Annotated in this window: 16 protein-coding genes and 1 pseudogene (1 of these 17 running past the window's edge); 5 read left to right on the forward strand and 12 right to left on the reverse strand. The window is 70.3% G+C overall.

The features are described from left to right. Window positions 1-74: 74 nt before the first annotated feature. A complete protein-coding gene (locus NS2_RS10205) occupies window positions 75-680 on the forward strand; it encodes a DUF8020 domain-containing protein (protein WP_033087293.1) in 606 nt (201 codons plus the stop codon). A gap of 91 nt (window positions 681-771) precedes the next feature. Continuing rightward, complete coding sequence (locus NS2_RS10210; RefSeq protein ID WP_033087294.1) at window positions 772-1986, forward strand: lycopene cyclase family protein; 1215 nt, start codon at window positions 772-774, stop codon at window positions 1984-1986. Here NS2_RS10210 and NS2_RS10215 read toward each other — a convergent pair. The 4 genes from NS2_RS10215 to NS2_RS10230 form a co-directional block, all read right to left on the reverse strand. Further along, window positions 1952-2980, reverse strand: a complete 1029-nt coding sequence (locus NS2_RS10215) for an SDR family oxidoreductase (protein WP_033087295.1) — start codon at window positions 2978-2980, stop codon at window positions 1952-1954. The two genes, NS2_RS10210 and NS2_RS10215, sit on opposite strands and share 35 nt — an antisense overlap. Before the next feature lie 103 nt (window positions 2981-3083). After that, window positions 3084-3938, reverse strand: coding sequence for an ABC transporter permease (locus NS2_RS10220; RefSeq protein WP_052086261.1), 855 nt, complete (start codon window positions 3936-3938; stop codon window positions 3084-3086). A gap of 8 nt (window positions 3939-3946) precedes the next feature. Then, on the reverse strand, window positions 3947-4756 hold the full coding sequence (locus tag NS2_RS10225) for an ABC-2 transporter permease (RefSeq protein WP_033087297.1): 810 nt from the start codon (window positions 4754-4756) through the stop codon (window positions 3947-3949). Then, a complete protein-coding gene (locus NS2_RS10230) occupies window positions 4753-5781 on the reverse strand; it encodes a daunorubicin resistance protein DrrA family ABC transporter ATP-binding protein (protein WP_045436990.1) in 1029 nt (342 codons plus the stop codon). The genes NS2_RS10225 and NS2_RS10230 overlap by 4 nt, the downstream gene beginning before the upstream one ends. Window positions 5782-6114: 333 nt before the next feature. Here NS2_RS10230 and NS2_RS10235 point away from each other — a divergent pair, with 333 nt between their 5' ends. After that, window positions 6115-7596 carry an aldehyde dehydrogenase family protein gene (locus NS2_RS10235; RefSeq protein WP_033087298.1) on the forward strand — a complete coding sequence of 494 codons (1482 nt, stop codon included), beginning with the start codon at window positions 6115-6117 and terminating at the stop codon, window positions 7594-7596. Between the two features lie 19 nt (window positions 7597-7615). Here NS2_RS10235 and NS2_RS10240 read toward each other — a convergent pair whose 3' ends face one another. Continuing rightward, window positions 7616-8866, reverse strand: a complete 1251-nt coding sequence (locus NS2_RS10240) for a TetR/AcrR family transcriptional regulator (RefSeq protein WP_045436987.1) — start codon at window positions 8864-8866, stop codon at window positions 7616-7618. A 128-nt stretch (window positions 8867-8994) separates the two neighbouring features. On the opposite strand from NS2_RS10240, the gene NS2_RS10245 reads away from it, so the two are divergent. Continuing rightward, window positions 8995-9789 (forward strand): enoyl-CoA hydratase-related protein, encoded by a 795-nt coding sequence (locus NS2_RS10245; protein WP_052086262.1) that lies wholly within the window; start codon window positions 8995-8997, stop codon window positions 9787-9789. A 24-nt stretch (window positions 9790-9813) separates the two neighbouring features. Here the strand turns inward: NS2_RS10245 and NS2_RS10250 are convergent, their stop codons facing one another. The 7 genes and pseudogenes from NS2_RS10250 to NS2_RS10290 form a co-directional block, all read right to left on the reverse strand. Continuing rightward, window positions 9814-11064, reverse strand: a complete 1251-nt coding sequence (locus tag NS2_RS10250; protein WP_033087299.1) for an Nramp family divalent metal transporter — start codon at window positions 11062-11064, stop codon at window positions 9814-9816. A gap of 130 nt (window positions 11065-11194) precedes the next feature. Beyond that, window positions 11195-12187, reverse strand: coding sequence for an alpha/beta hydrolase (locus NS2_RS10255; protein WP_033087307.1), 993 nt, complete (start codon window positions 12185-12187; stop codon window positions 11195-11197). A gap of 260 nt (window positions 12188-12447) precedes the next feature. Continuing rightward, window positions 12448-26451: a non-ribosomal peptide synthetase gene (locus tag NS2_RS10260; protein ID WP_147207138.1), complete on the reverse strand. Its 14004-nt coding sequence runs from the start codon at window positions 26449-26451 to the stop codon at window positions 12448-12450. Window positions 26452-26666: 215 nt separating this feature from the next. Further along, window positions 26667-45542, reverse strand: a pseudogene (locus NS2_RS38380) (non-ribosomal peptide synthetase). Between the two features lie 160 nt (window positions 45543-45702). Beyond that, window positions 45703-55101 (reverse strand): non-ribosomal peptide synthetase, encoded by a 9399-nt coding sequence (locus NS2_RS37330; protein WP_261772270.1) that lies wholly within the window; start codon window positions 55099-55101, stop codon window positions 45703-45705. Between the two features lie 223 nt (window positions 55102-55324). Continuing rightward, window positions 55325-56305, reverse strand: a complete 981-nt coding sequence (locus NS2_RS10285; RefSeq protein ID WP_033087311.1) for a helix-turn-helix transcriptional regulator — start codon at window positions 56303-56305, stop codon at window positions 55325-55327. 59 nt (window positions 56306-56364) lie between these two features. Beyond that, window positions 56365-57204 (reverse strand): M23 family metallopeptidase, encoded by an 840-nt coding sequence (locus NS2_RS10290; RefSeq protein WP_045436982.1) that lies wholly within the window; start codon window positions 57202-57204, stop codon window positions 56365-56367. 305 nt (window positions 57205-57509) lie between these two features. Here NS2_RS10290 and NS2_RS10295 point away from each other — a divergent pair, with 305 nt between their 5' ends. Beyond that, window positions 57510-57671: the beginning of an NAD(P)H-dependent flavin oxidoreductase gene (locus tag NS2_RS10295; protein ID WP_306455121.1), read on the forward strand. Its footprint extends 774 nt past the window's final position; 162 of the gene's 936 nt are visible here — the first part of the coding sequence; its start codon is at window positions 57510-57512; the stop codon falls past the right edge of the window.

Genomic DNA, 57671 nt, shown 5'->3' on the forward strand with positions numbered 1-57671 from the left:
GGGTTCGAACGCTGAAGCGTTCTTTTACACCGTCTGGATGCGCTCGCCGACGGCTCTGCGAGAAGGAAATCTGCATGAAGCTCGGAACCTGGACCACCGCCGCATGCCTCGCCACCGCCGTGGCCTGCCTGACCACCGCGGGCGCGAACGCGGAACCGGCGACCGTTCGCCATACCACCGCGACGGGCATCGATCAGGGCATCGGGTACCAGGCGACCCTCTCCGAGCTCTCCCGCGTGCTGACCACCGCCGTCAGCGGCGGGGCGTTCACCACCGCTCCCGACGCCTCCGAGATCACGCTGACCTCCGACGACGGCGCAGTGGTGGCGCGAATCCCGCTGTCCTACCGGCTTTCCGGAGCTACTGTCCAGGTCGAGCGGACGATCTCCGACGACGGCCACCGCCTCGTTCTCGCACCCAAGGTGACCGCCACCGAGATCAGCGAGATGCAGCAGGTCGGCTCCATGACCCAGCTCATGAACGAGATCAACCAGAACGTGGCGGCGGTCGCGATCGGCGGCGCATTGGGCGGCCTCATCGGAACCGTGATCGGGCTCGGCTTCTTCAGCATCGTCACCGGTCCGATCGGCCTGCTGGTGGGCGCGATCGCGGGCGGTTACGCCATGGGCGGGCAACCGTTCATGGATGCGGTGACCGCCGTCGTCAGCGGCCGCCCCTAGCCGCCCATCGCGGAGACGCGTGCGCCCACGGGACCAATGCACAGCCGGTACCGGCCTGGCGTCGCCGGATCCCGGCTGTTTGAATGCGGGTATGAGTGGCCGAGAGCTGGGCGCAGCCGCCGACGTGTGTGTGGTGGGGCTCGGCCCCACGGGGCGGGCGCTGGCGCATCGCGCCATGGCGGCGGGGCTGCGGGTGGTCGCGGTGGAGCCGCGGCCGACCCGCCTGTGGGCCCCCACGTATTCCTGCTGGGTGGACGAGCTGCCGGAGTGGTTGGGCCACGGCGCGATTGCCAGCAAGATCGACGCCCCGGTGGTGTGGACCACCGCCGAGCGCCGGATTCCGCGCCCCTACTGCGTGCTGTCCAAGCAGGGCCTGTACGACGCGCTCCCCCTCGACGACGCGACGGTGATCACCGGCCGCGCCCGCATCGTGCAGCCGCATCGGGTGGAGCTGGCCGACGGCACCGAGGTGCGCGCCGCCACCGTGTTCGACACTCGAGGCCAGGCCGCGCCGGGCCCGCGCCGCACCGCCAGCGCGCACGGCATCTTCGTGGACGAGGACGTCGCCGCGCCCATGGTGGCCGCGGGCGAGGGCCTGCTGCTGGACTGGCGCGACGAGAACGGCGCGGGCCCGGACGAGCCGCCGTCGTTCCTGTACTCGGTGCCGCTCGGGGACGGCACGGTGATCTTCGAGGAGACCAGTCTGGGCCTGCGCGGCGGCATGCCACAGCACGAACTGCGGCGGCGCACCCTGAATCGGCTGGCGGCACACGGCATCCGGCTGCGCGGCGACGAGCCGACCGAGGCCGCGCACTACCCGCTGGACCAGTCGGTGCCCAATGCCGGTCGCGGACAGGTGATTCCGTTCGGTTCCCGCGGCGGCATGATGCATCCGATCACCGGTTACTGCGTGGCGGATTCACTGTCGCTGGTCGATACCGCCCTCGATGCCGTGCAGCGCGGCACCGACCCGATCGAGGCGCTGTGGCCCCGGCAGGCCCGCCTGGTGCACTGGATGCGCATGCGCGGCGTGTACGGCCTGGGCCGGCTCACCACCGCCCAGTCCATCTCCATGTTCGACGCGTTCTTCACCCGCCCGCCCCGCCAGCAGCGCGCACTGCTGTCGGCCCACGACGACTACACCGCGCTGGGTTCGGCCTTGTTCATGACGGTGGCCACCACCTGGCCCTTCCGCTGGCGCTTCGACCTGGTCGGCTGGACCAACCGGAACCGCTGGCTGAATTGGGATTACGGCCGCGCCCAGGACGCGCTCACACCCAGTTCTCGATCCAGTACTTCCAGATGATCGAGGCGTAGGCGGCCAGCGGCGGCACCCTGATGTCGGTGCCCGCGAGCGCGGCGGCGGTGTGGCGGGAGTCGAAGCGGCAGGCGAATTCGCTGTCCTCGATGACGTCCATGGGGATGCCGATCTGCCGCAGCGCCCAGCCCATGCCGGGCACCCGCAGGCTCACGTCGAGGGTCTGTTTGGGCATGACCTCGATGAGGTGCGGCGCGCCCGCCTCGTCGGCGAAGAGGTTGAAGACGTCGGCCACGCTCTGCTCGCGCGGGTCCACCAGGTGATAGGTCGAGGGGCCGTCGCCCGGGCGGTGGGCGATGTGGTCCAGGGCGCGGGCCACGAAATCGACCGGGACCATATTGGTTTCGCCGAGCTTGGGCGCGACCACGGGCAGGATGCGCGGCAGCTGGGCGGCCATGCGCAGCAGCCGGAAGAAGTAGTAGGGCCCGTCGATGCGGTCGATCTCGCCGGTGCGGGAGTCGCCGATGACGATGGCGGGCCGGTAGATCCGCCACGGCACCGCGGTCTGCTCGCGCACGTCCTGTTCGGCGCGCAGCATGGCGCGCTGATACGGCGTGGGCAGCAGCTGGCCGACGTCGGTCATGTCCTCGGTGAACAGCCCTTCCCACGCCCCGGCCACCCGGGCGGTCGAAACATGGTGCAGCCGTCCGGCTTCCAGGGCGGCCGCGAGGGCGGCCACCCGCCGGGTGCCGCCACCCGCCCCGGTGGCGTCGAATCCGGCGGCGAGGTGGAAGACATGGTCGATCGAACCGCGCTGTGCGGCAATCCAGCTCGAGTCGATGCCGAGTCCGGGCGCGCCGAGGTCGCCGCGGACCGGTCGCACCCGGTCGCGAGCGTTCCATTCGCGCAGGCAGCGGTTGAAGCGCAGCACGGAGTCCTCGCCGGGACGCACCAGCACGTGGACGTCCGCACCGCGTTTCAGGAGTTCGGGAACCAGAAATCGACCGATGAACCCAGTTGCCCCGGTAACCAGGTAAGCCATGGGGCCACCTTAACGTGACCCGGACCACACTCCGCCCGAGGCTCGGCGAACCTCCCAAATCCCGCGCACCGGGCGAACTCTCGGCCGGTGCGCGGGAACGGGTCTAGGCCCCGGTCTCGGCCGCCCGCCGGTAGCCGCGGACCGCGGGGTAGGCGAATATCACGATGATGCCGACCGTCCACGCCACCGTCTTCCACAGCGGCGTCGCGATCGGCCCGGACAGCGACAGCCCGCGCATGGCGTCGATGGCCGTGCTCATGGGCTGGTTCTCCACCGTCTTCTGCAACCAGGTCGGGTAGGCCAGCACCGGCACGAATCCGGAGTTGAAGAACATCAGCAGCGTATTGATGATGCCGATGATCGATACCAGCATGACGCCCTCGGTGAGCGTGGCCAGCGCCGTCACCAGCACCGCGAACCCGATGGCGAACAGAATCGGAATGGCGATCATGGCAATCGAAGCCGCGGCGCCGTTCCAGAACCGGAAGCCCAGCCCGACGCCGACCACGAGCACGAACAGCGAGGTGATGAGCACCCGGACGGCCTCGGCCAGCAGGCGTCCGGTGAGCCCGGCGGCCCGATGGATGGGCATGGTGTGGAACCGCCCGAGCAGTCCGGTGGCCTTCTCGACCTTGAAGCCGAGGGCGCTCACCATGGATCCGGACATGGCCGCCACCAGCATGACCATGGGCACGAATCCGTAGATCGCGGGCATCCCGGTGGCCTTGGCGATCGAGTCACCCAGCACGATGCGGAACATGACCAGCGTGGCCGCGGGGAAGATGAGCGTCTGAATGGTGGTGGAGGGGTCGCGCATCCAGCCCATGAGCAGTCGCTTGCACTGAATCAGGCTCTGTTCCACCCACATCGAGAACGCGCGTTCCGATCGCGGTGCCACCTCGGGCAGCGGCTGATGCCCCGCCCACGAATCGTTCTCGGCCGCTTTGTCGACCGTCATCGCAGTACTCATGACCGCCTCGCACTCGCCCAGACCGCCAGCGGCAGGAAGACGGTCAGCGCGCCGCCCAGCCACACCAGCGGGACCCACAGCACATGCCAGCTCACTCCTTGCGCGGCCATATCGCGCAGCGCGAAGGAGAACTGGGAGATGGGCTGATTGCGCACGAACGGCCGCACCCACGCGGGGAATCCGGCCTCGGGCACGAAGCCGCAGGACAGCATGCCGAAGATGAGCGTCGGCAGAGTCAGCGCCTGACTGAGGGATTCGGGGCTCTTGGTCAACGACCCGAGCCCGTCCGCGCCGATGGCCAGCACGGTGCCGACGCCGAGGGAGAACACGCAGAACAGCGCGGCCTGCCCCCAGCCGGCGACGAACCGGAAACCGATCATGTGCCCCCACAGCAGCGCCGCGACGAGCGAGACCACCGAGCGCACCAGGCCCGCGGACTGCCGCGACACCAGCGGCACCATGGCCCCGATGGGCATGGTCTGCATGCGGGTGTTGAGTCCGGTCATGGCCTCGTAGGCGGCCAGCTGCGCATTCGACATCATGGTGAACGACATGGTCTGCAGCACGATGATCGGCATCACGAACTGCGCGTAGTTGATGCCCTGGAACTGCATGACGTAGCGCAGCGGCAGGTAGAAGCCGAGGGTGAAGACCAGCGGCACGATCACCGCGACGACGAGTTCGCCCTTGGTGGCCATCACCCAGACGATGCGCCCGGTGAGGGCGCGCCACTGCGCGAAGCTGTTGGGCCGGGCCTTCGGTACCCCGGCGAAGAGGTCGGCCGTCTCGGCCGCTGCCGCGGTCACGCGACGCTCTCATTGGTCCGGAGGAGGCCCGCCGGGTCGGCTTCCTTGCTCCCGGAGTGTCCGGTGAGGGTGAGGAAGACGTCGTCGAGGGACGGGCGGCGCAGGCCGATGTCGGCGAGCCGGATGCCCGCGCTGTCGAGGCGGCGCAGGGCCTCCGACAGCGTGCCCGCGCCGTCGGGGGCGGGAATCGAAAGCCGGTCGCTGTCGGCCAGTTCCGCGCGGACCGCGTCGGGCACCAGGTCCCCGAGCGCGTCGCTCACCAGGATCAGCTGCTTGGGGTCCAGCGGCACGACCTCGCAGTAGCTGCCGCCGGTCTTCTCCTTGAGCGCGTCCGCGGTGCCCTCGGCGATGACGGTGCCCTTGTCGATGACGATGATGTTGTCGCTGAGCACGTCGGCCTCTTCGAGGTACTGCGTGGTCAGCAGGACCGTGATGCCCTGGGTCTTGAGCGCGGTGACCAGGTCCCAGACGCCTTGGCGGGAGCGCGGATCCAGACCGGTGGTGGGTTCGTCGAGGAACACCACCTCGGGCCGGACCACCAGGCCGCAGGCGATGTCGACGCGGCGGCGCATGCCGCCGGAGTAGTGGCGCACGGCGCGGCGGCCCGCGCCGGTGAGGTCGAATTCCTCGAGCAGGTCGTCGGCGCGCTTGCGGGCCGCCTTGCGGGGCAGGCCCATGAGGCGGCCGAAGAGCTCGAGGTTCTCGCGGCCCGAGAGGTTCTCGTCGAGGGCCGCGTACTGACCGGTCATCATGATGGACCGACGCACGGCGGCCGGGTCGGTGCGCACGTCGTGTCCGGCGATGCGGGCGATGCCGGAGTCGGGGCGCAGCAGGGTGGACAGGATCTTCACCGTGGTGGTCTTGCCCGCCCCGTTGGGGCCGAGAATGCCGAGCACCTGACCGCGCGCCGCCGTGAAGCTGATCCCTTGCAGCGCGTGTACTTCGCCGAAGGACTTGCGGACGTCTTCGACGTAAACGGCCGGATCGTCGGGTACTGCGGAATCCGGTCTGTCCAAGCTGGGCATCAACTCTCCACTATTGCTGGTCGGGCTGAACGATGTCGCCCCGTAGGAGGCGGGTCCCCACATCTCGCGGGGACAGGTTGCTACCGCCCGCGGGGATGATCCACACCGCCCGTCGTGATGTTACCGGGGCATCCGGAACGAGGCCGTTTCTTTGCCGAAGCAGCTATCTCCAAACTGTGCCCTTGGTCACAAACCGATGGGTCCCCGTATAGCCGCTGATCCAGGCGCAGACCGGCCGGTATGCGGTGATTTCGCTACCTTGTCGCATCTGTGACTCCCCCCATAATCTGGCCTTGACGGGGAGAGACATTCACAGGCCGCGAGAGCTAGACCATGGCCGAGTCGGCGCAGCCGGCAACCGGACGCGCTGGAGCGAGCCGATCCAAGGTGCTGACGTCCTACGATCCACGCACCGGGGAGGTCGTGGGCGAGTACGCCGGCATGGGCGCGGGCGAGCTCACCCGTACCGTCCGCGCGGCGCGCGGCGCCGAACAATGTTGGGCGGCACTGGGATTCGACGCCCGCAAGCGCTGGCTGCTGGACTGGAAGCGCAGCCTGGCCCGCGGCACCCGGGACCTGGTCGAACTCATCAGCAGTGAGACCGGCAAACCGCGTTTGGACGCCGCCATCGAGGTGACCCTCGCGGTGGAACACCTGGATTGGGTTGCGCGCCATGCCGAGAAGACCCTGAGCCGCCCCACCCGGTTGGCCACCGTATTGCGGCGCGAACCCACCGGCACCGTCGGCTACCTGCCGCTGGGCGTGGTCGGGGTGCTGGGCCCCTGGCACAATCCCGTTCTCACGCCGATGAATTCGATCGCGGGCGCGATGGCCTCGGGCAATGCGGTGGTGTTCAAGCCCAGCGAGCTGACCCCGGGCGTGGGCGCCTGGCTGGCCGACACCTGGAACCATCTGGCCCCGAATCAACCTGTGCTGCAGGTGGTCACGGGCGACAGCTCGACCGCCGCCGCGCTGCGCCGGGCGGCGGTGGACAAGCTGGCCTACGCCGGTTCCGGGGCGGGCGCGCGCGAGGTCGCCGAGCTGGCCGCGCAGGCGTCCACCCCGCTGGTCGTCGAGCAGGGTGGACGCGGTGCCATGGTGGTGCAGGTCGACGCCAAGCTCGATGCCGCCGCCGCGGCCGCGGTGTACGGGTCGATGGCCAATGCCGGGCAGCAGCCCGCGGGCGTGCAGTGCGTGTACGTGGCCGACTCGGTGTACGAACCGTTCCTGGAACTGGTCGCCGATCAGGCCCGGCGGCTGCGCCCGGGCGCGGATCGCCGCGCCTCCTACGGCCCGATGACCATGGACGCGCAGATCGATGTGGTGCGCCGACAGGTGCGCGACGCCGTCACCCGGGGCGCGCGGCTGGTGGTCGGCAGCCTGGAGTCGATTCGCGAGCCCTATATCGAGCCGATCGTGCTCACCGAGGTCCCCGAGGTGAGCACGGCGGTCACCGGGACGGCCGTGGGCCCGGTGCTGGTGGTGAATCGGGTGGCCACCATGGACGAGGCCGCCGAGCGGGTGAATGCCGCCCGCAGGCCGCGCACCGTCGCGGTCTTCACACGCGATCTGCGCAGCGTGCCGGAATTCGCGGCGCGGCTGCGCAGCGAGCTGATCACCGTCAACTCGGTACCCGTCTACGGCGTGAACGGCCCCGGCCGCATTCGCGATCCGCGCATCCTGCGGGAATTCGCACGCCCGCAGACGATTACCGACAAGCATCCGCCCGATCAGATCACCTCGGGCACCTTCGACAAGCGTCCGCGCCGCCTGCGGGTGGCCCGCGCCGTGTTCCGCATGCGGCACCGGGTGTGAAACCGGCTGCCGCCACGCATTATTCGGCCGGGGACGCGCCCAGCAGCACCGCGCGCATGAGGGCGCTGACCCGCGCCAGGTTCTCCGGCCGCCCGTCGAAGCGGATGCGCCGGCCCACGTCGATGACCTGGGCGATGGCCGCGTGCACCCGGAAGCGGGCCTCCACCTGGTCGCCGTCGAGCAGGTTGGCCCATTCGAGGACGTTCTGGCGCTGCACCGAGCGCAGCCGATGCTGTTCGGAGGCGGGCAGATTGGAGAATTCGGAGAAGTAGACCGGCAGGATCTCCGGCATGGCGAAGGTCATGCGGGAGAAGCGGTCGGCGATGCGCACGGCCGCGTCGGAGCGGCTGGTCGCCTCGGCCAGCGCCTCGTTGTTGGCGATGGCCACCCGCTCGCCGGTGCGGTTGAAGGCGGCGGCCAGCAGGTCGGCCTTGCTGGCGAAGTAGCGGTAGACGCTGGAGGCGTTGATGCCCGCGGCCGCGCCGATCTCCTCGATGCTGGCCTCGTGGTAACCCTGCCGCCCGAAGATGCGGATGGCCTCGGTGAGCAGTTGCTCGCGCTTGGAGATCACCGGCAGGCCGCGCAGGATCGGATCCCCGGTGGTGGGGGCGGGCGCGGGCGGCAACTCGCAGCGCAGGATGTCCCAGCAGATCTCGGTGATCAGATTGACCAGCCGGGTGGTCGACAGCGCGGTGCGGTGGGCGGTGATGGATCCGATGGCGCTGAGCAACGCGGCGGCACGCAACTGGGTGTCGGCGGGGTCGGCGTCGGGGTAGAGCGCGGCGATGGGCACCGCGACGGTGTCGTGCAGTTCGGTGTAGACGACCCGGATGCGGGCGCGGTCCTCGCGCTCCAGATAGCGCCGCTCCCACCGGTACAGCCCGCCCTCGCGGCGCACGTCGATGGTGTACTCGGCAATGCCGCGGATCAGCGCGGTGAGTCGCGGTTCCGGTTCCAGCTCGGGATTGTCGGCGGTCCGGGCGGCCTCCAGCAACTGCTGCGCACCCATTTCGGCGGCCGCCACCAGCAGCGCGTACTTATTGCGGAAATGCCGGTACAGGGCCGGGCCGGAGATGCCGACCTCGGCCGCGATCTCGTCCACGCCGACCGGGTGGTAGCCGCGTTCGGCGAAGGCTCGCGCCGCTACCCGCACGATTTGGGCCTTGCGGTTCTTGGGGCGGCGACGGGGTCCGGCCTCGCCGTCGGCCGATCCGGATGGACCGTCCGGTCGCACGGAAGCGAGGACGGCCTCGCTGCGATCGGCGACCATACAGTTTCTCCTTCTCGATGGCACCGGCTGTTGACAGTGCCGGACGAACGACCTTAAGTTAACCACAATTCGCAAATTCGCACACAGTCTGCGGCGATGCTGCCGCATATATATCTGGGGAGCGCCCGATGAGCACCATCGCGACCACGACGGGGTACACCGCGATTCAGGACGGGCGGGTGCTGCGCATCACCATCACCAATCCCAAGCGGAAGAACGCGCTCAGCTACGACACCATGGAGGGCCTCGGCAATACGATGCTGGCCGCCTATGACAACCCGGCGGTGCGGGTGATCGTGCTGACCGGTGAGGGCGGGGACTTCTGCACGGGCGCGGATCTGGCCGCGGCCCCGGGCGAGAAGGAACGCGGCATCACGCCCGAGATGACCATGGACGTGGCCAACCGGATGATCAAGGCCATTGTCGAGGCCCCGATCCCGGTCATCGCCCGGGTCAGGGGCGCGGCCGCCGGGGTGGGCGTGGCCTTCGCGCTGGCCGCCGATCTGGCCTACCTCTCCGAGGACGCCTACCTGCTGCTGGCCTTCATCAATATCGGCCTCATGCCCGACGGCGGCGCGGCGGCCATGGTGGCGGCCGCGGCCGGTCGCCCGCTGGCCGCCGAGATGGCCCTGCTGGGCGCGCGGCTCCCGGCTCGAAAGGCCCTGGAGCACAGCCTGATCGCGGGCGTCTACGGCGCGGAGGAGCTCGACGCCAAGGTGGAGGCGGCCGCCGCCAAGCTCGCGCACGGCCCGCGCCGCGCCCTCGAACTCACCAAGCGCGCCCTCAATGCCGCATCGCTGACCTCGCTCGATGCCGCCCTGTCCGCCGAGAAGACCGGCCAGTCCGAGCTGCTGCGCTCCCCCGATTTCGCCGAGGGCGCGATGGCCATGCTCCAGAAGCGCAAGGCCGTCTTCGCCGAATAGCCCGGCCGCGAACGGGCCTGCGCGTCAGCCCTTTCCGGTGGCGGTCAGGTAGATCAGCACCACGTTCAGGCCGGTGATGACGGCCGCCACCAGCCAGGCCAGCCCGGTGGTGACGCGATGGTTGACGTTGTTGCCCATGATGGCGGGATCGCTGGTGAAGCGCACCAGCGGAATCAGCGCGAACGGAATGCCGAACGACAGCACCACCTGCGAAATGATCAGGGCCCGAGTGGGATCGATGCCGAGCGCGAGCACCACCAGCGCCGGGATCAGGGTGATGACGCGGCGCACCACCAGCGGAATGTGCCGGTGCAGCAGGCCCTGCATGATCATGGCCCCGGCATAGGCGCCCACCGAGGTCGAGGCGAGCCCCGAGGCCAGCAGCCCGACCGCGAGCAGCAGTCCGGCCACCGGACCGAGCGCCTCCCGGACCGCGGCGTGCGCGCCCTCGATGGTGTCCACGCCGTCGCGGCCGCGCAGCGTGCTCGCGGCCATCAGCAGCATGGCCAGGTTCACCGCGCCGGCCAGCAGCATGGCCAGCCCGACGTCGTAGCGGGTGATGCGCAGCAGGCGGTTTCGCGGGGCCCCGGGATCGGGGTGCCCGTGCCGGTCGCGGGCCATGCCGGAGTGCAGGTAGACCACGTGCGGCATGACGGTCGCGCCGATCATGGCGGCGGCCAGCAGCACGCTGCCAGCGCCGTCGAAGCGGGGCAGCAGGCCGCCCACGGTCTCCGAGGCGGACGGGGGTGAGATCACCACGGAGGCAAGGAATCCGATGGCGATAATGCCGAGCAGCCCGGTGATCACCCGTTCGAAGGGTTGTTGCCCGCGCCGGTTCTGGATCAGCAGCAGGAACATCGAGACGCAGCCGGTGATGATGCCGCCGACCATGAGCGGCAGCCCGAACAGCAGCTTGAGCGCGATGGCCCCGCCCACCACCTCGGCGAGATCGGTTGCCACGGCCACGGTTTCGGCTTGCACCCAGTAGGCCAGCCGGATGGGCCGACTCGCCTTGGCCCGCACCACTTCCGGCAGGGAGCGACCGGTGACCAGACCCAGTTTCGCGGACAGGAACTGCACCAGCCCGGCCATGATGTTGGCCATCACGACCACCCACACCAGCAAGTAGCCGTACTGCGCGCCCGCGCTGATGTTCGACGCCACATTGCCCGGATCGACATATGCGATGGCGGCGACGAATGCGGGACCTAATAGGACCGTGGCCGATCGCGCTCGCTGAAACGGGCTGCTCTTATCGGCCACACTGGTACTCACATAGCGAGTTTACGGGTGACCGAACTTTTTGTTTAGTCATTCCTACCAAGCTGTGACCATAGCCATAACGGCAAACAGCCCGGCACCTTCCGGTGCCGGGCTGTGTTGTCTTGTCCGCGTTGGCTTTCGGCTAGATGCCGAGGCCCTGGGCCAGGACCGGCCACGAGTTGATGAACTCGTCGTTCCAGTAGCCCCACGAGTGGGTGCCGGTGGGCCGGAAGTTGAAGGTGGCCGGGATGCCGAGGGTGTCCAGCTTGCTCGCCAGGTTGTGGCTGCAGTAGTTGGTGCCCGCCTCGATGACGCCACCGATCAGGATCTGGTTGGCCAGGCCGTAGGCGCCGGGCAGCGCGTACTGACCGTTCATCACGTCGTACTGGCCGGGCAGGCCGCTGCCGGAGGAGACGTAAAGGTTGATGCCGCGCAGCTTCTCGGCATTGATGACCGGGTCGTGGGCCGCCCAGTCGGGCGAGTTCGACGGGCCGTACATGTTCTCCAGCTTGCCGCCGCCCCAGGTCTCGACGGTCAGGCGCATGAACTCCTGACCCTGCGGGTCGGCCATCTGCGCGCAGCCGGAGTAGGCGGCGACGGACTTGTACAGGTCCGGCTGGGCCTCGGCGAGGGTGAGCACGGTGGTGCCGGAGGTGGAGATGCCGGCGATGGCGTTGACGCCGTTGGTGCCCAGGGCCGCGTCGATCAGCGGGGGCAGCTCCTGGCTGAAGAAGGTGGTCCACTTGTTGCGGCCCAGCACCGGATCGTCATTGTTCCAGTCCTGGTAGTAGGACCACTTGCCGCCGATGGGCTGCACCACATTGACGTTCTTGTCACCGAGGAACCCGTTGACGATATTGGTCTTCTTGACCCAGGAGGCGTCGTCCTGACCGCCGCCCGCGCCATTGAGCAGGTACAGGGTCGGGCGCGGCGCCGAGGCGTCGGCGGGCCGCTGCACATCGACCGGGTAGGTGGCGCCCATGGCCGCGGAGTACACGTAGAGCCGGATATTGCGCTCGTCGCGCATCTCGGCCTTGGTGATCTTCGAACCGTCCGCCGAGACCGGGTCGGCCAGCAGCTTCTTGCCGTCGATGATCGGATCAGCGGAGGCGGTGCCGCCGCCGATGCCGGTCATGAGACCGGTGAGAACCGCTGTGGCGGCGAGGAAGGCCGCGGCTCGCACCCCGCCCCTCCCGTTCCGGACATGTCGACGAATCAATGTTTTGCACCTTCATCTCGTGTCGAATTCAGCTGGCCGGCGACCCCGCGGCCCGGGATTTCCCGGTGGTTTCCGACCCCCGACAGCCCATACGGCCTATCTCATCGCCGCAACAACGGACCATATTACGGGCCGCTCACGCGGCGGGGTGCTCGCCCCGCCGCGCGTGAGCGGGGTTACCGCCCGTGTTCGGCCAGTCCACCGAGGGCCTGCACCCAGCCCTCGACCAGCTGTTTGACCTGGTCGAGTCCGAGTACCGCGCCCACGAAGTCGAAGCGGGCGGTGAGCCCGTCCTGGCTGGTGTCCACGGTGATGTCCAGGTACAGGTCCTGTGCCACCGGTTCCGGGTAGACCCGGGCCGGCCGCAGGTCGCGGTAGCGGAAGCCGATGCGGCCCACCGGCAATACCGCGATCTCCGCCTCGGTCTCCGGGTTCAGGTGCCGCAGCAGCCCGAAGCCGACGCCCCGGGACGGCACCTCGCGGGAGCGGTCGCGGATCTGCTCGATCACACTGCCCGCGCCGGGCCCGCCCGAGCGCACCTGGGCGAGGTCGAGGCCCTCGAGGCGCAGCGGGAACGGGTAGGCGGTGCTGAACGCGCCGACCGTGCGCTGCCCGTCGCCGTCGCCGGGTTCGCGGCCGTCGGCGGTCAGCCGCACCACCGAACCCAGGGTGTCGCGCAGGACGCGGGCATCCGGGTCGAGCAGGGTGGCGGCCAGCGCGGACAGCAGCACGTCGTCGATGCTGGCGTCGTAGCGGCGGGCGACGGCGTCCACGGCGGCCGCGCCCTCGCCGGTGATGGAGACCGAGACCCGGCCGCGGCCACCGGATTCGAGGTCGGCGCGCACCCGGTCCGGGGAGACGCCCGGGGCGGCATCGGCGAGAGCCTCACGCCACCAGTCCAATTCGTCCACGGTGTCGGCTTCCAGGGCCCGCTGTGCGAGGCCGCGGGCAATGCCGAGCGGGTGGGCGTCGGCGCTGGGCGGGGTGGCGTGGCCGCCGGACCAGGAGGCGGTGAGGTCGTCGATGACCGTGCGCCACGAGGTGTCGTCCACCACCAGGCCATTGGCGACCACCACCAGCACGGCGGCGGGCCGGTCCTCAGCGTCGCCGGCGGCGGTGTTCTCCACCAGTACGAAGCGCATGTTGTAGCCGCGCTCGGGATCCAATTCCGCGGCGGCGGCGTGGATCACGGCCTCGATGGGGTCGCCGACGGCCTCCACGTTCGGGTCGATCTGCCAGACCACCGCGGCCCCGCGCGGCTGCTGCGCGGGAATGTCGAGGACGGCCGCGCCGCCGTCGCGCCGCAGCCGGGCCCACAGGCCGGGGTGGCGGTCGAGCAGGGTGGCCACCGAGCGGCGGACCCGGGTGCCGGACAGGCCCGCGGCGATATCGAGGGTGATGGCCCGCACGCGCAGGCCGGACGGTTCGCCCTCGAGCAGTCCCACCGCACCGGCGGGCAGCGGCGAGGTCTCGCCGACCGAGGTCAGGCGGGGGCCGGTGGTCGGCTGCGGCACGGGCCGCGCCGTTTCCCGGCTGGTCGAATCCTGCACCGGCGCGGTCGCTTCGGCCGCGACCGGCGCATCCTCTTCGGCCGCCACGGCTTCCTCGTCTGCCTCCGCCACGGCTTCGTCGGCGGCTTCCGGGTCCTGGGCGTCGTGCGGCATGAGGCCCGCGGCGAGGTCCTCAGGCTTGATGACCGGCAGCACCTGGGTGATGGCCCAGTCCGCGCCCGCGTCCCAGTCGTCCTCGGCCGCAGCGGGTTCCGCCGTAGCAGGCTCGGCCGCCGGGGTCTGTTCCGCACCGTCAGCGCTCACACCGGCGCTGTCATTCACACGGGCACTGTCATTCGCACCGGCGCTGTCATTCGCACCGGCAATGTCGCCGAGCACGCCGGAGTCGGCGCGGGCGAGGAGTTCGGCCAGGCGCGGGCCGATCTCGGCGAACGCCTCGGCGGTGGTCATCTGCGAATGCCGGACGTGGACAACGTGATCGGCGACGCCGTCGGCGAAGGGCGACCATTCCGCGGCCGAGCCGACCCGTTCGCCCTCATTGTGGATGGTGGCGCGGAACAGTTCGATCGGACCGTCGAAGCGGTCCGGCCGGTATTCGCTGACCAGCTGGACCGCGCCCATGGCGCCACGGTAGATGCGGCGCATCCGGTCCAGGTCGAGCACCGCGAGTTCCGGCGGCAGGGCGGCGACCAGCGCGGCCAGGGCGTCGTCGCCCAGGTCGCGCAGGTCCGCCGGGAACGCGTCGGCGGGCACGCCCAGCGCCACGAATTCGTCTCGCACCGTGGCCCGGAAGTATTCGAGGTCGATCTCCGGGAAGGCGTCGAGAATGCCGAGCAGTTCGACCCGCTCCCCCGCCGCGCGCAGTTCGGTGGTGAGGGCGTGGGCGATGAGGCCGCCCATGGAGTAGCCGACGAGCCGGTAGGGCCCGTGCGGCTGCACCTCGCGCATGGCGGCCAGGTAGCGGCCGATCATGTCGGCGAAAGTGGCCGGGTCGTAGTCGTTCTCGGTCAGTGCCGGGGATTGCAGGCCGAGGATCGGCTGCTCCTCGGGCAGGTGCTCGGCCAGTCCGGCGAACGGCCAGGCCAGCCCGGACAGCGGCGGCGCGCAGAACAGCGGCGGCCGCGAGCCTTCGGCGCGGATCGGCAGGATCGGGCGCAGGCTGGCGTCCAGCTCGGCCTCGACACTCCCTGCGCCGCCCTCGGCGATGCCTGCACTGCCCGCGGCGATGCGGGCGCTGAGCCCGGCCACCGTCGGGTCGGTGAAGAACCAGGCGACCCGGACACTTGCTCCGGTGCGGCGGTTCAGTTCGCCGACCACGCGGGTGGCCAGCAGCGAGTTGCCGCCGAGGGAGAAGAAGTTGTCCCGCAGGCCGACCCGGTCCAGGCCGAGGACCTCGGCCACGGTGTCGGCCACGGTCTGCTCCAGCGGCGTTGCGGGAGCCTCGAATTCGCGACGGGTGAGCACGGGTTCGGGCAGCGCCCGGCGATCCAGCTTGCCGACCGGGGTCAGCGGGATAGCGTCGAGCACCGTAATGGCCGTCGGCACCATGTATTCCGGCAGTCTGCCCGCGACGTGCTCGGTGAGCGCGGCGGTATCGATCCGGTGGCCCGCCACCGGCAGCACGTACGAGGCCAGGATGGTGGCCCCGGCCGCGGTCTTGTGCCCGACGGTGACCGCGAAGTCCACCGATTCGTGTGCGGCCAGCGCGGCATCGATCTCACCCAGTTCGATGCGGAAGCCGCGCACCTTGAGCTGGAAATCGGAGCGACCGACGTATTCGATCGAACCGTCCGCGGTCCAGCGCACCACGTCACCGGTGCGGTACATGCGCTCACCGGCCACATAGGGGTTGGCGATGAAGCGGTCGGCGGTCAGGCCCGGCTGCGCGTGATAGCCGCGCGCCAGTTGCAGACCCGACAGATACAGCTCGCCCGAGACGCCCACCGGCACCGGGCGCAGGCGATGGTCGAGGATCAGCGCCTGGGCGCCGCGGACCGGGCGGCCGATGGTGATCGGATCGCCCGGCGTCAGCGGCTCGCCGATGGTGATCACGATGGTGGTCTCGGTCGGGCCGTAGACATTGCGGAAGCGGCGGATCGCGCCGTCCGTGCCGATCGGCACCGCCCATTTCTCCACCAGTTCGGCGGGCATCGCCTCGCCGCCGGCGGCCAGCACGCGCAGCGAGTCCAGGCCGGTGGCGTCGAAGGTGGACAGCGCGGAGGTGGTGACGAACGCGTGGGTGACCTGCTCCTCGCGGATCAGGTCGGACAGTTCGGTACCGCCGTAGGTGCCCGGCGGCACCACCACGAGGGCCCCGCCCGCGCCGATGGCGAAGAGGAATTCCATCATGGCGGCGTCGAACGACGGCGTCGCGAAATGCAGTGCGCGCGAGGTGGAATCGAGCTCGTACCGCTCGACCTGCTCGGCGCACAGGCTGGCCAGGCCCGCGTGGGTGACCACGACGCCCTTGGGCACGCCCGTGGAACCGGAGGTGTAGATGACGTAGGCCGGGTGTTCCGGGCGCAGCGGGCGCGTCCGCTCGGCGTCCGTGACCGGCGTGTCCGGGTACCGGTCGACGTCGACCACGAATCGGTGCGCGTCCAGGGCGATCCACTCGGTGTCGCCCGAGATGTCGCGCAGGGCAGCGATATCGGCGCCCAGGGTGAGGCCCAGCGGCGCGCCCGAGTCGGTGACCATGTGCGCGATGCGGTCGCCCGGGTAGTCCGGATCGATCGGCACGAAGACGGCACCGGTCTTGAGCACCGCCCAGGTGGTGAGCACCGACTCGATGGATCGCCGAATGGCGACGGCCACCCGGACTTCCGGTCCCGCGCCGTGTGCGATGAGGGCGCGCGCCAGCTTCGAGGAGGCCGCGTCCAGATCGGCGTAGTCGAAGGAGCGGCCCCGGTACACCACCGCGGGCCCGGACGGATTGGCCGCCACCGCGGCGCTCATCAGCTCCGGCAGCGTGCGCGGCTGTTCGGCCGCGCCGCCGGTGCGGGTGGTGAGATCGGTGAACTCGGCGGCCGACAGCAGCTCCAGGTCGCCGACCGGATGGCCCGGCCGCGCGACGATATCGGTGAGCAGCCGCAGGAAGCGCTGCGCGAACGCCTCCACCGTCGACGCGTCGAACAGGTCGCGTGCGTAGGTGAAGATGCCGGTCGCGCCGGAGTCGGCGGTGCCCGCAATGGTCAGCTGGAGATCGAATTTGGCGGTGTCGACCTCGAAATCGACCGCGCCGATGCGCAATCCGGGGAGCTCGAATCCGGCGTCGGGCAGGTTCTCGAACGACAGTGCCACCTGGAACAGTGGATTGCGCGCGGTGGAACGCTCCGGGTTGAGCAGTTCGACCAGTCGCTCGAACGGAACGTCCGCGTGCGCGAAGGCGGCCAGGTCGGTGTCCTTGACCTCGGCGAGCAGGTCGTCGAAGCTCCGCTGTCCCGAGACGCGGGTGCGCAGCACCAGCGTGTTGACGAACATGCCGATCACGTCGTCGAGTTCGGCTTCGCCGCGGCCCGCGATCGGGCTGCCGATGGCGAGGTCGTCGCTGCCCGACAGGCGGGACAGGAAGACCGCGAGGGCGGTGTGCACGACCATGAACAGGGTCGCATTGCGTTCCCGTGCAAGGTCTTGCAGCGCGCGCTGCAATTCCGCACCGATCTCGAAGGTCACGGTGCCGCCGCGCAGTGAGGCGACCGGCGGGCGCGGGCGGTCCGAGGGCAGGTTCAGCTCGTCCGGGAGTCCGGCGAGAGCGGTCCGCCAGTAGTCGGTCTGGGCGGAGATGAGGCTGTCGGGATCGTCCTCGGAGCCGAGCACCTCGCGCTGCCACAGGGTGTAGTCCGCGTACTGGATCGGCAGCGGAGCCCACGCGGGGGCTTCGCCCTGCGCGCGGGCGGCGTAGGCCAGCATGATGTCGCGGGTGAACGGGCCCATGGACCAGCCGTCGGCGCTGATGTGGTGGGTGGCGAACACCAGGACATGTTCGGTCTCGGCGCCTTCGACGCGGAAGAGCTTGGCCCGCAGGGGAACCTCGCGCGCGACATCGAATCCGGCCGAGAGGACTCCGGCGATGCGGTGCGGCAGCGAACCGGTGGTCACCAGGACCGGGGTGAGATCCGGCACCACCTGGGCGGCGGGCCGGACGACCTGCCGTGCCACACCGTCGATCTGCGGATATACCGTGCGCAGCGACTCGTGGCGGCCGATGGTGTCGGCCACGGCCTGCTGCAATGCGGCCACATTCAGATCACCGGTGAGGCGCACGGCGGCCGGGATGTTGTAGGCGGCCGAGGTGGGGTCGAACTGGTTGAGGAACCACATGCGCTGCTGTGCCAGTGACAGCGGCACGATCTCCGGACGCGGCCCGGCCACCAGGGCCTTGCGGCCCAGGCCCGCATGCTGCTCCACCTTGATGGCGAGGGCGGCGACGGTGGGCGCTTCGAAGAGCAGGCGCACGGGGACCCGGGTGTCCAGCGCGGCACCGAGGCGGGCGGCGACCTGCGTTGCCACCAGGGAGTTTCCGCCGAGGGCGAAGAAGTCGTCGTCCGCACCGACCTGGTCGGAGCCGAGCACGTCGGCGTAGACGCCCGCCACGATCTCCTCGATCGGAGTGGACGGCGCGCGGTAGGCGGTGGCCTCGAATTCCGGTTCCGGCAGGGCCTTTCGGTCCAGCTTGCCGTTCACATTGAGCGGCAGGGCATCGAGCACCACGAAGGCCGAGGGCACCATGTAGGACGGCAGCGCCGCCGACAGCGCCGACTTCACCTCTGCCACATCGATATCCGAGCCCGCGGGCACCATGTACGCGACGAGCCGATCACCGGTGTTGGCGTCCGACTTGGCCAGCACCGCGGTCTGCGCGACCTCCGGCAGCGCCAGCAGCGCCGCCTCGATCTCGCCGAGCTCGATGCGGAAGCCGCGGATCTTGACCTGGAAGTCGGTGCGGCCCCGGTAGTCGAGTTCCCCGGCCGCGTTCCAGGCCACCAGGTCGCCGGTGCGGTCCATGCGCTCGCCGTGCCCGAACGGGTTGGCCACGAAGCGATCCGCGGTCAGTTCCGGTCGCGCGAAGTAGCCGCGCGCCAGCTGGTCGCCCGCCAGGTACAGCTCGCCGGACACGCCCACCGGCACCGGCCGCAGGCGTGCGTCGAGCACGTAGACGCGGCTGTTCCATTCGGGTGCGCCGATCGGCACCGACAGCCGGTCGAGGTCGGTGACCGGGTGGCTGGTGATGGACACCGCGGCCTCGGTCGGGCCGTAGAGGTTGAACAGCGCCGCACCCGGATTGGCCTTGCGAAAGCGCTGCGCCACCGTGGCGGGCAGCGCCTCACCGATGGCCAGCACCCGGCGCAGCGAATCGTTCAGCGCCCCACCGGATTCCGTCATCAGCGCGTCCAGCATGGACGGCACCGCGTGCAGCGTGGTGACCCGCTCGCGCGCCATGAGCGCGTTCAGGTACGCCGGGTCGCGGTGCCCGTCGGCGGTCGCGATCACCAGGCGGCCACCGGACACCGCCGCCGACCAGAACTCCCACACCGACAGGTCGAAGGTGGCGGCGGTTTTGAGCAGCACCGCGTCCTGGGCGCCCAGCCCGAATTCGGCGATCTTCCAACGCAATTGGTTGACCACGGCCCGATGCGGCACCGCCACGCCCTTGGGGCGGCCGGTGGAGCCGGAGGTGAAGATGACGTAGGCGGTATTGGCCGGTCGCAGCGGCAGCAGCCGCTCGGCATTGGTGACCGCGTGGCCGGCAAAGGATTCCAGGCGCAGATCGGCGAGGTTCAGCACCGGCGCGACCGAGGTGTCGAATCCGGCCTCGGAATTGGTGAGCACGCACAGCGGCGCGGCCGTCTCGAGGATGTAGCCGGTGCGTTCGGCGGGCTGGTCCGGATCCACCGGCACGTACGTGCCGCCCGCGACCGATACCGCGTACATGGCGACGACCAGATCCACCGAGCGCCGCAGGGCCAGCGCCACCCGGGTCTCCGGGCCGACCCCGCGCGAAATCAGGTAGCGCGCCAGGCGATTCACCCGCAGCCCGAGCTCGCCGTAGGTGTGGGCGGTCCCGCTCGGGCCGACCAGGGCGACGGCGTCGGGCGCTGCGGTCACGCTCGCGGTGAGCAGCGAGGCCAGCGTGGCGGCCGTATCCACCCGGTGCGCGGTGGCATTGCGCGCCGACAGGAGTTCGGTCCGCTCCTCGGCGGCCAGCAATTCGATGTCCCCGGCGCGCACCGAGTCGTCGGCCACCACGGCGGCGAGCAGGCGCTGCAACCGGTCCAGCATGCCCGCGACGGTCTCGGCGTCGAACAGCTCGGAGGCGTAGGTGATGAAGCCGCCGATACCGGCGGGCGCACCCGTCTCGTCGTAGGCGTCGGAGACGATCAGGTGCAGATCGAACTGCGACACATCGGCATCCGCGCTGAGCCCGGAGATGGTCAGCCCCGGCAGTTCCAGGGTCTCCCGCGCCATGTTCTGGAAGGACAGGCCGACCTGGAACAGCGGGTGGTGCGCGGTCGAGCGCGGCGGGCTGAGCACCTCGACCAGGCGCTCGAACGGAATGTCGGCGTGCGAGAACGCCTGCAGGTCGATTTCGCGCTGGCGGGCGAGCAGTTCGCCGAAGGTGGCGTCGCCGTCGACCCGGGTGTGGAAGACGACCGTATTGACGAACATGCCGATGAGATCGTCGAGTTCGCGTTCGCCGCGACCGGCCACCGGGGTGCCGATGGCGATGTCGGCGGTGCCCGAGAGCCGGGACAGCAGCAGCGCGAACGCGGTGTGCACCACCATGAACAGGGTGGCGTTGTGCGCCAGCGCGATGCGCGTCAACCCGGCGTGCACCTCGGCGTCGATGATCACGTTCAGGCGCGATCCGGTCAGCGACGCTACCGCGGGGCGCGGCCGGTCGGTGGGCAGTTCGAGCAGGTCGGGCAGGCCGTCGAGTTCGGTGCGCCAGTAGGCGATCTGCTGGGCGGCAACCGATTCCGGGTCGGACTCGTCGCCGAGCACGGCGCGCTGCCACAGCGCGTAGTCGGCGTACTGGACGGCCAGCGGGGCCCAGCCGGGCTCGGCGCCGGCGGCGCGGGCCGCGTAGGCGGTCATGATGTCGCGGGCCAGCGGGGCCATGGAGGAGCCGTCGGCGGCAATGTGGTGGGCGACCACGGCGAGCACGTACTCGCGCCGGGCACCCGGTGCGAGATCGGTGATTTCGAGCAGCCGCACCCGGATCGGCACCTGGCTGGTCACGTCGAACGGCGTCACCGCGAGCTCGTAGACGGCCGCGGCCACCTCGGATTCGGCGACTCGCACCGATTCCAGACGCGCGGAGGCGGTTTCGATGCCGGCCGGCAGCACGACCTGGACCGGGCCCTCGGGGGTTTCCGGGTACACGGTGCGCAGCACCTCGTGCCGGGCCACCACGTCGTCGAGTGCGGCGGTCAGCGCCTCCACGTCTAGGCTGCCCGAGACGCGCAGTGCGAAGGGCAGGTTGTAGGCGGCCGAGCCCGCGCCGATGGTGCCGTCGCCCTGGTCCTCGAAGCGATTGAGGAACCACATGCGCTGCTGTGCCGGGGACAGCGGCAGCCGCTCGGGCCGCTCGATGGTGCCCAGTGCGTGGGTGCGGCCGTGCCGGGCTCGGGATTCGCTGCCGCCGAGGGCTTCGATGGCGGTGGCGAGCGCGGTCACGGTCGGCGTCTCGAACAGGGCGCGCACCGGCACCCGCTCGCCGACGGCGACACCGAGCCGGGCCACGACCTGCGTTGCGACGAGGGAGTTTCCGCCGAGAGCGAAGAAGTCGTCGTCCGCGCCGACCCGTGCCACGCCGAGCACCTCGGCGAACACCTCGGCCACGATCTCCTCGATCGGCGTTGCGGGAGCCCGGAATTCGCGTCCGACGAAGGTGGGCGACGGCAGCGCCTTGCGGTCCAGCTTGCCGCTGGCGTTGAGCGGGAAGGCGTCGAGGGCCACGACGGTGGCCGGAATCATGTACGCGGGCAGGTGATCCGCGAGCGCGGGCAGCAGCTCGGCCTGATCGATGGTGTGCCCGGGCAGCGGCACGGCGTAGGCGACCAGCTGATCGCCCAGGTCGGACGGCATGACCAGGGCGACGGCCGCCGAGACCTGCGGCTGGGCCAGCAGCGCGGTCTCGATCTCGCCGAGTTCGATGCGCTGGCCGCGGAACTTCACCTGAAAGTCGGTGCGGCCGATGTAATCCAGCCGCTGCGGGCGATCGGCTCCGGCAGCGCGCCAGACCACCAGGTCACCGGTGCGGTACATGCGCTCGCCGGTCCCGAACGGGTTGGCCACGAAGCGATCCGAGGTCAGATCGGGGCGGCGCACGTAGCCGCGCGCCAGCTGGTCACCGGCCAGGTACAGCTCACCGGCCACGCCGGGCGGCACCGGGCGCAGCTGCCCGTCCAGCACGTAGACGCGAGTGTTCCACTGCGGCAGGCCGATCGGCACGGTGGGCCGTTCGTCGCCGCGGGCCTGCCAGTAGGTCACCGAGACGGCGGCCTCGGTGGGCCCGTACAGGTTGTGCACCTTGGCATCCGAGACGGCGGCGAAGGCCGCGACGGTCTCGGGCGGCAGCGCCTCACCGATGACGAACACGTCGCGCAGGCTGGCGATGCTCCCGGCGGCGGTGTGCGCGGCGAAGACCGTCAGCATCGACGGCACGAAGTCGGTGACGGTGACCCTGTGGCGCGCAATGGATTCCGCCACGTACAGCGGATCCCGGTGCCCGTCGTGGGTGGCGACCACCAGTTTCGCGCCTGTGCGCAGCGGCATGAAGTAGCCCCACAGCGACACGTCGAAGGTGGTGGCGGTCTTCTGGAGATACACGTCGCCGGGACCCATCGGGTACTCGGCCAGCATCCAGGTGGTCTGGTTGTGAATCGCCCCGTGCGACACCGCGACGCCCTTGGGGCGGCCGGTGGAGCCGGAGGTGAAGATGACGTAGGCCGGATGCTCGGGCAGCACCTTGCCGAGCAGTTCGCCCGGGGTCAGCGGCGCGCCGTTGAACACGTCGTTGTCGAGGACGTCGAGGTAGACCACGCCGGTGTCGTCCGGTACCGGGACCGCGTCGGCGATGGTGGTCAGCACGCAGACCGGTTGCGCCGTATCGAGAATGTGCGCGATGCGCTCGGCCGGATGGTCCGGATCCAGCGGCACGTACGCGCCACCCGCCGTCAGCACCGCGTACATGCCGATCACCAGTTCCGGCGACCGGCGCAGCGACAGGCCGACCAGCGCCTCCGGGCCCACCCCGTAGGCGATGAGCAGCCGGGCCAGCTTGTTGACCCGGCGGTCGAATTCGCGGTAGGTGAGCTCGACGCCCTCGTGGTGCAGGGCCACCGCGTCCGGGTGCGCGGCCACGGCCCGGCGGTAGCCGTCGAGCAGCAGTTCCGGCGCGACCGGATGCGCGGTCTCGTTCCAGCCCAGCAGGATTCGGTCCCGCTCGGGGGCGGCCAGCAGCTCGAATTCGCCGATCCGGGTGTCCGGGGCGGCCGCGATGCCCGACAGCAGCCGCACCAGGCGCTCGGCGAATCCGGCCACCGTCGCCTCGTCGAAAAGCTCGGTGGCGTAGGTGAATACGGCGGTCATGCCGCCCGCGACGCCATCGGTCTCGCGCGGGATCACCGACAGTTGCAGATCGAATTTCGCCACCGCGCCGTCGAGTTCGACGGCCTCAGCGCTCAGGCCCGGCAGTTCCAGGCGCGGAGTCTCGATATTGTGGAAGAACAGCGCCACCTGGAACAGTGGGTGGTGGGCCTGCGAGCGGACCGGGTCGAGGACTTCCACCAGGCGTTCGAACGGCAGCTCGGCGTGCGAGAAGGCCGCCAGATCGGTCTCTTTCGCGGTGTCGAGCAGCTCGGCGAAGGTGGCGGCCGGATCGATCCGGGTCCGCAGCACCAGCGTATTGACGAACATGCCGATGAGGTCGTCGAGTTCGCGCTCGCCGCGACCCGCGACCGGGGTGCCGATCACGATGTCGTCGTTGCCGGACAGCCGGGCCAGCAGGACGGCCAGCGCGCTGTGCATGACCATGAACGGCGACGCGCCGCCGCGCTGGGCGAGCTCGTCGAGCCGGGCGTGCAGCGCCGCGTCGATCTCGAACTTGTGGACCGCGCCGCGGCCGCTGGCGACCGCCGGGCGCGGCCGGTCGGCGGGCAGGTCCAGGCGATCCGGGATGCCCGCCAAAGCCGCACGCCAGTAGGCGATCTGGGTGGCGGCGAGGGATCCGGCCTGCTGCTCGTCGCCGAGCAGGGCGCGCTGCCACAGCGTGTAGTCCGCGTACTGGACCGCCAGCGGCTCCCAGGTCACCGCGGCACCGGCGTGGTGGGCGAAGTAGGCGGTCAGCAGGTCCTTCATGAACGGACCCACCGATGCGCCGTCGGCGGCGATGTGGTGCACGACCACCGCGATGACGTAGTCGCCGGAACCGATTTCGGCCAGCTCGATGCGCAGCGGCACCTCGGCGGCCACGTCGAAGCCGCGCCCAGCCAGCCCCAGCAGCCAGTCCGGCACCTGCTCGGGGGCGACGGGCCGCGGCGTGAGCGCCGGAATCGCCTGCGCGGCAGGCAGAATCATCTGGTAGCCGGTGCCGTCCACGGCCGGGTACACGGTGCGCAGCGTTTCGTGGCGTTCCACCAGATCGGCGATGGCCGCCCGCAGCGCGGCGATATCGAGCGCGTCGGTGCCGGGCTGCGCGGAGCGCAGCCGGATGGCGAACGGAATGTTGTTGGCGGCCGAGGCCGTATCGAACTGGTTGAGGAACCACATGCGCTGCTGGGCCAGCGACAGCGGAATCCGGTCGGGGCGCGGTTGCGGGGTGAGCGCGGGCCGCCCGCCCGCTCCCACCAGGGGTTCGAGTTGCGCGGCGAGTCCGGCGACGGTCGACGCGGTGAAGATCATGCGGGCCGGGACGCGCGCGGAGATCTCCGCGCCCAGCCGGGCGGCCACCCGGGTGGCGATGAGCGAATTGCCGCCCAGTTCGAAGAAGTCGTCGTCCGCGCCGATCGGATCGACCGGGTCGAGCAGGTCGGCGAAGACGCCCGCGACCAGCTCCTCCAGCTTGCCCGACGGTGCGCGGAACTCCTTGGTGCGCAACTGCGGTTCGGGTAGCGCGCGGCGGTCCAGCTTGCCGACCGGGGTCAGCGGAATGACGTCCAGCACCATGATGGTGGTGGGCACCATGTGCGCGGGCAGGCTCTGCTCGGCATAGGCGGTCAGCTCGTCCACGTCCACCACCGCGCCGGGTGCGGCGTGCACGTAGGCGGCCAGAATCGTTGCGCCCGTGTCGAGTGTGTGGCCGACGGTGACGGCGAAGTCCACACTGTCGTGCGAGCCCAGCACCGCGTCGATCTCGCCGAGCTCGATGCGGAAACCGCGGATCTTGACCTGGAAGTCGTTGCGGCCCAGGTATTCCACGTCGCCGGAGGGGGTGCGGCGGACCAGGTCGCCGGTGCGGTAGAGCCGGGATCCGCTGGGGTCCATGGGATTCGCGACGAAGCGTTCGGCGGTCAGGCCGGGTCGCGCGTGGTAGCCGCGCGCCACCTGCGCGCCGCTGATGTAGAGCTCACCGACCACGCCGTCCACGACCGGCACCAGCCGCTCGTCGAGCACGTATTCGGTGATGCCGCGCACCGGCCCGCCGATGGTGACCACTTCACCCGGCACCAGCGGCGCGCTGATATTGGTCATGATGGTGGTCTCGGTGGGCCCGTACCCGTTGTAGAACTCGCGGTTCGCGCCGCCGCCGAGGGGAAGTACCCAGCGCCGCACCAGATCCGGCGGGCAGGCTTCGCCACCGGCGACCACGACGCGCAGATCATCCAGACCCGCCGGATCCACCGAGGCCAGCGCGGCCGGGGTGATGAACGCGTGTGTCACCCGCTCCCGGCGCAGCAGCGCCGCCAGTTCGTCGCCGCCGAGCACGTCGGGCGAGGCGACCACCAGCGCGCCAGCGCCGCCGAGCGCGAGCAGCAGCTCCAGCACCGAGGCGTCGAACGACGGGGACGCGAAATGCAGTGCCCGCGAATCGGTTCCGGTGCGGTACCGATCGCGCTGCTCATCGCAGAAGCCGGACAGTCCGGCCTGGGTGACCACCACGCCCTTGGGCTTGCCGGTCGATCCGGAGGTGTAGATGACATAGGCCGGGTGCTCGGCCCGCAGCGGGCGCACCCGATCCGCGGCGGTGACGGCCTCGTCGGGGTATTCGGCCATCTCGGCGGTCAGATCGGCGGCGTCGAGGGTCAGCCACTCGACATCGTCGGCCAGGTCCGCGCGCACCGCGGCGACGGTGAGCCCGAGCACCGCCCGCGAGTCGGTGACCATGTGCGTGACGCGGTCCTGCGGATAGTTGGGGTCGACCGGGACGTAACCGGCACCGGTCTTGGCGACGGCCCAGACCGCGACCACCGAGTCCAGCGAGCGCGGAATGCCGATGGCCACCAGGTCCTCGGGCCCGATGCCGCGGTCGATGAGCAGCCGGGCCAGCCGGGTGGAGCGCTCGTCGAGCTCGGCGTAGGTCAGAGCGCCCAGCGTGGCGGCCGCGTCGGCGTAGACGACGGCGGTTCCGCTCGGATTCGCCTCCACCGCCGAGGCCATGAGCTGCGGCAAAGTGGTGACGCGCGGCCGACGGGTACGGGTGGGCCGCTGGCGAACCGGGCGGGTCATGCCCGCGCTCCCGCGTACATCATGTTCCACTGTTCCCGGGGCGCCCGAACCATGAACCGCTTGCCTCATCCCTTGCCATCGTACCCTGCGCACATGCTGAAGCACACATCCTGATCCATCGAATCGGGATGCGCCAACCGTTACCTCGGCGTCGGCGCTCGGCCTCGGCCGCTACGGTATCTGCTGCACGTCAGCAGGCATACAGGGACCGTCGTCTAGTCAATATTCCCCCCGATCTCCGAGTCGACCTTGTCGCCCGCGAAATGCAAGCGGACCAGCAGTCCGGGGTGCCGGTCGCGCAGGTAGCGGACGGCCGACTGTACCCGGGCGGGCGGTGTGCCCTCGGCGATATCGAAACCGATGGTCCGCACCGAGATCCCCATCAGCTCGAGATCGGCGAGGTCCAGCCCCGACGGAATGTCCGGGTCGGGGTCCGGCGTCGAGGTCCGGGCCCGGTTCGCCGCCGGGTCGTCCAGCCGCCGAAGTACATCGGTGAGGACCGCGCCGATGCCGTCCAGCGCCCCGGGCTCGGTCATGTTTTCGTGGGTGACCGGGATGAGGTGGTCCACGATGTCGCCGGTGACGAAGGGCGCCCAATCGGCCGCGGCACGCCCGGCCGCGGCGTGTTCGGGGTCGTCGGCCCGGAAGAACAGCAGCGGTCCGCGGTAGCGGCCGGGCCGGAAGTCCCGATCCAGCGCCACCGAGCGGATGACCGCGTCGGACATCCGGCGCACCAGCTCGCGCGGCACGCCGCCGAAGTCCCGGGCGAGGGTCTCCTGGAGCAGGTCGACCGCCACTTCGCTCAGTTCGAGCCGATCGCCGATCCCGGACAGGGCGTCCGGGAGCCCGAGACCGGCGAAGGTCTCCTGGAGTGCGTCCCGGAGTCCGGCCTCGGCGCGTGCGGGGTGCGGGTAGGCGTCGAGCATGGCGAGCAGCTCGACCGATTCGCCCTGTTCTTGCAGGATCGCCGCCATGGTGTGGGCCAGTTTCGCGCCGAGCGACCAGCCCAGCAGCCGGTAGGGGCCCTCGGGTTGGACGGCGCGCAGCTCGGTGACGTAGCGCCGGGCGATCTCGGTGAGCGAGGTCGGCGTGAAGTCCGGTTCGGTCAGCGCGGGCGACTGCACACCGAAAATGGGCTGGTCGGGCGGCAGAACCCGGGCCAAACCCGAATAGCACCAGGCCAATCCGGCCATCGGGTGGATGCAGAACAGCGGTCTGGCCGTGCCCTCGGCCCGGATGGGCAGGATGACGCCGAGCGCGGCGGCCGGGTCGGGCTGCCGCGCGGGTCCGAGCGCGTCGAGGCGACGGGCCAGGCCGGTGACGGTGGCGTCGCCGAAGAAGTCGGCGACGCTCAGCTCTGCGCCCGTCTGCTCCCGCAGCCGGCTCACCACCCCGGTCGCCAGCAGCGAGGTACCACCGACGGCGAAGAAGTCGTCTTCCGCGCCGACCCGCTCCAGACCCAGCGCCTCGGCGAAGGCCGCGGCCACGAGGGTTTCGGCCGGTGTGGCGGGAGCCCGGTAGGCCCGAGGCCGCAGTTCGGGTGCGGGCAGCGCGGCTCGATCCAGCTTGCCGACCGGGGTCAGCGGCAATTCGTCGAGCACGACGATGGCCGTCGGGACCATGTAGGAGGGCAGGCGCGCGGCGACGTGATGGATCAGCGCGTCGGGATCGATCGTATGACCCTGTGCGGCAAGCACATAGGAGACGAGCACGGTTTCCCCGGCGGGGGTGGCGCGGCCGAGGGTGACGGCGTGGTCGACGTCGTCGTGTGCGGCGAGCACCGCGTCGATCTCGCCCAGCTCGATGCGGAAACCGCGCACCTTGACCTGGAAGTCGGAACGACCGACGTACTCGACCTCACCGTCCGAGGTCCAGCGGACCACGTCACCGGTGCGGTACATCCGCTCCCCCACGGCGAACGGATTGGCCACGAACCGATCCGCCGTCAAGCCCGCTCGCGCGTGGTAACCACGCGCCAGCTGGGTGCCCGCCACATACAACTCACCCGCCACACCGACCGGCACCGGCTGCAACCGATCGTCGAGGATCAGCGACCGCACACCCCGGATCGGGCCACCGATGGTGACCGGAGCACCCGGGACCAGCACATCACTCAAGTTGGTCATGATCGTGGCCTCGGTCGGACCGTAGGCATTGTGGAAGGCCCGAATCGCACCGTCCGCCAAGGGCACCGCCCACTTCTCCACGAGATCAGCGGACAGCGCTTCACCACCGGCGATCAGTACCCGGAGGCTGTCGAGCCCGGCCGGATCCAGGGTGGCCAGCACAGCGGGAGTGATGAGCGCATGGGTGACCCGCTCACGGCGAATCAGCTCCGCCAGTTCCTCACCGCCGTAGATGCCCGGCGGCACGACCACCAGCGTTCCGGCATTGCCGACCGCGAGCAGGAACTCGAGAATCGACGCATCGAACGACGGCGAAGCGAAATGCAAAGCACGCGAGGACGAATCGAGCCGATAACGCTCGACCTGCTCGGTGACGAAGTTGACCAGACCGGTGTGGGTGACCACGACGCCCTTGGGCACACCGGTCGAACCCGAGGTGTAGATGACATACGCCGGATGCTCCGCACGCAGCGGCCGCACGCGTTCGCCGTCGGTGATCTAGTTGTCCGAGAACGCATTCGGATCCATCTCGTCGAGCACCAGCCACTCGACCGTATCCGGCAGGCTTGCCTGCACCGACGCCACGGTGAGGCCGACCAGGGATCCGGAGTCGGTGACCATGTGGGTGATACGGTCCGCCGGGTAGTTCGGATCCCCCGGCACGAACGCCGCACCGGTCTTGGACACCGCCCACTCGGCCAGGTACGACTCATCCGAACGCGGCACCGCGACAGCGACCAGATCCTCGGCACCGATACCATGCCCGATCAGCAAGCGCGCCAGGCGATTCGACCGCTCATCCAGCTCGCCGTAGGACAGACTCCGCCCCTCGAACACGACCGCGGGCGCGTCGCGATCGATGGCGACGGCATCGGCGATCAGTTGCGGCAGGGTCCGTGCCGGCATGGCGGGCAGGCCGAAACGGGCCACTAGATCGGCCCGCTCGCTCCCATCGAGGATGTCGATCGCGCCGACACCGATCTCCGGGTCGGCCGCGATCGCTTCCAGCACGCGCAGGAAGCGCTGCGCGAACACCTCGACCGTCGCCGCGTCGAACAGGTCCCGCGCGAAGGTGAACATCCCGACCGTGCCCGATTCGGCCCAGCCCGCGACGGTCAGCTCCAGATCGAACTTCGCGATGCCGACCTCGAAATCGACCGCGCCGACCCGCAATCCGGGCAACTCGAACCCGGTGTCCGGCAGGTTGGTGAACGACAGGGCGACCTGGAACAGCGGATTGCGTGCGGTCGAGCGCTCCGGGTTCAGCACCTCCACCAGGCGCTCGAACGGCACATCGGCGTGCGCGAAGGCAGCCAGATCGGTGTCCTTGGTCTCGGCCAGCAGATCCGTGAAGGTCTGGCCCGAGACGCGGGTGCGCAATACCAGGGTGTTGACGAACATGCCGATCACGTCGTCGAGTTCGGCCTCACCGCGACCCGCGATCGGGGTGCCGACGGCGATGTCGTCGGTGCCCGACAGTCGCGCCAGGAACACCGCGAGGGCGGCGTGGATCACCATGAACGGGGTCGCATTGCGTTCCCGCGCCAGGTTTTCCAGGCCGCGTCGCAGGTCGGCCGGGATCTCGAAGCGCACCGTGCCGCCGCGCAGGGATGCCACCGGCGGACGCGGCCGGTCCGCGGGCAGGTTCAGCTCGTCCGGCAGCCCCGCGAGCGCGGCGCGCCAGTACTCGGACTGGGTGGCGAGCAGGCCGGTGGGGTCGTCCTCGCGGCCGAGGACCTCGCGCTGCCAGAGCGCGAAGTCGGCGTACTGCACCGGCAATGGTGCCCAGCCCGGAGCGATACCGGACACCCGCGCCGCGTAGGCCGTCATCACATCGCGGGTGAGCGGGCCCATGGACCAGCCGTCAGCGCTGATGTGGTGCACCACGAAAGCCAGCACGTACTCGGCGCTTTCACCACCGTGGACGCGGAAGAGCCGGGCCCGCAGCGGGATCTCGGTCGTCACGTCGAAACCCGTGCCGAGGAATTCGGCGACCCGCTCCAGCAGCGTCTCCGCATCGACCTCCACCGGCGTCAGGTCCGGAATCGCCTGTGCCGCGGGCAGGATCACCTGCACCGGGCTGCCGTCCGCCTGCGGGTAGATCGTCCGCAGGATCTCGTGGCGTCCGATCAGATCGGCGACCGCGTCTTGCAGAGCGGCCGTGTCCAGCTCGCCGGTGAGGCGGACGGCGACCGGGATGTTGTAGGCCGCCGAGGCGGTGTCGAACCGGTTGAGGAACCACATCCGCTGCTGAGCCAGCGACAGCGGCACCTGCTCCGGGCGCTTGCGCGCGGTCAGCGCCGGTCGACCGCCGTCACCGGCCCGCTGTTCGACACCGGCCGCGAGCGCGGCGACGGTTGGCGCTTCGAACAGCGCCCGCACCGGCACCCGGGCGTCGAGTGCCGCACCGAGCCGGGCCACCACCTGGGTGGCGAGCAGCGAATTACCGCCCAGGGTGAAGAAGTCGTCGTGCACGCCGACCCGTTCCACACCGAGCACCGCCGCCATGGTGTCGGCGACGAGCCGCTCCGAAGGTGTTCTGGGCGCAACGAATTCGCGTTGCACGAGCACCGGCTCCGGCAGCGCGCGCCGATCCAGCTTGCCGACCGGAGTCAGCGGCACGGCGTCGAGGACCGTAATGGCCGTGGGCACCATGTATTCCGGCAGGCGGCCCGCGACATGCTCGGTCAGCGCCGCCACATCGATGACGCCGCCGGCCACCGGCACCACGTAGGCCGCCAGGATGGTGGCCCCGGACTCCTGCCGATGGCCGACGGTCACCGCGAAGTCGACGCTCGCGTGCGCGGAGAGGGCGGCGTCGATCTCGCCGAGCTCGATGCGGAAGCCGCGCACCTTCAGCTGGAAATCGGAACGGCCCACGTATTCGATCCGGCGATCCGGGCTCCAGCGCACCACGTCACCGGTGCGGTACATGCGCTCGCCGGCACCGAACGGGTTGGCCACGAATCGTTCCGCGCTCAGGCCCGGCCGCGCGTGATAGCCGCGCGCCAACTGGATCCCCGACAGGTACAGCTCACCCGCGACACCCACCGGGACGGGGCGCAGCCGGTCGTCCAGGATCAATGACCGCATGCCACGGACGGGTCCGCCGATGGTGACGGGATCGCCCGGCACCAGCGGGTCACCGATATTCGTGACGATGGTGGTCTCGGTCGGACCGTAGACGTCGTGGAAGGCGCGAATCGTGCCGTCGGGCAGGCGCACCGCCCACTTGGCGATCAGCTCGGCCGGAACCGCTTCGCCGCCGACGGCCAGCACCCGCAGCGAGTCCAGGCCGTCGGGCGCGAAGGTGGCCAGCGCGGCGGTGGTGATGAACGCGTGGGTGACCCGCTCGCGACGGATGACCTCGGCCAGTTCCTCGCCACCGTAGATCCCGGGCGGGACCACCACCAGGGCGCCGCCACCGCCGAGCGCCATGAGGAATTCCATCATCGACCCGTCGAAGGACGGCGAGGCGAAATGCAGTGCGCGCGTGGCTGAATCGAGCCCGTAGCGGTCGACCTGCTCGGCGGCGAAGTTGGCCAGACCGGCGTGGGTGACGACCACGCCCTTGGGCAGACCGGTCGAGCCCGAGGTGTAGACGACATAGGCCGGATGCTCCGGACGCAGCGGACGCACCCGTTCGGCGTCGGCGATGGCGTTGTCCGCGAACCCGTCCGGCTCCAGCTCGTCGAGCACCAGCCATTCGACCGAGTCCGGCAGGTCCGCGCGCACCGCGGCCACCGTCAGGCCGATCACCGCACCGGAATCGGTGAGCATGTGGGCAATGCGGTCGGCCGGGTAGGTCGGGTCGACGGGCAGGAAGGCCGCACCGGTCTTGGACACCGCCCACTCGGCGAAGTACGACTCGGCCGAGCGCGGCACCGCGACGGCCACCAGATCCTCGGTGCCGATGCCGCCCTCGATCAGCAAGCGCGCCAGGCGGTTCGATCGGGAGTCCAGCTCGCCGTAGGTCAGGCTCCGGCCGTCGGACACCACCGCGGGCGCGGCGGGATCGATGGCCACGGCATCGGCGATCAGGTCCGGGTAGGTGCGCGCCGGAACCGCCGGGCCGCCCTGACGGTCGGTCAGGTCCTCGAACTCCGTGGGCGACAGCAGCTCCAGATCGCCGACCGGATGGCCCGGCCGCGCGACGATATCGGTGAGCAGCCGCAGGAACCGCTGCGCGAACGCCTCCACCGTCGACGCGTCGAACAGGTCGCGCGCGTAGGTGAAGATGCCGGTCGCACCGGCATCGGAGGCACCCGCGACGGTCAGTTGCAGGTCGAATTTCGCGATGTCGGCCGCGAAATCGACCGCGCCGATCCGCAATCCGGGCAACTCGAATCCGGCGTCGGGCAGGTTCTCGAACGACAGCGCCGCCTGGAACAGCGGATTGCGCGCGGTCGAGCGCTCCGGGTTCAACAGCTCCACCAGCCGCTCGAACGGCATGTCCGCGTGCGCGAACGCCGCCAGGTCGGTGTCCCGCACCTCGGCCAGCAGGTCCTCGAACGATTGCTGTCCGGAGACGCGGGTACGCAGCACCAGGGTGTTGACGAACATGCCGATCACGTCGTCGAGTTCAGCCTCACCGCGACCCGCGATCGGGGTGCCGATCGCCAGATCGGCACTGCCGGACAGCCGCGCCAGGAACACCGCGAGGGCGGTGTGCACGACCATGAACAGCGTCGTATTGCGGTCCCGTGCCAGGCTTTCCAGGCAGTGATGCAGCTCGGCCGCGATCTCGAAGCGCACCGTGCCGCCGCGCAGGGATGCCACCGGCGGACGCGGCCGGTCCGCGGGCAGGTTCAGCTCGTCCGGCAGCCCCGCGAGCGCGGCGCGCCAGTACTCGGACTGAGCGGCAATCAGGCTGGCGGGATCGTCCTCCGAGCCGAGGACCTCGCGCTGCCAGAGCGCGAAGTCGGCATACTGCACCGGAAGCGGCGCCCAGCCGGGAGCGGTACCGGATACGCGGGCGGCGTACGCGGTCATCACATCGCGGGTGAGCGGGCCCATGGACCAGCCGTCGGCACCGATGTGGTGTACCACGAAAGCCAGGACATACTCGGCGCTTTCACCGCCGTCGAGATGGAACAGCCTGGCTCGCACCGGGACTTCGGTGGTCACGTCGAAACCCGCACCGAGGAATTCGGTTATCCGATCGAGCAGGGAGTCCGCGCCGACCACGACCGGAGTCAGATCCGGAAGTGCCTGCCCGGCAGGCAGGATCAGCTGCGAGGGGTCGCCGTTCACCTGCGGATAGATCGTCCGCAACACCTCGTGCCGTTCGATCAGATCGGCGACGGCAACCTGCAAGGCGGCCGTGTCCAGGTCACCGGAGAGGCGGACGGCGACCGGGATGTTGTAGGCCGCCGAGATGGTGTCGAACTGGTTGAGGAACCACATGCGCTGCTGAGCCAGCGACAGCGGGACAATGTCCGGTCGCGGTCCGGCGGTGAGCGCCTTGCGATCTCCCGCCCCGGCGTACTGCTCCGCCTCGGCGGCCAGACCCGCGACGGTGGACGCCTCGAACACCGCCCGCACCGGCACCCGAGCCTTCAGCGCGGCGCCGATGCGCGCGGCGACCTGGGTCGCGAGCAGTGAGTTACCGCCCAGCGCGAAGAAGTCGTCGTAGACGCCGACCCGCTCCAGACCCAGCACCTCCGCCACGACGGCCGCGACCGTGTGCTCCAAAGGTGTTCTCGGGGCCAGGAATTCCGCTCCCCGCGCTCGATCGGCGAACACCGGTTCCGGCAGCGCGCGCCGATCCAGCTTGCCGACCGGTGTCAGCGGGATGGCGTCGAGCACCGTGATCGACGCCGGGACCATGTATTCCGGCAGCAGCGCCGCCACGTGCTCGGTGAGCACCGCGACATCGACGTCACCACCGGCCACCGGCAGCACATACGAGACCAGCGCGGTCGCGCCCGCGGTGCTCTTGTGCCCCACGGTGACCGCGAAGTCGACGGTCTCGTGCGAGGCCAGCACCGCGTCGATCTCGCCCAGCTCGATGCGGAAACCGCGCACCTTGACCTGGAAGTCGGAACGACCGACGTACTCGACCTCACCGTCCGAGGTCCAGCGGACCACGTCACCGGTGCGGTACATCCGCTCCCCCACGGCGAACGGATTGGCCACGAACCGATCCGCCGTCAAGCCCGCTCGCGCGTGGTATCCGCGGGCCAGCTGGGTGCCCGCCACATACAACTCACCCGCCACACCGACCGGCACCGGCTGCAACCGATCGTCGAGGATCAGCGACCGCACACCCCGGATCGGGCCACCGATGGTGACCGGAGCACCCGGGACCAGCGCATCACTCAGGTTGGTCATGATCGTGGCCTCGGTCGGACCGTAGGCATTGTGGAAGGCCCGAATCGCGCCGTCCCGCAGGGTCCCTTCGCCAATGGGAACCGCCCATTTCGCGACCAGCTCGGCCGCGACGGCTTCGCCACCGGCGATCAGGACGCGCAGGCTGTCGAGCCCGGCCGGATCCAGGGTGGCCAGCACCGCGGGAGTGATGAGCGCATGGGTGACCCGCTCACGGCGAATCAGCTCCGCCAGTTCCTCACCGCCGTAGATACCCGGCGGCACGACCACCAGCGTTCCGGCCCCGCCGACCGCGAGCAGGAATTCCAGAATCGACGCATCGAACGACGGCGAGGCGAAATGCAAAGCACGCGAGGCTGAATCGAGGCCGTAGCGCTCGATCTGCTCGGTGGCGAAGTTGACCAGACCGGTGTGGGTGACCACGACGCCCTTGGGCACACCGGTCGAACCCGAGGTGTAGATGACATACGCGGGATGCTCCGGACGCAAGGGGCGCGCCCGGTCCGAATCGTCGATCACGGTGTCCGCGAACGCATTCGGTTCCAGCTCGTCGAGCACCAGCCACTCGACCGAATCCGGCAGCCCGGCCCGCACCGCACTCACCGTCAGGCCGAACCGCGAACCGGAGTCGGTGACCATGTGGGCAATGCGATCGGCCGGGTAGTTCGGATCCACCGGCACGAAGGCCGCACCGGTCTTGGTCACCGCCCACTCGGCCAGGTACGAGTCAGACGAACGCGGCACCGCGATCGCGACCAGATCCTCGGCACCGACTCCACGCCCGATCAGCAAGCGCGCCAGACGATTCGAGCGACTATCCAGCTCACCGTAGGACAGACTCCGCCCCTCGAGCACCACGGCGGGCGCTGCGGGGTCGACCGCGACGGCATCGGCGATCAGCTCCGGCAACGTCCGTGTGGGGAGGGCGGGCAGTCCGAAACGGGCCACCAGATCGGCCCGTTCGCTCCCATCGAGGATGTCGATCGCGCCGACACCGATCTCCGGGTCGGCCGCGATCGCTTCCAGCACGCGCAGGAAGCGCTGCGCGAACCCTTGGACCGTCGCCCGGTCGAACAGGTCGCGCGCGAAGGTGAGGATGCCGGTCGCGCCGGAATCGGCCGCTCCCACCACCCTCAGCTCCAGGTCGAATTTCGCTGTGTCGATCTCGAAATCGACACCGCCGACCCGCAATCCGGGCAATTCGAATCCGGCATCGGGCAGATTCTCGAACGACAGCGCCACCTGGAACAGCGGATTGCGCGCGGTCGAGCGCTCCGGGTTGAGCAGCTCGACCAGGCGCTCGAACGGCATATCCGCGTGCGCGAACGCGCCCAGATCCGAATCCTTGACCTCCGCCAGGAGATCCGCGAAGGACTGCTGTCCCGATACCCGGGTACGCAGCACCAGGGTATTGACGAACATGCCGATCACGTCGTCGAGTTCGGCCTCACCGCGACCCGCGATCGGGGTGCCGACGGCGATGTCACCGGTGCCCGACAGTCGCGCCAGGAACACCGCGAGGGCGGTGTGCACGACCATGAACAGCGTCGCATTGCGTTCCCGCGCGATGTCCCGCAGGCGGCCGTGCAGTTCGGCATCGATCTCGAAATCGACCGTGCCACCGCGCAATGAGGACACCGGCGGCCGTGGGCGATCCCAGGGCAGGTTGAGCTCGTCGGGCAGCCCGGCCAGGGTGGTCCGCCAGTAGTCGGCCTGCGCGGAGATGAGGCTGTCCGGATCGTTCTCGGAGCCGAGGACCTCGCGCTGCCACAGCGTGTAGTCCGCGTACTGCACCGGCAGCGGTGACCAGGCCGGCGCCTCGCCCTGCACCCGCGCCGCGTAGGCCAGCATGACGTCCCGGGTGAACGGGCCCATGGACCAGCCGTCGGCGCTGATGTGGTGCACCACGAAGACCAGGACGTATTCGGCGGCGGTGCCGCCACCGGACACAGCGGCAGGTTCGACCCGGAACAGCCCGGCGCGCACCGGAATCTCGCGCGCCACATCGAAACCGGCCGACAGCACACCGGCGATGCGATGCGGCAGCGAGCTCACGCTCACCGGCACCGGCGTGAGGTCGGGCACCGCCTCGGCGGCGGGCCGGATGACCTGCCGCGGTTCGCCGTCGATCTGCGGGTAGACGGTGCGCAGCGACTCGTGACGGCCGATGGTGTCGGCCACGGCCTGCTGCAACGCGGCCACATTCAGCTCACCGGTCAGACGGACGGCGGCCGGAATGTTGTAGGCGGCCGAGGCGGGGTCGAACCGGTTGAGGAACCACATGCGCTGCTGCGCCAGCGACAACGGCACCCGATCCGGACGCGGTCCGGCGGTCAGCGCCTTCCGCCCACGGCCCGCCTGCTGCTCCACCCGAATGGCGAGCGCGGCGACCGTCGGCGCTTCGAACAGCATCCGGACCGGCACCCGCGTATCGAGCGCCGCGCCCAGGCGAGCCGCGACCTGCGTTGCCACCAGGGAGTTTCCGCCCAGGGCGAAGAAGTCGTCGTCCGCGCCGACCGAGCGCGGGGAGGCGGAGCGGCCGGAGCCGAGCACGTCGGTGAAGACGCCGGCAACGATCTCCTCGATCGGGGTGGACGGCGCGCGGAAGGCGGTGGCCTCGAACTCGGGCTCGGGCAGCGCCTTTCGATCCAGCTTGCCATTGGCATTGAGCGGCAGTGCGTCGAGCACCACGAACGCCGACGGCACCATGTACGACGGCAAGGCCGCGGCCAGTGCCGACTTCACCAGCGGCACATCCACATTCGATCCGGACGGAACCAGGTATCCGACGAGGCGGTCGCCGGTGCGCGGGTCGGAGTTCAGCACCACGACCGCCTGCGCCACCGAATCGTGGGCGGTCAGCGCGGATTCGATCTCACCGAGCTCGATGCGCAGACCACGCAACTTCACCTGGAAGTCGGTACGGCCCAGATAGGTGATGGACCCGTCGCTGTCGGAGCGCACCAGATCACCGGTGCGGTACATGCGCTCACCGAACCCGAACGGGCTGGCCACGAAGCGATCCGCGGTCAGATCCGCCCGGCCGAAGTAGCCGCGCGCCAGCTGACTGCCCGCGAGGTACAGCTCGCCCGCGACACCCGGCAGGACCGGATTCAGCCGCGAATCCAGCACGTACGCCTGGGCATTCCACACCGGGCGACCGATCGGGACAGCGCCCCGCATGTCGTCGGAGGCCGGCGCGTGCGTGGCGTGCACGGTGAATTCCGTGGGGCCGTAGAGGTTGTGCAGTGCGGCCGAGCCGACCCTGCGGAAGGCCCGCACCACATCGGAGGTGAACGCCTCACCGGCCACCAGCAGCGCCCGCAGCGAGGACAGCTGTTCGGCGGCCACACCGCCCGCGAACACGCTGAGCATGGACGGCACGAACGAAGTGATCGTGACACCCTCGGCCGCAATCACCTCCGCCAGGTACTGCGGATCCCGATGCCCGTCCGGAGTGGCCACGACCATGCGCGCACCGACGGCCAGCGGCGCGAACAGTTCCCACACCGACACGTCGAAGGTCTGCGGCGTCTTGAGCAGCACTACATCATCGGCCGAGAGGCCGTATTCCGAAGTGATCCAAGCGATCTGGTTGACCACGGCGGCGTGCGGGACCGCGACGCCCTTCGGGCGGCCGGTCGAACCGGAGGTGAAGATGACGTAGGCGATATTCGAGGAACGCAGCGGCGCGCGCCGATCCGCGTCGGTCACCGGAGCACCCGGGTAGCCCGACAAGTCCAAATCGTCGATGCGGAGCAATCCGCACGGTTCGACGGGTTCGAACCCGTCGCGCGAGGTGGTCAGCACCCACATCGGCTGCGCGGTCTCGAGCACCTGACCGATGCGGTCGGCGGGCTGGTCCAGATCCAGCGGCACGTACGCGCCACCGGCGGCCAGCACCGCGTACATCGCCACCACCAGGTCGGCGGAACGGCGAAGGCCCAGGGCCACCAGCGTGTCCGGGCCGATTCCCGAAGCGATCAGATGGCGGGCCAGCCGGTGCACCCGCTCGGCGAACTCACCGTAGGTCAGGCTCGTGCCCTCGAAGCTGAGCGCGGTCGCCGCGGGCGTGCGCGCCGCCTGCGCCTCGAATCGGGCGAGCAGGTTCGCGGTCGCGTCCAGCGGGTGCGCGGTCGCGGTGCGCGCGGCCGCCACCGCGGCCCACTCGTCCGGGGCGAGCAGCTCGATATCACCGACGGGGAGCGCCGGATTCGAGACCACGGCGGCGAGCAACCGGTTCAGCCGGTCCACGAATCCGGCGACCGTCCCGGCATCGTAGAGATCGCTCGCGTAGGTCAGATAGCCGCCGATGCCCAGCGGCGTACCGGCCTCGTCGTAACCGTCGGACACGACCAGATGCAGATCGAACTGCGACACATCCACATCCGACTCGACCGGCGCGATCGTCAGGCCGGGCAACTCCAGTGCGGTGCGGGCCATGTTCTGGAACGACAGACCCACCTGGAACAACGGATGATGCGCGGTGGTGCGCGGCGGATCGAGCACCTCCACCAGCCGCTCGAACGGAATGTCGCTGTGCGAGAAGGCCCGCAGGTCGGTCTCTCGCTGCCGGGCCAGCAGCTCCGCGAACGACTCCCCGCCGTCCACGCGCGTCCGGAACACGAGGGTGTTGACGAACATGCCGATCAGATCGTCGAGCTCGCGCTCGCCGCGCCCCGCCACCGGGGTGCCGATGGCAATGTCAGCGGTCCCCGACAGCCGGGCCAGCAGGGCCGCGAGGGCCGCGTGCACGACCATGAAGACGGTCGCGTTGTGCGCGCGGGCCAGGCGCACCACGCCCGCGTGCACGGCCGGATCGATGCGCACCTCGACCCGTGAACCGAGCGCGGACACCGCCGCCGGGCGCGGCCGGTCGGTCGGCAGTTCCAGCAGGTCCGGCAGTCCGGCCAGCTCGCCGCGCCAGTACTCGAGCTGCTGGGCCGCAACCGATTCCGGATCGGACTCGGAGCCCAGCACCTCGCGCTGCCACACCGCGTAGTCCGCGTACTGGACCCGCAGCGGCAGCCAGGCGGGTTCGCCGCCGCCGCGGCGCGCGGTATAGGCGGTCATGATGTCGCGCACCAGCGGAGCCATGGACGAGGCGTCGGCGGCGATGTGGTGGGCGACCACGGCCAGCACGAACTGCGGGTCCGGCGTCGCGTCGGTGAGCTCCAGCAGTCGCACCCGGATGGGCACCTCCCAGGTGACGTCGAACGGCGTCGTGGCCAGTTCGTAGACGGCGGCGGCGATCTCGGATGCGACCGCGCGGGCGACCACCAGGCGCGGAAGCGGCGCACCGCCGGCGAGCACGGTCTGCGCCGGGCCGTCGGAGGTCTCCGGGTAGACGGTGCGCAGCACTTCGTGCCTGGCCACCACGTCGTCGAGCGCGGCGCTCAGCGCGTCCACGTCGAGGTCGCCGGTCAGTCGCAGCGCGAACGGCAGGTTGTAGGCGGCCGATCCGGCGGTGACGGTGCCGTCGCCGAGATCCTCGAAGCGGTTGAGGAACCACATGCGCTGCTGCGCGGGCGAGAGCGGCAGCCGCTCGGGACGCGGGATACTGCCCAGTTCCCCGGTGCGGACCCGGCGGATTCGCGACTCCACCGTCGAGGCCAGGGCGGTGACGGTCGGGGATTCGAACAGGGTGCGCACCGGCACCCGGTCCCCGAGCGCCGCACCGATCCGGGCAACCACGGCAGTGGCGATCAGGGAATTGCCGCCCAAGGCGAAGAAGTCGTCGTCCGCACCGACCCGGTCTATGCCGAGCACCTCGGCGAAGACACCGGCCACGATCTCTTCGAGAGCCGTTGCGGGAGTCCGGAATCGACGCGCGCTGAAACTCGGCGCGGGCAGCGCCTTGCGATCGAGCTTGCCGCTGGCATTCAACGGGAACTCGTCCAGCACCACGATGGCCGACGGAATCATGTACCGGGGCAGCGAATCCGCCAGTGCAGCAGGCAATGCCGACGCATCGACGGTGCGCCCGGGCAACGGCACCACGTGGGCGACCAGCTGATCACCGAGCTCGGACGGCATGACCGAGGCCACCGCCGCACTCAGCCCGGGCCGGGCCAGCAGCGCGGTCTCGATCTCACCGAGCTCGATGCGCTGCCCCCGGAACTTGACCTGGAAGTCGGTGCGGCCGATGTACTCCAGTCGCTGTGAGCGGCCCGAACCGGCGTCCCGCCAGACCACCAGGTCACCGGTGCGGTACATGCGCTCGCCGGTACCGAACGGGTTGGCCACGAAGCGATCCGAGGTCAGGTCGGGGCGGCGCACGTAGCCGCGCGCCAGTTGATCACCCGCCAGATACAGTTCACCCGCGACACCGGCGGGCACCGGACGCAGGCGCGAATCCAGTACGTAGACACCGACATTCCACTGCGGTACGCCGATCGGCACGGTGGCGTGCTCGTCCTCGCGCGCCTGCCAGTAGGTCACCGAGACGGCGGCCTCGGTCGGACCGTACAGGTTGTGCACCCTGGCGTCCGACACCCCGGCGAAGGCCGCGACGGTCTCCGGCGGCAGCGCCTCGCCGATCACGAACACGTCGCGCAGACTCTCGATGGTGCCCGGCGCGGCGTGCGCGGCGAGCACCGTGAGCATCGACGGCACGAAGTCGGTGACGGTAACGCCGTGCCGCGCAATGGTTTCGGCCACGTACGCCGGATCGCGATGCCCGTCGTGGGTGGCCACCACCAGCTTCGCACCCGCCCGCAGCGGCATAAAGTAGCCCCACAGCGACACGTCGAAGGTCGTCGCGGTCTTCTGAAGATAGACCGCACCCGGCCCCATCGGGTACTCGGCCAGCATCCAGGTGATCTGGTTGTGGATGGCCCGATGCGACACCGCGACGCCCTTGGGGCGGCCGGTGGAACCGGAGGTGAAGATGACGTAGGCTGGATGCTCCGGCCGCACCGGGCGCAGCAGTTCCGTATCCGATACCGGGGCAGCGGAAAACGCTCTCGGATCCACCGCGTCCAGGCTCACGACCTGCGTCCCTGCCGGGACCGGCACGGCGTCGGCGGTGGTGGTCAGCACGCACGCCGGGCGCGCGGTCTCGAGAATATGCGCGATCCGCTCGGCCGGATGATCCGGATCCAACGGCACATACCCACCACCGGCAGTGAGCACGGCATACACGCCGACGACCAGGTCCAGCGAACGCCGAACAGCCAGGCCCACCAGCGATTCCGCACCCACACCCCGAGCGATCAACAGCCGGGCAAGCCGGTTCACCCGCTCGTCGAACTCGCGGTAGGTCAGCTCCACACCCTCGAAATGCACCGCCACCACATCGGGATGAGCCGCCACCGCGCGCCGATAGCCATCGAGCAGCGATTCTTCGGGGATGGCGTGCCGGGTATCGTTCCAGTCCACCAGCATTCGCGTGCGCTCTGCGCCATCGAGGAGATCGATGTCGCCGATCGGCCTCGAGGTGTCGGCAATCACCGCGGACAGCAGGCGCACCAGCCGCCTCGCGAAACCCGCGATCGTCGCCTCGTCGAAAAGATCGGTCGCGTAGGTGAACACCGCGCCCATGCCATCGTTCGCACGCGGCAGCAGCGACAGTTGCAGGTCGAATTTCGCTATCGCACCATCAGATTCGACGGACTCGACGACCAGCCCGGGCAGCTCCACGCGCGGCGCGTCGAGGTTCTGGAAGAACATCGCCACCTGGAACAGCGGGTGGTGCGCCTGGGTGCGGACCGGATCGAGCACCTCGACCAGCCGCTCGAAGGGCAACTCCGCGTGCGAGAAGGCAGCCAGGTCGACTTCCTTCGCGGCCCGCAGCAGCTCCCTGAAACCGGCCCCACCGTCGACCTCGGTGCGCAGGGCCAGGGTGTTGACGAACATGCCGACGAGATCGTCGAGTTCGCGCTCACCGCGCCCGGCCACCGGGCTGCCGATCACGATGTCGTCGGTTCGCGACAACCGGGCGAGCAGGGCGGCGAAGACGCTGTGCAGCACCATGAACGGCGAGGCCCCACCGGCGTGGGCGAGTTCGTCGACGCCCGCGACCAGGTCCGCGCCGATCTCGAAGGCGAAGGTCGCGCCCTGCCCGGAGGCCACGGCCGGTCGCGGGCGGTCGGCGGGCAGGTCGATGCGTTCCGGAATCCCCGCCAAAGCCCCACGCCAGTAGTCGATCTGGGTGGCGGCCAGCGAACCGGGCTCGTGCTCGTCGCCGAGCGCCCCGCGCTGCCACAGCGTGTAATCGGCGTACTGCACCGGCAGCGGCCGCCACGGCGGGACCGCGCCGTTGCGCCGGGCCAGGAAGGCCGTCATGAGATCTCGCGCGAACGGTCCGGTCGAGAAGCCGTCGGCGGCGATGTGGTGCAGGACCACCGCGATCACGTGCTCGTCCGGCCCGAGCCGGGCCAGCTCCACCCGCAGCGGCACCCGGGCCGACACATCGAATCCGGTCAGCGCCGCCCCGGCGAGCCACCCGGGCAGGTCCTCCTCGCGCACCGGTCGCGGCACCAGGTCCGGAATCACCTCTGCCGCAGGCAGAATCATCTGACTCCCGACACCGTCCACGGCCGGGTAGACGGTGCGCAGCGCCTCGTGCCGCTCGATCACATCGCCGAACGCGGCCCGCAATGCCGTCACGTCCAGCGCGCCGGTCACCCGCAGCGCGAGGGGAATATTGTCCGCGGCCGACGCCGGGTCGAACTGGTTGAGGAACCACATCCGCTGCTGTGCCGGGGACAGGGGAATGCGTTCCGGACGCGGGCGCGCCTCGAGCGGTGCGCGCCCGCCCGCACCCTCGAGTCCGGCCAGCTCCCGCGCCAGCGCCGCGACGGTCGGCGCGGTGAACAGCAGCCGCCCCGGCACCCGCGCCGAGATCAGCGCACCCAGCCGCGCCGCGCCGCGCGCGGCGATGAGCGAATTGCCGCCCAGGCCGAAGAAATCGTCGTCCGCACCGATCGGATCCACCGTGCCCAGCAGCTCCGCGAACACCTCGGCGACCAGTGTTTCGAGCCGGCCCGCGGGAGCGCGGAATTCGGCGACGCGCAGCTTGGGCGCGGGCAGGGCCCGGCGGTCCAGCTTGCCGACCGGGGTCAGCGGAATCGTGTCCAGCACGGTGATGGCGGCGGGCACCATGTGCGCGGGCAGGCTGCGTCCGGCCAGGGCGATCAGTTCGTCGGTATCCACCGCGGCCGCGCCGTCGGCGTGCACGTAGGACGCCAGTATGGTTGCCCCGTCGGCGAGTTCGTGTCCGATGGTGACCGCGAAGTCCACGCTCGGATACGACGCCAGCGCCGCGTCGATCTCACCCAGCTCGATCCGAAAACCACGAATCTTCACCTGGAAATCATTGCGGCCCAGATACTCCAGCTCCCCGGCCGCTGTCCGCCGCACCAGGTCACCGGTGCGGTAGGCGCGGGAACCGGGCGCGCCGAACGGGTTCGCGACGAAGCGTTCGGCGGTCAGCCCGGGCCGGTTGTGATAGCCCCGGGCCAGCTGGTCTCCGGCCAGATACAGTTCGCCCGCCACACCGGCGAGGGTCGGCATGAGGCGTTCGTCGAGCACGTATTCGGTGACGGTGCGCAACGGTCCGCCGATGGTCACCGTCTCGTCCGGCGTCAGTTCGGCGGTATTGGCCAGAATCGTGGCCTCGGTCGGCCCGTACCCGTTCACGAACCGCCGCGATCGGCCCCCGGCAAGCGAAATCGCCCAGCGCCGCACCAGCTCCGGCGGGCACGCCTCACCCGCGACGACGAGCAGTTCCAAAGCGTCGAGCCCGCTCGGATCCACCGAGGTCAACGCCGACGGCGTGATCATCATGTGGTTCACCCGCTCCCGACGCAGCAGCGCCGCCAACTCCGGCCCGCCGTACACCGTCGGCGCGGTGACCACCAACGTCGCCGCAGCCCCGACAGCCAGCAGCAGCTCACCCACCTACACATCGAACGACGGCGAAATCACGTGCAGCACGCGGGAATCCGAGGTGGCGCCAAGGCGCTCGCGCTGGACCGCGCAATAGGTCCCGGCATTGGACTGCGTAACGACGACGCCCTTGGGCAGACCGGTCGAGCCCGAGGTGTAGATGACATACGCGGGATGATGCGCGCGCAAGGGTCTTACCCGGTCGGCATTGGTGATCAGTTCGGTGGAACCGGCCCCGAGCCCGGCGGACGCGCCGACGGTGTCGATGATCAGCCACTCCACCGCGCCGGGCAGCTCGGGCCGCACGGCGGCGACCGTAATGCCCAGCACCGCACCGGAATCGGTCATCATGTGCGCGACCCGGTCGGCGGGATACTTCGGGTCCACCGGCACGAACGCCGCCCCGGTCTTGGCGACCGCCCAGACCGCCAGCAACGATTCGACCGAGCGCGGAATCCCCACCGCCACGAAATCCTCGGGCCCGATCCCGCGCGCTATGAGCAGTCGCGCCAGTCGGGTGGAATGCGCATCCAGCTCAGCGTAGGTCAGGCTCGCGAGGGTGGCGGCCTCATCGGCGAAGACGAGGGCGGGCGCGTGCGGGTCGGATTCGACTGCGGCCAACAGCAATTCCGGCAGCGCGCGGAAACGCGGACCGCGCATCCGCACCGGCCGGGTCCGCTGCGATCGGATCGACCCGGTCGCCCTCCCGGCATCGTCGATCGCATCTCCCCCGACCCGAACCATGATCACTCCCCGATCTCACCGCGCACGTGGGCACTCGAAATGAGCGCACCTCAGTTTTGGCGAGCGACCGTTTGCTGGCAAACGGCCGTATGGGCAGTCGTATCGGTCTCGATGCCGAATATTCGTTCCCGACATCGAGACTGTTCTGCTGACTGACTATTTATCCCTCGAGCGAAGCGGCCGTTGTGACCCATTGCACTTGCGCTGCAACAGCATCCGCGGGGCCCTCGTCCACGATGATGGCCTGCAGATCCTCGAGCGGTTCGGCGCCCACCGCGGCGAGTCCGGCCCGATCGCTGAACAGGTGCGTCACCCATTCCTCGGCGAGCGCGTCGGCCAGGGATTCGCCGTCCTCGACCGCCATGATCACCACCGACGCACCGCTGGCGCCGGCGGCCAGCACCTCGACCGCCGCCGCGGGCGCGTCGGGGCGACCCTGGCGGTAGGTGCGGGACTCGAAGGTCAGCTCGGTGCTCGCGCCGACCCGGGTGACCAGCTCCGCGAGCTCGTCGTAGGTCAGGGCGTGGGTGCCGGTCAGGAAGGCGATATCGCCGCCCTGCAGCGCCCGGGTCCGGCTGGCGTAGGTGACCGGACGCGGTGAGGCGGCGGCGATCTCGGCGGCCAGCGCCGGATCGGTGAGGACCAGCCAGTCCACGTCCTGGGCGGTCCCGACCGCGGTGGCGGTCAGCCCGACCTTGATCACCAGATCGCCGGGCAGCTCGGCGCCGGTCACCGGCACCAGGGCCGCGCCCGACTTGAGCACCGCCCAGGTGGCCACGACCGCGCCGATGCCGCGCTCCAGCCGCACCGCCACGCCCGTGCCCGGGCCGCAGCCGCGGGCGATGAGCACCCGTGCCAGCCGCGAAGAGCGCGCGTCGAGTTCCTCGTAGGACAGCGCGCCGTCGCCCCACACCAAGGCGGGACCCTCCGGATCGTCCTCCACGGCCGCGGTCAGCAGCTGCGGCAACTGGGTGCCGCGCGAGACCGCGGCGGTCTGGGCCACCGGCGCGGCGGCGTGCGAACGGGCCTGCGCCGCATCCAGTTCGATCGCCCCGACCCGCTGGCGCGGATCGGCGGCCACCGCCGCGAGCACCCGGCGCAACCGCTCCCCGAAGGTGGCAATGGTGGCCTCGTCGAAGATGTCCGAGGCGTAGGTGAGCGCGCCGGCGAGTTCGCCGACCACGCCGTCGGCCACCTGCCGCGGGTCGATGGTGACCTGGAGGTCGAACTTGGCCGAGACCGCGCCGGTGTCCAGCGCGGCGATGGTCAGGCCCGGCAGTTCCAGCCCGGCCTGCTCGGTGTTCTGGAACGAGAGCACAACCTGGAACAGCGAATCCTGGCCCTGCGCACCGCGATCGGGCGCGACCACCTCGACGACGCGCTCGAACGGGATGTCGGCATTGCCGTAGGCGGCCAGGTCGGTCTCGCGCGCGGCGTCGACCAGATCGCCGAAGGCCGCCGCCGAGTCGACCCCGGTGCGCAGCGCGAGGGTGTTCACGAACATGCCGACCACGTCGTCGAGGACGCGTTCGCCGCGGCCCGCGATGGGCGTGCCGATGGTGATGTCGCGGCTGCCGGACAGCCGGGCCAGCAGCGCGGCCAGCGCGGCGTGCACGACCATGAACAGCGAGGCATTGTGCTCGCGGGCGATGCGCAGCAGGCCCTCGTGCACCTCGGCGGGCACCGTGAAGGTGGTCGCGCCGCCCTGCATGGTGCGCACGGCGGGCCGCGGCCGATCGAGGGGCAGGCCCAGGGTGCCGCCCGCGCCGTCGAGGCGATCGCGCCAGAAATCCAATTGCGAAGCGGCGACCGAGTTCTCGTCGTCATCGCTGCCGATGACCGCGCGCTGCCAGAGCGCGAAGTCGGCGTACTGCACCGTGAGCGGCGTCCAAGCGGGCGAATCACCCTGCGAGCGCGCCACATACGCGGTGATGAGATCGCGGGCCAGCGGGGCCAGCGAGGCGGCGTCGGCGGTGATGTGGTGCACCACCACGACCAGGTAGTGCTCGGTGCCCGCGTCGCCGTCGGTGCACAGCAGCGCCCGGATGGGCACCTGCGCGGTGACGTCGACGCCGCCCGAGAGCACCCCGGTCATGCGGGCCAGCGCGTCGGCGCGCGGCCCGACCTCGAGCCCGCCGGGCAGTGCCTGCTCGACCGGCAGGATCTCCTGGTAGGCAATGCCGTCCGCGTCCACCGGGTAGCGGGTGCGCAGCGACTCGTGGCGTTCGAGCAGGTCGGTCACCGCCGCCCGCAGCGCGGCGATGTCCAGGGTGCCCGAAAGCCGCAGCGCCAGTGGGATGTTGTAGGCGGGCGAGTCCGGATCGAGCTGGTTGACGATCCACATGCGCTGCTGGGACAGCGACAGCGGCACCCGCGCGGGGCGCTCACCGGCCACCAGCGCGGGCCGGTTGCCGGCCGCACCGGTGACGACCCGGGCGGCCAGGGCCGCGACCGTGGACGCCTCGAACAGCTCGCGCACCGCCAGGCTCGCGCCCAGCGCCTCGTTGATGCGGGCCACCGCGCGGGTGGCGAGCAGCGAGTTGCCGCCCAGGGCGAAGAAGTCGTCGTCCGCGCCGACCTCGAAAGCGCCCAGCAGGGCGGCGAATTCGGCGGCGATCAGGCGTTCGGTCTCGGTGCGCGGGGCGCGGAACTCGACGGAGCTGACGGCTTCCGGCGCGGGCAGGGCCTTGCGGTCCAGCTTGCCGTTGGGGGTCAGCGGCAGCACGTCCAGGGCCACGATGGCATCGGGAACCATGTAGGCGGTGAGGAATTCGCCCAGCGCGGTCTTCATGGCGGCCACGTCGATACCCGCGGTGTCCTCGGGCACCACGTAGCCGACCAGCTGATCCACGTCATTGTCGGTGCGCACCAGCGCCACCGCCTGGCTGATGCCGGGCAGCCGCAGCAGCGCCGACTCGATCTCGCCGAGCTCGATGCGGAAGCCGCGCAGCTGCACCTGCTGGTCGCTGCGGCCCGCGTACTCGAGATTGGCCTCGCCGCCGAAGCCGACCCAGCGGCCGACGTCACCGGCGCGGTACATGCGCGAGCCGGGCGCGCCGAAGGGGTTGGCCACGAAGCGGGTCGCGGTCAGGCTCGGGCGGCCCAGGTAGCCGCGCGAGAGCTGTTCACCGTCGACGTAGATCTCGCCCGCGACCCCGACCGGGGCCGGGTGCAGGCGCTGGTCGAGCACGCGCGCGCCCAGACCGGGCAGCGCGCGGCCGATCATGCTGCTGGGCAGTTCGGCCAGTTCCTCGTCGAGCGCCAGGAACGACACGTGCACCGTGGTCTCGGTGATGCCGTACATGTTCACCAGGCGCGGCGCGTCGGCGGGATGGCGTTCGTACCAGCGGCGCAGCTGGCGCAGATCCAGTGCCTCACCGCCGAATACGACGTAGCGCAGCGCGTAGTCGCCACTGGATCCCACTGCGGCCCGATCGGCCTCGGCGAGCTGGTAGAACGCCGACGGGGTCTGGTTGAGCACCGTCACCCGTTCGCGAATCAGCAACTCGCGGAACTGTTCCGGCGACCGCGAGGTGAGATGGTCGACCACCACCACCGCGCCGCCATTGGCCAGCGCGCACCACAGCTCCCACACCGAGAAGTCGAAGGCGAAGGAGTGGAACAGCGTCCACACGTCGTGCTCGTCGAAATCGAAGTGCGCCTGGGTGTTCGCGAACAGCTCCACCACATTGCGGTGGGTGACGCCGACGCCCTTGGGCACACCGGTGGAGCCGGAGGTGTAGATGACGTAGGCCAGCTGGTCCGAGCGCAGCGGCGAACGCCGATCGGCGTCGGTGACCGGGGCGTCGGAGTGGGCGTCCAGCTCGTCGAGCAGCAGCACCGGGGTGTCCCCGGCGGGCACCGCGTCCCGTTCCGCGGCGGTGGTCAGCACGCACACCGGGCGCGAGTCGCCGAGCATGAATTCCAGTCGCTGCGCCGGGTAGGCGGTGTCGATGGGCAGGTAGCCCGCACCCGAGATGAGCACGGCCAGCAGCGCCACCGGCAGTTCCTCGGTGCGCGGAACCGCCACCGCCACCAGCGATTCCGGTCCGGCCCCGGCGGTGATGAGTGCCCGGGCGACCCGGTTGGCGCGCCGCACGAGATCGTCGAAGGACAAAGTGGCGTCACCGAATCGGACGGCGGTCGCGCCGGGGTGCCGGGCGGCACGCGCGGTGATCAGGTCCACCAGCGTCACATCGGGCACCGGCGCGCCCGGCGTATTCCATTCGTGCAGAACGAGATCGCGCTCGCCCGGCGCGTACAGGTCGATATCGCCGACCACCGCGCGCTCGTCGGCGGCGATGGCGGTGAGCAGCCGGGTCAGGCGATCGGCGAAGTCCTGCACGGTCGCCGGTTCGAACAGGTCGGTGGCGTAGGTGAAGCTCAGCGCCACGCCCGCGGCGGCGGGCCGCTCGGTAACATCCAGGCGCAGATCCACCTGTGCCACACCGGTACCCGCGTTGCCCGCGGTGATCAGGACCTGGAACGGCGGCTGGCCCGCCGCACCGCGCACGGCGTCCAGGACGTCGGCGAGGCGCTCGGCTCCGCCGGTGCCGCGACCGAACGCCTCGGCATCGGCGTCGCGCATCCGCTCGAGCAAGTCGGCGAAGGCGACGCCCGGGTCGAGCTCGGTGCGCAGCACGACCGCGTCGGCGGCCGAGACCTGCGGTGCGGCAGCGCGATCCGCGCCGATCGCGCCCATGGCGATCTCCCGGACCCCGCCCGAGAGCCGCGACAGCAGCACGGTGAAGGCCGCGCGCACGACGGTGAACAGGCTCGAATCATGGCGGCGCGCCAGGCGATCCAGCGCGGAATGCACCTCGGGGTAGAGGTCGAAGTGCAGTTCGTTGCCGCGCCGCGACGGCACGGCCGGGCGCGGGCGATCGGCGGGCAGTTCCAGCGGCCCGGCGGGCGCGCCGGTCAGCCACCAATTCGACGGCGGCAGCACGGTATCCGACGGCACGCCGACGAACCGGCCGACCAGCGTGCGCACCAGCTCGGCGAGCGCGCGGGCGGTGGCGTCGGAGACGGTGTCGCGCCGGTGCCACACCTTGAACCGCAGGGTCGCACCGGATTCCACCACCAGGGTGACCGGGTAGTGGGTGAAGGTGACGCCCTTGATCCCGGCGACCTCCATGCCGTCGATACCGCCGCCCGCCTGTTGCAGCCCCTCGGCATCCACCGGGTAGGACTCGTAGGCGACGAGCGAATCGAAGGCCGCGCCGGTACCGGCGGCGCTCTGGATCTCGGCGAGCCCCAGGTAGTGGTGCTCGAGCAGGCCCGCCTGCTCGGACTGCACCCGGCCCAGCAGGTCCCGCACGGTCCACCCGGCGTCGAAGCGCACCCGCACCGGAATGGTGTTGGTGAACAGGCCGATCATGTCGTCGATGCCGTCCAGCTGCGGCGGGCGGCCCGAGACCACCGCGCCGAAGACCACGTCCTCGCGATCGGTGAGGGCCGACAGCACCAGCGCCCAGGCCGCCTGCACCACGGTGTTGACCGTGACCTCGGACCCGGCCGCGAAGGCGGCGACGGCCGCGGTCTCGTCGGCGGAGAGCTCGAATTCGATTTCCCCGTGACCGATTTCGGAGTCCTCGGGACGCGCCAGCACGGTCCCGATGAGCGTGGGCCGCGCGCCGGTGAGGGTCTCGCGCCACTTGTCCAGGGTGGCGTCGCGGTCCTGGCGCGAGAGCCAGGTCAGGTAATCGCGGTACGGGCGCACCGGCGGCAGCAGCGACGCATCACCGTGCGTCGCATAGCAGATCAGCAGATCCTTCATCAGCAACGGCAGCGACCAGCCGTCGAAGAGCAGGTGGTGCGTGGTGAGCACGAAGTGGATGCGCCCGGACACGGTGCGGTACACCGTGAATCGCATGAGCGGTGCCCGGGTCGGATCGAAGCGGGTGCGCTGATCGGTTTCGAGCAGCGCGGGCACGTCCTCGTCGGCCACATCGGTGACCACGTTCCACGGCGTTTCCAGCCCGTCGATCACCACCTGCACCGGCGTCCCGTCGGCCGCCGGGACGAAGGCCGCCCGCAGCGCGGCGTGCCGATCCAGGATGGCCTGCGCCGCCCGATGCATGCGCTCGAGATCGACATTGCCCGCGAGTTCCAGCGCGAACTGCATGACGTAGTCGTCGGTGGAACCGGCGGTCAGCTGAGAATGGAAGTACAAGCCCGACGCCAGCGGCGAGAGCGGCAGCACGTCCGACAGGCCCGGGTAGGCCGCGCGCCAGGAGTCCAGTTCGATCTGGGTGGCGCGCACCAGCGGCACGTCCGAGGGCGTCAAACCGCCTGCGGCCGGGTCGTTCACGTGGCGGGCGACCGCGGTCAGCGCCGCCACCCAGTCCTGCGCCAGCTCCCGTACCGCGGCCTCGTCGAGGATTTCGGCGGCGTACTGGAACGACACCGACATGCGGGGCCCGGCCTCGCCGTCGGTGACGATGGCATTGATGTCCACGACGGTGCTCACCGGCATGGCGAGGTCCTGATCGACCTCGAGTTCGCCGAGCGCGTCGGTGGGCAACCAGCCCGAACCCGCGGGGGCCTCGGCGATTTCGGCGGTGGAGATACGACCCAGGTAGTTGAAGCCGATCTGCGCGACCCGGCCGGTCAGCTGGGACGCCGACTCCGGATCGAGGTGGCGCAGCATGCCGAAGCCGATGCCCTTGTCGGGCATGGCGAGCAGCTGCTCCTTCACCGAGCGCAGCACGCCCGCGGTGGCCGCGCCGCCCTCCAGCGCCGCGGCGGTGTCCACGCCGGACAGGTCGAGCGCGACCGGGTAGACGGTGGTGAACCAGCCGATGGTGCGGGTGATATCCGCGCCCGGGACAACGCTTTCCTCGCGACCGTGGCCCTCCATGCGGACCCGGGTGACGGGCGAGTCGACGCCGCGGCGATCCCGCCACGACCGCACCGCCAGCGCCAGCGCGGCCAGCAGGCCGTCGTTCACGCCACCGCGGTACAGCGCCGGAACCTCGGTGAGGACGGCCTCGGTGACCTCGGCGGGCACCTGAATGTTGAAGCGGCGCACCGTCGCATAGGTGTCGACCTTCGCGTCCAGGGCACGCGCGCCCAGCAGCGGATCGGGCGCGGCCAGCGCCTCGCGCCAGTAGTCCAGTTCGGCGCGGCGCACGTCGGCCGTGGCGGCCTCGGACAACGCGTGGGCCCAGCGGCGGAACGAGGTGCCCACGGCCGGAAGCGTCGGGCGCTGTCCGGCCGCGCGCTGCATCCAGGCCATCACCAGATCCGAGATGAGGATGCGCCAGGAGACGCCGTCGATCACGTAGTGATGCGCCGCGATCAGCAGCACATCGGCGGCGTCGGGACGCCGCAGCCAGGTCAGCGCGACCATGCGCCCGGCGATCGGGTTCAGCGCGGCCAGGGTGGAATCCATTGCGGCGCTGCCCAGTCGGGCCAGCTCCGCACCTTCGGCTCCGGCGGGAAGTGCCACCTCCGACAGCAGCGCGTCTGCGTCGACACCGTCGGCGGGCACCCGCAGCGTCCAGCCGTCCGCGTCGCGCTCGAGGCGGGACCGCAGCACATCGTGGTGCGCCAGAACGGCATTGATGGTGTCGGTGATCCCGGCGCGGTCGATGCCCTCGGGCAGCGCCAGCACCATGGTCTGCGAGAACCGGTCCGACACACCGTCGGCCAGGTATTCGGCCAGCACCGGCGTCAGCGGGATCTCGCCGACACCGCCGCCGGGCAGCTCTTCCAGCTTGGCGATCGGGGTCTCGTCGCCGACCACGGCCACCTTGGCCAGCCCGGCCACGGTGCGGTGCTCGAACACGTCCTGCGGGGTGAACACGATGCCCGCCGCGCGCGCCCGCGACACCAGCTGGATGGACAGGATGGAGTCGCCGCCGATGGCGAAGAACGAGTCGTCCGCGCCGACTTCCTCGGCCCGTAGCAGCTCCGAGAACAGCTGGGCCAGTTGCGTTTCCACCGGTCCGGAGGGTGCGCGGGTGCTGGTGGCCGGGAACACCGGCTCCGGCAGCGCCGAGCGGTCGAGCTTGCCGTTCGGGGTGAGCGGCAGCTCGTCGATCACCATGATGGCCGAGGGCACCATGTGCGCGGGCAGGCTGCGTCCGAGCTGCTCGGCCACCTCCGCGGTGTCGACACCGTGCCCCGGGGTCGGCAGCACGTAGGCCACCAATGCCGTTGCGCCCGAAGGCAGGGTCTTGCCCATGGTGACCGCGAAGTCGATATCCGGGTGCGCGGTGAGGGCATTGTCGATCTCGCCCAGCTCGATGCGGAAACCGCGGATCTTGACCTGGAAGTCCGAACGGCCCAGGTACTCGATCACGCCGTCCTCGCGGCCGTACCGCACCAGGTCGCCGGTCCGGTAGAGCCGCGTGCCGGGATTGTCGGCGGTGGCGAACGGGCTGGCCACGAAGCGGTCCGCGGTCAGGCCGGGACGGCCCAGATAGCCCTGTGCCAGCGCCGGACCCGCCAGGTACAGCTCACCGATGACGCCCGCGGGCACCGGCCGCAGCCGGGTGTCCAGCACGAACGCGCCGATACCCGGGATCGCGGTGCCGATGGTGATGGGCTCGCCCGCCACCATGGCCGCACTGCTGGTGGCGAGGATGGTCGCCTCGGTCGGGCCGTAGCCGTTGTAGAACGCACGCCCCGGGACCGCCCAGCGGGCCACCAGTTCCGGACCGAACTTGTCACCGGCGACGACCACCACGCGCAGCTCGTCCAGGCCGCTCGCATCGACCGACTCCAGCGCGGCCGGGGTGATCAACATGTGCGAGACGCGTTCGCGGCGCAGCAGTTCGGCCAGGTCGTGACCGCCGAACACGGTCGGCGGCGACACCACCAGGGTCGCGCCGGAGGAGAAGGCCAGCAGCAGCTCCAGCACCGAGACGTCGAAGTTCGGCGAGCACACGTGCAGCACGCGCGAATCCCGATCGACGCCATAGTGTTCGCGCTCGGCCGTCACCAGCGCGCCCAGGCCGGTGTGGGTGACCACGACGCCCTTGGGGCGGCCGGTGGAGCCCGAGGTGTAAATGAGGTAGGCCGGCTGCTGCTCGGTCAGCGGGCGCACCCGGTCGGCGTAGGAGATCGGGTGCGCGGGCCGCGCCGCGATGCGCGCCGCGTTCGCCGGATCGTCGAGTTCCAGCCAGGTGACGCCGTCGCCCAGCGCCGAGCGGTGCTCGGCGGTGGTCACGCCCAGCGCCGCACCCGAATCGGACAGCAGGTAGTCGATGCGCTCCGGCGGATACTTCGGGTCGACCGGCACGTAGGCCGCGCCCGACTTGGCGATGGCCCACACCGCCAGCACCGATTCGATGGATCGGCTGATCCCGATGGCCACCACGTCGCCCGGGCCGATGCCGCGGTCGATGAGTTCGCGGGCCAGCCGCGAGGAGGCCTCGTCCAGTTCGCGATAGGTGAGTTCGCGCTGGTCGGCCGGGTTACCGGTCGGATTGAAACGGATCGCCACCGCCTCGGCCGCGGCCTCGACCGAGGCGGTCAGCAGCTGCCCGAAAAGGGGGCTGCCGGACCGGCGGCGACGGCTACCACGGGCTGAACGGCGGGCAGTATCCATTGAAGTCGATTCACCTCTCGCGTTCATCAGGTCCCACCCGACCGAAGTGAATCCGGCGTCCAGCGACGGCGGCTGCACATGCCGTCGGCGGTTGGGGGCGATCCGAGCAATCCTATACGGGCACCGGGGCGGTCCCTACCGCCCGAGCTCTACACACTCACCCATCGGAACGAGAGCGCCGTCGCGTTGCACCTTCGCCAACACGAGTGAAATACACCACAATTCACAGCCAGCCCCGGCGCGTGGCCTGCACTCCCGCCTGGAACCGGGTGCTCGCGCCGAGGCGTTCGAGCAGGCTGGCGGTGCGGCGCACCACGGTCCGGCGCGAGAGGCCCAGGCGGCGGGCGATGGTGTCGTCGGTCGCCCCCATGCTCATCAGCGTCAGGATCGCCTTGTCGCGCTCGTCGAGCGCCTCGGCCGGGTTCACCGAGATCGGGGTGGACATGAGCCAGAGCGCGTCGAAGGTCTTGACCAGCAGGTCCAGCGTGGGCGACGGGCCGACCCGGACACCCATGGGGTCGCCGCGGCGCTCGTCGGTGTGCAGCACCAGCACCGCGCGCCGATCGTCGGCGACGATCAGCTTCATGGGCGGATCGGGCAGTGTGCGGGCCTGCGCGCCGGCCGCATTGGTGGCCAGCACGTGCCGCAGCCGCTCCGGGTCCTGATAGATGGTCTCCTGGTACAGGGTCCGGTAGTCGATCCCGGCCTGGATGCGCGAGGACTTGAGCTCGAACAACCGCTCCTCGGTCTCCACATCGGAGAGGAACGGGCCGCGCTCCACCACCTTCACGCAGGCGTGCGCGGTGTGCTGCAGGTCCTCGAAATCGGCCAGCAGCTGGCGGCGTTCGTAGACCGCCACCACCGCGCCGTCGGCGTCGGTGGTGCGGCGCACCGAGCGGAAGGTCTCGCCCAGGCGCGCCGCGGCCGACTGCATGCGCAGCATGTCCTGATTGCGGCGGCGAGTCTCGGCCTCGGACAGCGCTTCCGGGGCGTGCGCGTCGAAACGCACCGTGCCCTTGCCGTCGGTCAGCCGGACCACGGCCTCGAGCTGGCACAGCGTCTCGAGGGCCGCCTCGATCACGCGCGGCGGCGCGCTCAGGCGCTCGGCCACCTCGGGCACGGTCGAGCGCGGATGCTGCACGAGCAGCGCGTAGGTGCGACCGTGCAGGGAGGCCGGGTCGAACAGATCGTCCAGTGTCGTCACCGCACCCACCGGCGTCCGCCGGTCCGGAAAGCGTCCGGCCGCGGGGAGCGGTGAACGCTCTACTGGTCCGGGCCCCACTGCTGCTGCATGAGAACGCCCTTGCTGGCTAGCCATGGCAGCGGATCCATCTTGTTGTCGGCGGCGTCCCAGATCTCGAGGTGCAGATGAGGACCGGTCGAATTGCCGCGGTTGCCCACGGAGGCGATGACATCGCCGGTGTTCACGCGCTGGCCGACGGACACGTACATGTCGTTGACGTGACCGTAGACCGCGGTGGTGCCGTCGTCCTGCTTGACGCGCACCCAGAGGCCGAAGCCGGAGGCGGGCCCGGCGTCGATGACCGTGCCGCCCATGACGGAGTGGATCGGGGTGCCGATGGGATCGGCGAAGTCGATGCCGTAATGCATCGCGCCCCAGCGCATTCCGAAGCCGGAGGTGAGCTGGCCGGCGACCGGCTTCACCACGTTCGGGCCCGGGTGCAGCTGCTGCTGCAGGGTCTTGAGGGTCTGCTCGGCCTGCTGCAGCGGCGCGGAGATCTCCGGCGGCAGGTTCTGGAGGCCGAAGGGGGCGGGGTCGGGGGTAGCCGCGACCTGCTGGGCCTGGGGGGCGGCCTCCGCGACGGGGGCGGCGTCCGGCTTGGCCTCTTTGAGCTCGAGGGCGGTGTCCGCGACGGCGACGTCCTCACCGATGGCGGTCGGCTTCTCGTCGTGCGTGGGTAGGAGCGGTGCGGCGTGCGCGAGGGCCGGGACCAGCTGCGTCGCGGTGCCGATGAGGGCGCCGGCGGCGACGGCCACACCCGCGGCGGTCTTCACGCGATCGGTGGCGGAGGGTTCGGCCCGGTGCCGGCGGCGAGAGGTGGTGCCAGTGCGGCAGGCACCGGAATCACCAAGCAAATCCATGACAGTTACGGAGTTCGCGGTCGTTCGGTGGTGCGACACTGCAAGTCCTAGCGTTCGGTGGGTCCGGTAACGATTCGGCATCGCTGTGATGGAAACAGTACTCGCCCGTGACCATTCCGCAACCTTTTGTGCGATAACGCCAGGTCGAATACTCGAACCCTTGATCACAAAAGGTAACCGACGGGGCACACTTGTGACATGGTTCTCGACGAGTTGGGCACGCCGATCGTTCTCGCCCCCATGGCCGGGGGCCGTCCACACCGGAATTGGCCGCCGCTGTTTCAGATGCGGGCGGGCTTGGTTTCGTGGCCTCCGGATATCTGCCCGCGGCCGAGCTGGGCGCTCGAATCAAGGCCACGCGCGCACTGACCCCGCGGGCGTTCGGGGTGAACCTCTTCTACCCGTCCGAACCCAGTCCGACCGATCGGTTCTCTTCTTATATAGAGGAGCTGTCGCGCGAGTTCCCC

It is taken from the genome of Nocardia seriolae NBRC 15557, from assembly GCF_007990715.1.
GTDB lineage: Bacteria > Actinomycetota > Actinomycetes > Mycobacteriales > Mycobacteriaceae > Nocardia > Nocardia seriolae.

Bases quoted from the DNA above. Each gene is read 5' to 3' on its own strand.
- NS2_RS10210 (WP_033087294.1), top strand. From the start codon at position 772: ATGAGTGGCCGAGAGCTGGGCGCAGCCGCCGACGTGTGTGTGGTGGGG.
- NS2_RS10235 (WP_033087298.1), top strand. From the start codon at position 6,115: ATGGCCGAGTCGGCGCAGCCGGCAACCGGACGCGCTGGAGCGAGCCGA.
- NS2_RS10240 (WP_045436987.1), bottom strand. From the start codon at position 8,866: ATGGTCGCCGATCGCAGCGAGGCCGTCCTCGCTTCCGTGCGACCGGAC.
- NS2_RS10215 (WP_033087295.1), bottom strand. From the start codon at position 2,980: ATGGCTTACCTGGTTACCGGGGCAACTGGGTTCATCGGTCGATTTCTG.
- NS2_RS10230 (WP_045436990.1), bottom strand. From the start codon at position 5,781: ATGCCCAGCTTGGACAGACCGGATTCCGCAGTACCCGACGATCCGGCC.
- NS2_RS37330 (WP_261772270.1), bottom strand. From the start codon at position 55,101: ATGGATACTGCCCGCCGTTCAGCCCGTGGTAGCCGTCGCCGCCGGTCC.
- NS2_RS10205 (WP_033087293.1), top strand. From the start codon at position 75: ATGAAGCTCGGAACCTGGACCACCGCCGCATGCCTCGCCACCGCCGTG.
- NS2_RS10290 (WP_045436982.1), bottom strand. From the start codon at position 57,204: ATGGATTTGCTTGGTGATTCCGGTGCCTGCCGCACTGGCACCACCTCT.
- NS2_RS10220 (WP_052086261.1), bottom strand. From the start codon at position 3,938: ATGACGGTCGACAAAGCGGCCGAGAACGATTCGTGGGCGGGGCATCAG.
- NS2_RS10255 (WP_033087307.1), bottom strand. From the start codon at position 12,187: ATGACCGGCATCGGCGGCGGCACCGCCTCCGCTGATCCGATCATCGAC.
- NS2_RS10245 (WP_052086262.1), top strand. From the start codon at position 8,995: ATGAGCACCATCGCGACCACGACGGGGTACACCGCGATTCAGGACGGG.
- NS2_RS10260 (WP_147207138.1), bottom strand. From the start codon at position 26,451: ATGACCCGCCCGGTTCGCCAGCGGCCCACCCGTACCCGTCGGCCGCGC.